Raw genomic sequence first — 57671 nt, forward strand, 5'->3', positions numbered from 1 at the left:
AGACGTTCCGTAACAATAAAAACAGGATAGATTTCCATCAGATCATCTCCTAACCAATCTTCCAGGTTGATATGCAAATCCGTAACAAGCGGTGGAACGCTGGATTGTTCAATATTAGTATCTTCTCCCATTCCTACAATGACTTCCGGTTCAATTTTAATATATTTCATAAATATTATTTTAATGATGAATTAAACTGAGATCCGTGACGGGTATCAATGACAGCAAAGTCTTGAATTTCTTGTTTTGTGGGAATCACCTTTACACTTTTTCGTAATCTGGCTGTTTAAAAGCTAAGTAACAGTTATTCACAATTTTATAATAGTTCTATAAAAACTCTTTCACTTTTATAATGTTTCCCGAAATTTCACTTTCTAAATTATCATTTTCAGACTTCTCTAATTCCTTGAAGGATTTAATAAAAAACAGTTCTTTTAGGTACGGGATAATTGATGCTATAATTAAATTTTCATCATTCTTATTTTCAGCTTCTTCAACTTTGTTTTTGTTTAATAACTGCCCCAAAAGTCTTCTCTGAAAAGCTTTCTTTTTTATTTTAATTAAGGATTCACCACGCTCATAGTCTAAGGTATCTAAAATTTTATCTTTTAACTTTTCATTATTAAAATTATCAATGAATAACTTTAACAAGATAATTCCTTCAACCCATGTCCACTTATTGTAATCTCCATCAAATTTCACCTGGGGTAAGATATCAAAAATTTGTTCCATCGAATTTAAATCTCCTATGAAATAATAGCTGTAAGCTGCCATCATTAGATTTTTTAAAGTTTCTGGGTCGTTTAAATCTGTCTTTTCAAAATTTCGAAATATGTCAATAAAAGGCTTTCTATTTTCAAATGTATGCCTAATCTTTTCAAAAGTATTTTCCATATTAATCTGTAATTATTATTTTAACAATTGTTCCATCGGGATATTTTCTTAATCCATTTCCAATAGCACTTCCTGCACCTCTGTTGTCTGATGGATTTATGTATCTTACACTTGCACCATTACCTCCCTCAGTAAACATGGCCATTGGCCATTCATCTCTGTCAAACCCTAATTTGTCGGCGAATTACTGGGCATTTTGTTAGCGGCCAAATGCGGCAGAATCGATAAAAATACATACGCATGATACTTCAAAAATTGGTTCCACATGATTTCAAATTTTATAGGATTAAAATAATTTTTACCATTGCAATCCCAATAAATATAAACCCAAAAATGTAGAATATAATTTCTTTTCGCCAATTAAAGACGGTAAACCACAAAGCGGTTTAACCATTTCGTTAATCTTTAAAAAAGAAGTTATGCTTATTTTACAAAACATTTCATATACACATCCCGACAAAATCTGTTATTTGATAACATCAACCTAACAGTAAATAAACACGATAAAATTGCGCTAATTGTAAAACGACTTTCTATAAATAAAATACTTTAATTTAACCCAACTAAAACGATAAAAATATTTGGTTTTGACCTAACAGTTACACTTTAAACAATATACAACATGAATTATTTATCTATTGAACCTTTTATTCCTTCGGGACATGACTTTGCCAAGTCAAAACAGCTATTTCAAGAACTTGGTTTTAAAATAGAATGGGACGGTGAGGACCTTGTTGGCTTTCAGAACGGCAACTGTAAATTTATACTACAGAAGTACGACAATAAAGCGTTTGCCGAAAACCTGATGTTGTCAGTTAAGGTAGCTGACATAAATGAATTTTGGAAAGATGTAAGCAAAAAGAACCTTTCAGAAAGATTTGGTATCCAACCAATTGGACAGCCCATAGAGCAACCTTATGGCAAAGAAGTGAATATTATTGACATAGCAGGCGTTTGCTGGCATTTCATTGAGGAACCGGCCTGACGAAAAACGAGTCGCCAACATTGCTTGGCAATACGGCGAGGCGACGGATAATGACGGGTTTGATGCAAATAGTTATGGATATTTATTATAAAGTATCCATAACTATTTAGGAGAGCCAATTTAGATAGTAATACAGTATGGAGATTATATTATTGATTATTCAGTAGAAGTTTACAATATGAAATGGTTATATAAAAAAGATCTAACAGATATCAATTCCATAAAAAAAGTGGAAGATGCTTTGGCATTAGGTTTCCATCAGATTATAAAGATATTGTGTTAGCATACAATGCAGCAACACCGTCTCCTAATGCAATTGACACCTCGCGACAAACAGGAAAAGCGTTTGGTGAGCTTCTAAATTTTAATTTAGGTGCAGAGGAAAACATCATCACCTTATATGAAGAGTTAAAAAGCAAAATTCCTGAAAAAGTATTTCCAATCACAATGGATCCGGCAGGGAATTTCTTATGTTATGATTTTAGGGATGATGAAGCGAATCCGAAAGTTGTGCGATGGGATCATGAACAAAAATTTGTTATTGAGAAAAAAGAATTGATCGCTGAGGATCACGAAAGAGAATCAGACTACTATCATTTAGATTTAGTGGCAGATAGTTTGACAGAGACGCTTGCAAAGCTACATGGTGAAGAAGTAGAAGAATCGAATAGCTGGAATAAATTTCAAGATAAAGAAAAATTAAAAGGATTTTCTGGTGAAGATTTAATCCAGGTAAACAGAATCAGGGCTTTGCAGGGACTTCCTCCAATTGAAAAATAAATATTAAATGCGATGCACTGGAAAAGAGGCAAAAACTTTAATAACCTAAAAAATGTATGAACATAATGCCGATTTTAGTATTAGAAACAATGCAGGTATCCGAACATAAAATTGAATATAAAGAAGATAGAGCTTGTAATTACTGTCTTATGAACATCCGGAAAATGAAAAATAAACGCAGGTAACATTATATAAGCGTAATGCGGGCTGATTGGCTAAAATTGAGTATTTTGGCTTCCAGTAAGTTAGTGACGGAAAGTAAATCGTTTCGAAATCCCGTACTACGCTTATACTTTGCCGTTAGTGGCAATGCTACAAAACGAAACAAATGGACGAAATAGCTCAAAAATTAGACAAATATTTATCAATATTAAGACCTGAATATTATCGGGAACTTAACGAACCTTTAGACGACTCTCAATTAGACAAATTGGAAGAATATTATAAAATTGAAATTCCAAAAGATTTACGAACACTATACAAGTGGAAAAACGGACAAAAACCGAATTGTTATGAAGCTTTTGTAAACAATTCTATGTTTATTCCTTTACATCAGGCACTTTACGACGCTTCTGAACTTACGACAATGATTGGGTTTGACTTCGAGATCGACAATTGGTGGAATGAAAACTGGATCCCGATTTTTCAGAACGGAGGTGGCGACAGTATTTGCTACGACCTACAAGGAATTTTTACTGAAAATAGAGGACAGTTAATAGAATTTTGGCACGCAGATAATGACAGAAATGTTATTGCACCGGCACTTGAGACTTTTTTTGAAAAAATAATCGGCTTTTATGAAACAATACAAAAAGAAGAATTTGACGAATATTTTAAAATTGGAGGAATTGACAATTATCCGAAAAAATTTATTGTAGAATAGGTACTATTGCCTAGCTGGCTTTCATATCTAAACCAATTTTTTCTAATCTTATAGTGATTATTTATTCTCAAATAGCTTCCACCATCGTGGGTCCTGATTGATAGCTTCGAATTCACGCTTCTGTTGGAGGGATATTTTATCAAGTTTGTTCTTTAAATCAAGAAGATTTAATAAATCTAAAGAAATCTCCATGTACTTCTGATTATCTTTTACTTTTCCGGCAATCATAGAAAAAAGGATAGCTGCTTCTAGGCTCTGTTGATCGCTCATTCCTTCTGCAAATGTTGAGGCTTCATATATTTGGCTCAGTCTTTACGATTCCATCAAGACCGGATGGTAAAAGCTGGGTGCACAGTTTGGAATGAAATCTGGTGTGCACTTTTAGCGAAATCCCCAGCTTTTGCTTTTACTCCTAATTTTTCTATTTCTTGAGCAAGAGCCTGTGCTTTTTGTTCTGAACGTACATAGGTAAAGATCACATTAGCTCCTTCAGCTGCAAGCTTTCTGACAATTCCTGAGTTTTATATGAATGATTGGGATTCAGAATTACCGGCCAGACCGAGTTACATTATCAAATGTCCATCTCCTATTCTGCTTGACTATCATTAAAGCAGTCGGCTCTAGTATTACAAATGTCGAACAAGGAGATACCCTAAGTGTACTTCCTGCCAATTCCAAAGCATTCCATAACAATTACCTATTTTTAAGGTTTCCCATATACTGGTTTTTGGGTATTTTTTAAATTCAGCTATAAAACCATCATGCTGTTTAGATCTTCGTTAAAGAATTTGCCTTATAATTGTTCATGTTAAATTTTATATGTTAAATAAAATGATCGAAGGTCAATCTAAGCTCCGAATGATATTGCTATGCTTTTTAATCCTCTTAACTTATCAGGCTTCTGCCCAAAATTTAGATACTTTGAAGCATAGTATCAGTAAAATTCTGGCATCAAAAAAAGCTGTTGTTGGCATATCTATTATCGGAAATGAAGGTAAAGACACGCTCTCTTTAAACGGTGACAGGCACTTTCCCTTACAGAGTGTATTCAAATTTCATATTGCTTTAGCTACGCTATCGAAAATAGATAAAAGGCAATTTTCCTTGAGTCAAAAAGTTCGTATCACAAAAAATGAGTTATTACCTGATCTTTGGAGCCCGTTAAGAGAAGAAAATCCAAATGGAGGCATGTTTCAAATCTCAACGTTAATACAATATGCTGTTTCTCAAAGCGATAATGTTGCATGTGATGCTTTATTAAGATTAATTGGCGGCCCCAAAGTGGTAGAAGAATACATGAAAAATAACAATATTAAAGATATAGCCATAAAATTAAATGAAGAGGATATACAAAAAAAGTGGGATTTAATGTTCGAAAACTGGACTACACCTAAGGCTGCTAGTGAAGTATTAAAGAAATTTTATAATAATAAAAATAAGCTGCTTTCTGAAAAAAGTTATGGCTTTATTTGGAAGACAATGAAAGAAACTCAAACGGGAGAAGAGAGAATAAGGGGGCTGCTTCCTAAAAACGCTATAGTTGCTCACAAAACGGGCTCATCTGGCACAAACAAAGAAGGTATAACAGAAGCAGTTAATGATATTGGAATCGTATTCTTACCCAACGGAAAATATTTTATTATCAGTACTTTTGTTAGTAGTTCCAAAGAAAGTAATGAAACTAATGAAAAAATAATTGCGGAGATAACCAAAGTTACTTATGATTATTATAAAGGATCCCTGTGATATTAAATTTAATTGACGAAAAGCAACATTACGTACGTTGGTACTACCTAATGGGCTAGTCTGAAAAAGAGTAAATGTAATTACTATCGAAAGGACAAATAAAATTAACCGATCTAATTACTGTTGATAAATCTTTGCGCTTACGGTTTCAATAATTTTCTTTTTAGCACGCAAAATTCCAGTTACGGTTTTGCGTGGAGTTTAAAAAAAATAATGTATAACCCTACTTTAAAGGGGGTTATAAAGCAAGATTGCTGACGGCAACCAGCATTAGAAAAACAAAAAACCGCCACCAAATTTCTTCGTTTGACGGTTTTTATAGTGGGCCAGCCTGGCTCAAGCCAGCGACCAAGAGATTCTGATTCTCCTACCATAAATAACTGATATATGCAATTACGAATTTTTCCGCTATCTGCTTGAGATAAATTTTTCATGCTTTTTACATCTTTTTTTGTCTTGAAGAACCCCCAAATATTTTCAAAGATCCCCAGCATAAAAACCTTGTTTAGCTCAACGATAATGAGTCTTCTAGCCTAACCGATCTATTATGAGGTAAAATGCGTGCAAGTCTCAATTTAATGAAATGCATCAATTGGTTCCTTCAGAAGTCATCGAAATTCTTTTAATAGTTCCATCAGGATTATATCTTAACCGGTCGATGCAAATAGAGCGGCTAAAGCTTCCTCCATTGGTTTGAATCGCCCCGTTATGATAGATAAAATACCATTGATCCTTAAATTTAACTATAGACTGGTGATTGGTATTGCTGTTTCCCGCTATTTCATTGATTATCCCTTTGTAGCTATATTGTCCATCGATCGAATCGCTTGTTGCATATGCTATCTTCTCGGGAAAACCCTTTGCGTAAGACAGGTAATATTTGCCATTATTTACATGAATCCAGGGAGCTTCTGTATATTCAAAGCCCTTCGTGTTTAGTTGCTTCACCTCACCATCTATTTCAATCATATTTTCTTTCAATTTAGCATAATAGCATTCGCTATTTCCCCAGAAAATCCAGGAATGTCCATCTTTGTCCGTAATAACTGTAGGATCGATGCAGGCCCATGCATGGGTGGATGAAAAACAATCTTTATTCATCAATAATGGTTTTCCCAAAGCATCCTTATATGGACCTTCAGGTCTGTCAGCGACCGCAACGCCTATACCCGACCAGTTCGTACTGATGTACCAATAATATTTACCACCTTTTTCTATCACCTGACCAGCGTAAGCATCCCCGCTTTTTGCCCAGCTAAAATCCGTGATTTTCAAGGGCACAGGGTATTCAGTCCAGTTCTTCAAATCTGTAGAGGAATACACCAGCCAATCTTTCATTTTGTATCCCGTTTGCCCGCCGGCATAATCATGTCCCGCAAAAAGCCATAGCGTATCACCCATAACTAAAGCCGAGGGATCGGCCGTGAATTCATGTTTGATAATGGGATTGCCCGAAGAGGTAAAATTATAGCGATCGCCGGGCTTAACCGGGCGCAACAGGTCTTCAGGAACCCCTCCCCAAACCGACTGTAAGGAACGTGCTTCATTCCGGGTAATACTAATCACACTGCCATGCCGGGGATTGAAGTTCTTGGTAAATTTCTCAGGCTTTGAGCTGAAATGAATAAGATCGGTGCTGCGCTGAAATTCGTAACGAAGATCAGCATACAGGTCATACATAAGAACATATTCTTTAGAATTATTCAGTTTGAATACACTAGATCCCTCAACGACAATCTTTTGTTCAGAATAGGCATCCAGATATTTAAAATCTTCTTTCCAAGGACCCCAGAGTGACCTGCTGGTCGCTTTCTGTATTCCATTGCTGATCTCCTTTCCCGAACTATCTTTTGTATTGCCTTTAAAGAACATATTATAGGTACCATCTTTATAGATGATATCTCCGTCTATAGCACCGTATTTTGAGCTAAACATTAATTTTGGCTCTTTTTCGAAACCGGAAAAATCCTTGTTGGCATAGGCGCCATAAAAATCTAATCTGTTATCATTGTTAAATCGAACAGTAAAATAGACCAGGTATTTTTTAACTTGAGGGTCATAGATGGTTTGAGGGGCCCAGACCCATTTAACACCACCAAACTTCGCTGGATAGCTTTTGGCCAGGTCGACTACGTTATGTTTCCAGTTGATCAAGTCTTTGGAATGCAGCATAACTATTCCCGGATTGCTTCCCCATCCATCTTTAAAAGTGTACATATCTGTTGCCGTGATATAATATGAATTTTGCTCTTCTCCACGCAGGATATGCGGATCGCGAATACCGCCGGTAGCTGATATTTTTTCGGAAGCAATAATTGGTTTGTTGCCATTCAGGGCAAACCAGTTAATCGCATCTGAACTTACTGCAAAACGTAGCTGCTCCTGAATATTTTTTTCCCCGGACCCTTCAAAATATGCAAAAAGATAACCATCAAAATCCGGTAGTGTTTTTTGCTGGCCGACACTTGTGTATGAATTAAGAACAAACAATATAAATGCAAAGAAAAAAGAATTCTTACTCATAATTAATTGATTAATAGTTTTTTATTAACAAATATTTTATTTAAATCTGTTGATTAATTGTATTGTTTAAAAGCCAAAGTTGTTCAGTTCGAACCTTAAATTTCATTTTTATCGCATTAATCACGTTGAATCTATCTGGTACGTTCAAATGTAAATAATAAACGTTATAATAACGATTATAAAATTTATTTATCTTTATCGATTTAAACGATCTTGGCTAAAATGAGATTTCGGCCCTTTTAGTATTAATCCTCCTGGAACAATCACACTGGCCGCCTGATTTTTTTCACCATGAAGATAGTTTGCTGAATGTAAATATTAACCGTAGGGGTTAGGTTCCCACCGTAAAATGAATGTCAACGGCATTTTGGTAGTGAAACTTAATTCAAATGCAGTTCTTTAAAAAAGTAGACCATAAGCTATACCATACGACATATATATAGATTATAACCTCAAATTCTACAATAAAACAAATAGATTCACCGGTTTATTATTCTATCTATTTTGTGTTTGCTATCAATGTGATTTTTTTAGGAAAAAAAATGTTAATATTGATTTATTTTTGTCGTCCCCGTACTGGAAATAAATACTTGCATGATACGTTTCAGAAATGCTACAGATGCTGATTTCGATTTAACCTTTCAAATAAAAAGAAAGTCAATCAAGCCATATATAGAGAAAATATGGGGTTGGGATGATGCAGTGCAGCTAGAATTCCACATTGAAGACTTCAAGTCTGAAAAAATTAAAATCATAATGGATGAAAGCGATGATGCTATCGGGCTTATTATTACTACAGAGAACAAAACTCATATTTACCTTAAAAGCCTTCTCTTATGCGACAACGTTCAAGGCAAAGGTATTGGTACCGAAATTTTACGTGACTTAATTAAGCAAGCAAAATCTAAGTCAAAACAAATCGAATTGCAGGTTTTCAAAGTAAACAAGCGAGCTAAAGCTTTGTACGAACGATTGGGATTCAGTACAACCGGCGAGACCGAGTTGCATTATCAAATGTCCACCTCCTATTTTAATTGAATATCATTGAAGCGGTAGGCTCTAATGTTCCAAATGTAGAACAAGGAGATGCCCTAATCGTAGTCCATGCGTATTCCAAAGCCATTAACAATTACGTATTTTAAAATTTCCCATATAATGGTTTTTAGGTATTTTTTAAATTTAGCTACCAAATCATCATTACAGTTTAGATCTTCATTAAAGAATTTGCCTTATAATTGTTCATGTTAAATTTTATATGTTAAATATAATGATCGAAGGCCAATCTAAGCTCCGCATTCTTCTCCATACGCTCCGTCCAATGCTGTAAATTTATCCTTAAAATGAATGAGGTCTTTCTTGGCTTGGGAACTCCCGGATATGGCAGCTATAAATAAGTGATCGGCCAGCTGAATGGTTTGTTCATTATTGCTATTGGGCATTTGCTTATAAATCGCTAACCTGGCGGCTATTTGCGGCGGTGTAAGTTTAGGAAGGCTGCGGTTAAGTACGTTATACTGCATTACCTTACCATTTGTAATAAAGACATGATCGATACGCCATGGAAAAAACTGAACCCTATTCCCTGACCCGTAGGCAGATTAATCAATTCCGTCACCAGCAGCGTATCCGCTTTTACCTGAATTTGACATAACTGATCAGACCCCAATGGCTAAATGGAATTTTAGTACCGCAAACAGCTAAAGACAATTCAGAAAAAAGCAGTTTGCCTTTAATCAACGTGGTATCTTTATATCCGCAAACTATGAATGTATGATGGTGCCCCACATCGAATGTGGCTGCAATACTTCCTTCAGGGCAGGAACAGTCAGGGCGTGTTTGCTGCACTGAGGCTACAGACAGGCTTAGCGTAAAAGCCATGAAAATATAAATGTTTCGTATATTTCTAACGAATCTGTAAAGCAAATATTATTCTATTTGATTCAATATATCTTGGATATGCTTTTATCAAAGTGAGTAATTTACAAAGACAGTTCAAACTCGCATGAAAATCTTGACAAAGATTTTGCGCACACTAATTCGCTCGTTAATACCATCTTTACTTAGATTGAAAAATATGGATGATGATTTTACTAAGTGACAAGGCTGGTTGACAGACAAAGAACCTCAGCATATGGATCTGCGGTTTAAGAAGGCGGAAGAAGAGGCATTGAAAAATAGGCTTAAACATTACGATAGAATACATGAAAAGCTGTTCAATTTCAATAATAATTGCATTCAAAAGGCAGGTCCTTACAGTGCCTGCCTTTTGAATGCAATAAATTCGCATGAAGCTTTAGCTTAAAAAGTATATCTCGCCCCTACCTGCATCTGCCACCTCGAAGCTAAAGGATCAACCGAATAGGGTTTCCCCGGATCGACAAACTGATACAGCGGATATCCTTGCGAGGACCTTGCCGGCAGATAAGGAACCAAACCAACACTTGAAGTAGAATTATAGGTGTTTGGTGAGAAATACACTTTTCCCCAATTCTTGTTCATGAGGTTGGTAAAGTTCATCACATCAATACTGATGGTTAGCGTTTTTTGAGCTGAGGTGGCTTTATCAGTATTAAAATTGATGTCTTGTGAGAAGTGAAAATCGGCATTATTGTTCCATGGTGTTCTCGCTGCATTACGTTCGGTGAAACCGCCCCTGCGCGAACTCAGGTAGTTATTATCATCAATAAAACGGTCAAAGGCATCGGCCTGCTGCTGCACCGTTTGTGATGATGTTGCAGCAAAGAAGTTAGCTGTTTCTCCTTTAGCCGGGATATACGCCAGGCCGATCTGTTGCGGCGTATTTTGTGGTGTATAATTCACAAAGCCATAAGTAAAGGGACTGCCCGACTGTGCGGTAACAAATAATGAAAAATTGCTCACCCAAATCTTGTTCCAGGCTTTGCGGTAGCTAGCACTAAGCACAATGCGGTTGCGGATATCAAAATTGGAATTGGCCAGCTGCGGATCATTGGGATTTAACGCCTGGTTTAATTGCCAGTTGGATTCAAAAGAGTTACGGATACCATTTGATAGGTCCTTAGATTGTCCGTAAGTATAGGCAGCAGAAAACCCAAAGCCGTTATCGAAGTTTTTAGCAACTTGTCCGGTAATGCTGTATCGGTAACCCTCCGGGGTGTTGCTCATTTCGTAAGCATTCGCGAACTGCGGGTTACGTGAATTTTGGCCCGGAAAAATAGGTTGTCTGCGTGTCGTGGCTTCAGTGTCATAAGCAAAGTAAGTTGGGTTGTCCGTAAGGTTTACCTGCTTGAAAATTACGTCTTTTATGGTTTTGGTATAAATACCTTCAACAGTATATTTTATGCCATTTTCGCCCTTGTAATCCAATGCCAGACTTCCACGGATTACTTTGGGCATCGTAAAATCGTTAGCGATCACATCTACCTGTGTTTTACCGGCATTCACATCATTGATGATCTGCCCGTTCTGCCCGGCGAAACCACCGATCCCTGTACCCGCCTGGTGCTTAAGCGGGTCGCCGTTAAAAACATAAGGAGGATTGCCATTGCTTCGCTGATCGTAAGCGCCAAAGGTATCTCCATTATTGTAGAAGGCATAGCCCAGCCAGGCAAAGGGGATCCGAGAAGTGAACATGCCCAAACCGCCGCGCAACACCAAAGTTTGGTCACCGCGGGCATCAAAACGAAAGCCCAACCTGGGAGATACCTGCACTTTACCCAAATAGTTCCCGCTGATCTGGTTCAGGGGGCTATAGGTGTAGGTTGTGCCAAAATAGGGATCGGTAAAAGCATTACGCGTCTTCTCACTTAACATTTGTTTGATAGGAATATCCTGGTAATCAAACCTGATGCCAGGGGTAATCCTGAACCTTTCTGTAATTTGTATTTCATCCTGAATATAGGCACTGTAAAAATTAACGTTAAACTTTGCCCCAGGGTTATCCAATAAATAATCGCGGCTGTTGTTGGTGTAACTGTAACTTCCCTGTACTCTTTGCGGGTTGTTATTCAAGAAGTCGTTGATACTTTGATAAGTTACCCTGCCGTTCCAGGCGTTCACAAAGCCGTAATTGATCCGATATAACTCGTTGTGTGTACCAACAGTTAAGGTATGCTTGCCTAAATTCCACACTAAATTATCGGTAATCTCCATAGTACTTTGTTTCATGTTGAAGATGGATGCCTCCCTGTCTGTGCCGAAAAAAATAGTGCTTCCCGGCGTACGGCCAACGATCTGTACCTGCGGAAAAGATGGGTCACTGGTTGGGCTACGGTAATCGTGTATATTGCTGTAACCAATTACCGCACTGTTTGAGAAATTGTTGTTAAACCTGGTTTTCAGTTCCGCAACGGTAGAGTTTTGGTTGTTGTTCTGTTTGTAAGCAATACTGCCAAAACGGAAATTCAGTTGATCGCGCTCCATATTAATGGCATCCGAACGGATATAATTGTTGCGGACGGAAAGCTGGTTCTTGTCATTAATGTTCCAATCTAAGCGGTTAAAGAATTTTATCGAGTTGGAGCTGGCATTATATTGGCCTGCAGTACCCGGGTCGAAACCGTAATTTTTGATTGAATAATGGATGATCTTCTGTGTATCGGATGCGCTCAAAATACCGGATGCAGCCGGGCTACCCGCTACCTGTAATACGGGGTCGCGGCGGCGGGTAATTTCCTCATTCGTAAAAAAGAAAAGTTTGTTCTTGATGAGCGGAAAACCGAGCCTGAAACCGCTTTGGTAGTCATAAAAGGCCGAAGGGAGTTTCTTGTCCAATTCGGTGCCGGTGTGGTCAGGCCCTACCAGCGCAGCATTGCGTCCGAAACCGTAAAACGAGCCATTTACGGTGTTGGTACCCGAGCGCGTTACCGCGTTTACACTACCGCCGGTAAAGTTACCGATCTTTATATCATAAGGGGCAATGTAAACCTGGATGTCTTCGATGGCATCCAATGATACCGGGTTGGTGCGGGTGGATGAGCCGGGCATGCCTGAAGCCCCGGTCTGGCCGCCGGCCGAGGGGCTAAAGCCGATGGCATCATTGTTAACAGCACCATCGATGGTTACGTTATTGTAACGAAAGTTGGTACCGGCGAAGGAATTGTCCTTTGAGCCTTGTGGTACCAGTTTGGTAATATCGGTAATGCTGCGGCTGATGGTTGGCTGGTTGCGGACCTGATCACGTGAGATATTTTGCCCCGTACCATAGTTGTTGGCTTTCGGACCGGATTTCTGCGCTTTAACAACGACCTCATTCAATGTTTTAGTGTTATCACCCATTACAAAGTTAAGTGTCAGTGCTTCGCCCAAACTGATCTTTTCGATGATTCGGTTCTCGGCATTCATCCCTAAAAACTTTACCTCGATGGTGTACGGACCACCAACACGCAGACCGGGAAGGTTATAACGCCCATCGGTTCCGGTAGAGGTGGCATAACGGGTACCCGAGGCCGTATGTACAGCGGTAACGGAAGCACCCGGTAAAGATTGATTGGTAGCATCCAGCACCTGGCCGCGTAAACCACCGCTGGTTTCCTGGGCACAGGCATTTATGGTTTGCAGACAAGCCAGTATGCTGAAAATAAGCACAAATAGGCCGCTATAAGTATATTTATATTTCATTTAAATATTTTTTACAGTACGTTGTGAATCAAGAATTAAAATAACTTACCGTTGTACAAAAGCCTGGTCGATAACATGCAATACACCATTACTGGCTATGATATCCGGTTGGGTAATACGTGTTTGCGATACATTTCCCTTTGAAACAAGGGTCATTCCATCTGCAAGCACGTAAAGAAATTCGCCGTTGAAGTTATAACCACCTTTAAAATTAGCGGTCAGGTTCACATCGGGGCTGATATAGGCATTGTCGAGAATCCAGTTCTTAAGTTTATCCGGATCCTCGTTTTCAATATCGGCTTCAGAATGATAGCCCAGCTTGTTCCAGGCATTGTTATCCGGCGCAAGCACGGTTATGGGCCGGCCATCAAACCACCACCCGGTTTTAACCATTACATCATTACCGCCTCGTTTAAGCACTGCCAGGAATAAGCTGAGATTAGGCATACCGGCAATGGTGGTATATAAGTTACCCGCAGGAAGCAATGGCAGACGCTGGAGTTCATGTACTACGCCATCATTTAAGCTGATGCTTCCTTTTGCGGAAACCGGTATCCCGTTAAAAAATATACCGTAATAATTTTTAGTAATCGTAGGCCGATAGTCCGGGTTTGCACAGGTAACCGCCTGGCTATAAAAGCCAAGTAAACTGGTGCTGCTCAGCTTACCGTTAACAATACTGTATTTTAATAGCGCTGCCAGGTCTGCAGGGTTCTGTTTTTCGATATTTTCCAAATTTAAACCAGCTTTGATAAAGGCACTGTCAATGGGTACAAAAACGGTGAACGGGCCTTCATTGCTAAAGGTAGCTTCATTATAGATACCTGCACGTTTTAAAGCCGCACGGTACAAGTTAAAATGTTGTCCGGTATCAATATACTGGTACAATGTTGGCGTAGCTTTATTGAAATTTTCGGGATTATCTTTTTTACAGCCAGTAGATAGTGACAAAAGCAAACAAGTAATACCGAAAAAAAGAAGTGAGATATGATGCTTTGAATGTGGATATGACATGGTTTTCCGAAGTTTATGGGATGAGTACCCTGTTAATAATATGAACGACGCCATTGCCACATGGTAAATTCGCGTTAATGGTTGTTGGGCTGAAGTAAACGGGCACATAAATCTGTGCATGTATACCGTTTGCACCGGTAGCGGTAAATGTTATGGATTTAAAACCGCCCGGTACACCACCAATGCCAATTTCACCGCCATTAAGCATAGCAACAGGTTTTGCACCATTTTCGCTCAGACGAAACAGGTCGTTGTCAAAGTAGCGGCCCTTTACTATATGGTATTTAAGTAAAGCGGCAAGCCTGGCAGGGTCTGCATGGGTAATGCTGTCCATTGTACTTAGCCCCAGGTTTAGCCCCAGCTTAGCGGATTGCTGAAGCGCCTGGTTTGAGAGTGCAAGCAGCGTATACGCATCCTTAGCGCTGAGTAGTTCATTGCTTAGCCCTGAGCGCTCCATGGCAGCGTTAAAGAGCGTAAGAGTAGTGTCGGACCGAAGATATCCAGCAACTGTGGCGTATACTTCGGGGTTCATCATTTGCGGCAGTACCTGTATCTGTCCGTTAGCTGCCGGGTTGTCTGCGCTGATAACTTTCACCCCGTTTACCGTTACTACGGTATCTGCACCATTCATGTATTTACTTACATAAATGTTACCGCCACTAAGCATTTTAAATGCTTTGTTATCTTCCAGCGGCATTTTTTTAAGTTCCAGTTTTCCATTTAGAATGCCGTACCCCATCAGGTTGGTAAGCTGGCTGTTGGTATAAAACGTTGAAAGCCGCGGCAATTCAACTATGCCAACAAGAGAAAAGGCATTATTATTGGGCACAAAAACAGTATAGGGACCCTTTTCGGCGAGTTTAATGTTTAAATGCGTGTTGTTTATTGCGGCATAAGCCATACTGAAGTTAAAATTATCTTTCAGTACAAAATTTAAGTTACCTCCATCTCCGGAAGGTGCCAGCTCGGTACTTACATCATCTTTCGTACAGCCGGTAATGGTTGCGAAAGCCATGATGATCATAATGAGATGCATTCGTGAAATATTTAAGATGAATTGCTTTTTCATGGTATAGGATTACTTTACAGCTGGATAAAAGAGTTTGTCAACTTTTATGAGTGTACCGTTTGATAAGTTATGGTTAAGAACAGGCGGACTGCCGGGCGCATCGTGCGGAATACGCAACAGCGGCGTTGTAGCATCATCGGTCCATTTTACATAGGCATCGCCTGCTGAACCAGAAAAGAAAAGGGGTTTGCTGAACTTTAATTCAATGCCTGTTAAAGATCCACCTGGCCCGAAATAAGTATTATATACCCCATTATTAATAGCCGGGTTAAGCAGGTCACTGTAAAATATACGGACGTTAGCCGAAAGGTTGCCGCTTCTATACAAAACATGCCGTTCAAGCACACTATCGAGCTTGGAATATTCAAAATAAGCACCCGTCGCCAAGTCGTACCCCACGTATGCGCTGGTGGCAAACTGTCTGATGTCATCGGCAGTATTAAAACCGGCATCTTGAAACGCCTTATTGGTTGGAGCAAGGATAGTAGGCATAAATGAAACTGCGTTTTCAAGGATATTGACATCTGTAATACTTTTATCCTCGAAACCCAGACCTGCCTGGCGAACACTATCCCCGATTATAACCGCCTCATAATATAGGCTCAGGTCGGGATCTGATTTTATTGCGTCCAGCAAGGTGCGGCTGTCAAACTGTTTGATGGTGCCGGAAATTGGGTAGATATACCCATTTGATGCCTTGATAATCATTTTAACGGCTCCTTTAGCATCACCATTTAAGTAAACAGACCCACCCAAGCGGGCGTATATTTGAGTAACCCGAATTGTTGTACCATTGTTGGCGGTTGGTACTGTATCCTGATTTAATGTAGTCAGTCCAACTCCGGTAACGGTGTTTTCAAGCGCAGGCTTGTCAACAGCCCCTATTGCTATATGCAGGGTGATCAATTTTCGCAGGTCGCTTACCGGCATGCTGCTGATTACCTGTGTGGTTATACCCGCTGCGTTTAAAGCCGAATCGGTAGGTGCAAAAATGGTATAGCCAGTGTTTTCACTTAGTTGTCCGGCTAAGGAAAGCCGGGTGAACGCCTGGTTAAACAGGGTCAGGTTCTTTTCGCCAGCCAATACATCTGCCAAGCTCTTTTCTTCATACCTGATTGATACAGACTTGGGAATAAAACCATCTGTTGACTTGATGCAGCTAGATAACATGGCCAGGCTGCTGAAAAGCGTTATGGTGTAAATATATACGGTTTGTAATTTCATGTTTGATATCTTTAAGGCTTTAATGCATAATCAGGTGTGATGAGCAGACCGTTTACCCCGTGCACCACACCATTATAGGCCAGATGATCAGGTGATGAGAACTGCACAGTATTCGCATAATAGTAAGGGTCAACCTTATCAGGGAACAACTGGAAGTTGAAGGCATAGTAGTCAATAAATAACAGGTAATCCGCCCCCCTTACACCATGTATACCACCGGTTAAGGGCGCATCGTCCAGATCAGATTTGAAAAAGAATTTCCCGGGTATTAAATAAGGTGCAAAAAGGAATTTTTTATAAGTCAGCGTATCAAGTGTAGCAAGGGTACTTTCGTCAATACCGTTTTGCATAAACACCTCATTACTTGGTGCCAGTACAACAAAGGGACCTGCCTTATCCAACTGTTCAAACAAACCAAATTGCTTTAATGCCTGTACAAACAAACTATAATTAGGATCATCGTTCAATATTGATTTAACAGACGCAGCTGGTGATGTCAACACATTTTCCAACACATGTATTACACCATTGGAGGCCATAACATCTGTTTTTTTTGCAGTGACACCATTAACGTGAAGCAGTTGCTCCCTATTTGGGCGGTTAGGGTCAGGAAGGGATACAGAAAAGTAAACCGGTTGTGCTATAAGCGTTGAGAATTGGTAGTCCACCGTTTGCGGTATTTTACTGTAAGGCAAAGCGCCCTTAACAATGTGATAGCCGATGATCTTTCGGAGCGATGCTGTATCAATAGAGGAAACGGTTTGTGAGGTAATACCCGCAAGCGCGAACGCGTCATTATCGGGTACTAAAAGCGTATAGGCTTCCGTGCCATTAAGTGTTTTGTCCAGCCCCAGGCGCTTTATTGCCTGGTAAAAAACACTAAAGCTGTAATTGTTTTCCAGCAACGTTAACAACGGCCTTTCTCCAGCTACAGGTTGCGGCTGGATGTCAAAATTCTTAACGCAGGAAGCCAGCAAAAATAATACAGAAAACAGCAGCGATGTGATAATATATTTTTTCAGTTTCATAATATTTAATTTTGTGGGATCTGATCAATTCCCCGTTTGATCTGCATCAAGTAAACGCGGTTGTATACCATTTCAAAAATGTTGACCGTACTATACACCCTGAAATGATTATCGCTGTTGATCACCAGGTTTAAGTTTGGTGTAGAAACTGGGTTGCGGATGACGTAATTGTTAAATACTGCAGGATCAGTCCAACAATCAATTTTATACCCGGTAGGGCTTGTAACAGGCAGATCTGCATCTAACAGGTTAAAACTTACGTATGGCATTGTACCTGTCTTTTGGCCTACCTGGGTAACTGGCGGGGAGTAAGTCCGTAAAACACCCTGATAAAAAAAGGCGCTTTGGGGTAACATGGGCAATGGCAGGTATGATATGGACTGATCGAATTTGGAACTAAGCGTGGTGTAATAAGTGTTATCATAACCTGCCAGCGGGACATAATATGACGAAGACGAAGTTGACAGCGCATCAATACAAATGTTATAAGTAGTGGTGATGCGTACCTTTTCCGGAAAATATGCAGTACCATATTTGTTCTGTTCCGGTGTTTTACCAGACAGGTTCACGAAACCGGCATACAACCTATTATCGTCGAAAGCTTTGTGAATAAATTCCTCTTTGCGAACATACAGCCCATATTTACTATTGTCCAGATCACGCGATACGACTTCCAGCGTATATACTTCTCCTTTCTCTATATTGATGGTCGTGTCAATCAGGATGCTGCCGCGCTGTACCGATCCTAGATCTTTAAAAGCTGTGTTACTTTGCGGCCGTACCACAAACATAATACGGTGCTTGCCGGATGGGATCTGAGCCCACGACGAAAGATCAAATCCATTGATAACAGGTGCCGTTAACACGTGCGCGTTACCCGGATATTCATAATTCATGGGATAGCCAAGCGGCGGATTTGGCTGTCCGGATTCGCTAAGCGTTCCATTACCGACAGAGCTGTTCCCCTCATTAATAGGATAAGAAGTGCTATAAAGTTGTCTTGTACCCAGGTAATCGCCAATGATACCGGCATTATTAGGTATACCGGCGGCATCAACTTCCGGATCCATCAGAAAGGTTAAAAATGGTGGAGATTGGGTGTTATTTAAAAAATCTACGTTAAAGGTAAGGTTATTAAAGACCCTGATATAAGCCGGATCCTGCTCAAGGGGCTTTTGCTCATATTTTTTGCAGCCGAAAAGTATGCCACCCAACAGTATTGGCAGTAAAAAAAATAATCTATGTTTTTTCATCTTATTTTACTTGTTATGTTTAATGACAATCAGTTTGGCTTGGTTTCCGTTCCCTGCATTAGATAGCCGCCCCACCAGCGCAACGGTATAAACTCCCGTTTCTGGGCTCTTAAATTGAGGAAAAGTGTACAGGCTATTGTTGGCTACAAAGGCTTCATATACATCTAATGGTGCAATACTTGACTCTAAACTACCGGGCACTTCCAATTCAGGTGCCGGTTTAGAGCGGAAAACGCGTAATAGTTTTGGCACATTCACTTTCTCATTAGCTGCAGGATTCCCGGTGGAACCCGGTGAATAATTGGCCAGGGAATAAATAACAGACGCGTTCCTTAAAGGCAAAGCGCCAGGTGCCATGTTCACATAGGCACTAAAATAGCGGATCGAATCCTGGAAATTTGAGCCGATGGCAGGCAGCAATAGCTGATGGTCGTTGGTAAACGTTGCATACGGAAGGTCGGCACACAGGTTAATAAACCGTGACTGCAAGGCATAAGGATATTGGACGAGTCTTGCTGCTCCGTTGGTTCCGTCGTCCGGAATAATTTGGCCGTTAGGATGATAGGTACTTGCATATAAAGTACCGGTCATGTCATTCGGCTGAAACACTAAAACAGGTTTCCCCGCTTTGTTATTGTATAACCAAATGGTATAATTGTCATAAGGGTAAAGCGTCAGATCGGCTTCCGCCATCACTCCTCCATTTTCATCCCTGGCAACAATATGATGTTTGCCCTGTACGTAAATTTGGTATTGAGCCTGGTGGGCTTTAACTCCGGCAATCTGACCAATGTATGGCTGTTGTGCTCCTAAAGCCTTGCCGTCAACAGTAAATAATATGTTTTTACCAGGAATTGCATTTACGGCCTGCATACGGGCGAAAGTACTGTTAACACCCGGATTGAACTCTGTAAGCACGCGGTAAGAATTGGCATAAATACCTGGTGGTAATACCTTGTCACAATCGGTAAATAAGTTATGACGGTTCTCGGAAACCAAAATGGTATAAACCCCGCCTGGTTTAAAGGTACGCACCCTGGGGTTTATACCCTGCTGCGGATGAAACGACGGATTGCAAGCATCATAGTAAGCTGTTGAAGGAAAATCTGCCAGTTGTTTGGTTAGATCGATACTGCCCCCATTTGTTAAAAAAAGCTTAAACTGGTAAGCGCCATAAGGCAATTCAATATAATCAGATGACGACCCCAGCGCAATATTACTTAAGCGTTGATCAATCAAACTGCCGTCAGCATATGTCAGCGTAACCGGGCCATTCAGTTGCAATTGGTCGCCCAACGCCTTGCTGCCAAAATTAACAATCCGTATTTTGAAGTTTTGGGAGGCGGCGGGTTGAACATTATTTCGTTCACCTACATGCAAATGGCCATTAGTCATCAGGTAATAATCTTTGGGATGTTCGACATCATTTACGATGATGGTATCTAAACTGCCGATTATAAAATGAGCCTTGCCATTTTTATCAAGCAAACTATTCGGTAAAGTGAAGGGGGCTCCGTCTTCGCCACTCACCCATTTTCCAGTCGGGAATATAGAAAGCCCAATGTCTGTACTTCCCTGATTTTGGTTTTTGGATTCGAGGGCTGTGAGCGGGATATTGTTAACTGTTACATCGACTGACCCTGCCAAATTGAACATGCGTATAGCCGATGCTGAAGTATTGCCAACCTCGGTATGAATAGGCTTATTGTCCAGCTTGTCCTTTGTACAAGCACTCAGGCAAAGCATTGTGGCAAGCAAAAAAAGAAAGGGCCTGTAAGCTAATATTGTTTTTTTTTGTCTCATGATGATCTAGAATAATTTATAGGTAAGCCCCAGTGAAAACTCAGCTCCTTTATGATAACTACGGTAGACGTATTCGCTGCCATAATACTTACCCTTTTCTCCTGGACTGGTATAAACTTGTTTATAAGCCGGGTCAAAAAGATTTTTAGCGAAGCCTTTAACCATCCATTTGTTGCCGAGCTTCTGGCTAAAAACAAGATCCATAGTCGGTGTTGGTCGGTCATACAAGTCGGGCGTACCATCCAGTTGCACCTGGATAAGCCTTGCGCCTACCATATTAAAACTAGCGGTGATGTTAGTACCACTGCGGGTGTTGGCATAATCCAGGTAAGTGTTGATCGCATAAGGGGCCTGCTCAAATACCGGACTGCTTTCTGAGGAGCGACGATCGTTGATACGGGCGGCATCTAAGCGTTCTGTGTTTTTTTGAATGCTGCTCACATTAAATAAAAGGTTGGTTCCAAAAAACAAATATTTAAGCGGGTCCCATACTTTTCCAAGGTCGCGCCGTGCTTCCATTTCAACACCATAGACCTTGCCTTTATTTGGGTCGTTCTCATAAATGATCAATGGAAATTCAGGAGCGGTAGACAAGTTTCCCTGCGATGCATATCTAAATACCCGTTGCAATGGATTCTCGATGACCTTGGTAAAAACCGAGGCAGACAAAATTTCTCCGGGTGCATCAAACCATTCCCATCTAAAATCTGCACTCTTGGTTAATTGATTGATGAGGTTTGGATTACCGCCGATCACGGCAAACTGAAAAGGGTCAAACTCAAAAATATTGGTCAATTCCCTTAACTCAGGCCTGGCAAGAGAGGTGCTGTAGGCTACCCTGAAATTCATATTCTTTATTTTTGAATATGTAATATTTACGGAATAATAAGGCCTGTAATTCCTTGAATACCTGGTATTGGGTGTGGTGGTGTTATAACCTACTTTTTCTGTAGGCAGCCCGGTAATCGTATTCAGGTTGAGGGGAACAAATACGTTGGCCGTATCTACCTGCGCCCTGATATCAGTTGATTCAAAACGAACACCCCCTGCTAACCGTAGCCCCTCCAGTAAAGTGGCATCAAGCATACCGTAAAATGCACGGGTTTCGTACGAGCCGGTATAATTATTGGGCGCCTTCCTGATCTGATACAAAAATCCACCTACCATGGGCTGTCCTTCATTGTCATATTGACCTGGTGCCAGTAAACCAATATTGGCTGGAGATACCAATTGATTAAGATCTCCTTTTACATTGTTGATCAGCTGTGAATTGCCGCCTGTAAGCGTTGAACCTGGCAAACCCAATATATTTTGTGTAAAGTCGCGGTCCCTTTTAAGATAGTTCACTCCAAATTTGAAAGCCTGCTGTAACTTACCCAATTTAAAAGGTTGCGTTACATCGGCCTTGAAGTTATAATTGTGCTCCTCCAGTTTACGGTATTGACGCCCGTTGGGGTCGGCAACTATAATATTATTCACATCGGAGCCCGCACCATGCACCAGCCCACTTACAAAGGTATAGGTATTGGTTCCTATGCCAACCCCGTTAGGATCCTGGTACTGTATGGTACTCAAATTGGCTACATTTGTAGAGCGAAAATCCGGATCGTTGTGGGAGCTGTTGGAGCTGCTGAAGTTGTAACTTAACTTCGGCGACCAGTCCTGTTCCAATAATTTATGTTCACCCTGGAAGTTAAAAGTGTTAAAGGTCCGAAAGGTATTTCGTAATTGATTTACCGTATTATAAACCGGAAAATTCAACCCTGTATTCTGCCACGAGCCGTTAAGGTTACTGCCTTCGGATTCAGCTCCACGGCTGCCTATATATTGGAACTGGACCTCGTTATTTTTGTTGAACTGATAAGTTAAGCCAAATAATCCCCCATAGTTTAATGTTTTAGTACCCGTATTCTCCTCGTAACTAATGTATTTTCCAAGCCTTGGATAATTAGGACTTATTGTTCCGGGAATGCGCAAAGGGTTATAAATAGCTGCAGAACCTGTTACTACCCCCTGATACAAACTGTACTGATTACGCTCTCCTTGATAAATATCTGTGCTACGCTGGTAATAGTTGCCGTTTACAATAACGCCAAGTATATGCCCGCCAAACACTTTATAGGAATTGCCGAAAGATACCGTGTACACTTGGTTTGGATCTGCTTTACCGTAACCTGTAGTGAGTACAGGATCGAGACTTTGCATCACCCTGCTTACGCGCAAAGCCTCGCCCTTAAGTGCAGGACTGTTGCGACTTTGAATAAAAAGATCCTGAATTTGCACCAGGCCTCCAGGATATTGCTGACTCAGGTTTAGGAAGTCATTACTCAAATTATGGTTGCTGACTTTTTGCCCAAAGAAACCCGGGTCGCCATTATAAAAACTATTATACTTACCTCCTAAGCCGATGTTGGAATTAAACCCGGTTTGAGCGGTAATTTCAAATACCATTTTTTCCGGTACTGATTTTGTCTTCAATTCGATTAGCCCGGCAGAAGCATCCGCTGGCCGGTCAGGACTTGACGTTTTATATATGTTGATGTTATCCAGTAATGCTGCGGGTACCAGGTCTAAGGGTACAGCACTTCGATCAGGATTGGCGGACGACAGGCGGGCACCGTTCAGCTCCGCAATAACACTTCGATCACCTAATCCACGAATGGCCACATATTTGTCGTCTGTTATAGTAACCCCTGTTACGCGCTGTAAAGCCTGGGTAGTGGTTATACTTGCCGTTTTTTCAATATTCTGTGCAGATATACCATCGGTTACTGATGCGGAATTTTTACGGTCATTAAGCAATACAACCTCATTACCCGCCCGGCGCCGGGCTTCAATTTTAACCTCACCAAGTGCCGTAGAAGATGGCTGTAAATGAATGTTCAAAGGCGTAACCACCGACGATTTCACGGTAACCCCACTTATCGTTTTTGGGTCATAACCAATATATCTTACGTCTAAGGCGTAGGTACCAGGATTGATACTGATCCTATAATTACCCTTAATATCCGTAAAATAGGATCGACCGGAAATAATTACAACGGCGCCAATAAGCGTTTCGTTAGTTCTGGCGTCATAAACGGTGCCCTCTATGACGCCCGGATCCGGGGGGATAACTTTTTGATCTATGGTGACAAAACCATTTACTACCCGGTACCGTAAGCCGGTATGCTTTAGAATATCTTCAATTGCATCTTTAACGGTAATCCCATTTACCTTGATACTTATCTTTTTCTCAACCGATCTGATGAGTTGATCGTTAAATAAAAAATTTGTACTACTAAGCCGCTGCACTTTAAGCAAACTTTCTTTTACACTGGCATTGATGAGCTGAAGATCTATTTTTTGATCAAGGGTCTGACTTTTAGCCGAACTTGCATATAGCAAACTTAGAAAAGTGGCCTGAACAATCAGGACGATAATTGAACATCTCATAAAAAACAGGATACATTTAGCAGGTTGCGATCCTTTTTTAATATTTTTACACCAGTTATGGTTTATTTTCATTTGAACATAAGCTATTACCTCCCTGAAGCAGAAGTGCCAAAGGGATAATTCATGAATAAGCCGAAACGGGGTTCCAATCCAACGGCTTTACTTTAAGAGTTGCCATCCTGCTGAACACAGGATGGTTTTTTGTATAAGTCGTTTACATAAATATCCTTTCCATTTGTTGATTAATTAATAATGATTTGCCGGCCACGAACCTTGTAGGTAAAGCGTTCCATGATACTTAGGGCCTGGATTACAGCTGTGATTGGTGTTTTGTCTACGGTAAGCCTTGTGGTTACTGACAATTGCCTTCTGGAACGGTTAGTGAAAATGAACTTTACATCATACCATCGTTCTAAGACTGCAGTTAATTCACTTAGCGAAACTCCGTCGAATACTAAATGACCATCTTTCCAGCCTGAAATATCACTAATTGGTACTGTACTTGTCGAGAGTTTTTCATTGTTCCAAACACATTGCTGCCCTGGTACCAAGCGTGCTAAAACCTGAATCTTCTTGTCTTTTAACCGTTCGACACTTACCTCCCCGCTTGCCAGCGCAACCTTGACAGGTTGGTTTTTAAATGCAAAAATTTGAAATGATGTGCCAATATCCCTCGTTTGCAAATCGCCGGTACGGACTATGAAGGCCTGCTGAGGTTTATGTTTAACGTCGAAAAAAGCCTCACCTTCCAGACTGATATTTCTTTGCTTATCAGCGAATTTTTCAGGGAAGCTTATCTTACTTCCGGCCCCCAGATAAACAATAGAACTGTCCGGTAGGGTTATAATAGACCTCTTACCATGGGGGTTGGAGATGTGACGAATAGCAACACGCATGTTTTCTGTAGGCTTACTGATATTTTTGTGAATAAAAAATACCAGTCCGATGATGACAGCCACACTAACACCCGCATATCGAAGTAAATTTGAATGGTACCATTTAATAACTTTGGTGCCCGCGATTTGCTCAACCCTTTGATGAAGTTCCTGATTCCATTGAAACAGCTGCAGATCACTGATTTCTTCTGTTTCGCGAGTTGCGTCCCATCCTGCCAGCAATACTTCGTCAAATAAGCGTTGTCCGGCGGCGGTATTCAATGCCTTTATGACAATCGTTCTTTCGGCTTCAGTGCATTCCTGTGCTAAAAATTTTTTGATTAAACTCTTGCTTATTTGTTGTTGCATGATACGTCTCTCATTGAAGTAAACAACAAAAACAAGTACCAGTACCAATGCAAAGTAAAATAAATTTAATGCATTGAATAGCTCAGAAATAAGTATGGAGAAAACGTTTAAAGTTATTATTTAAACGATGTCAGAAACGATATCACCAGAAGCAGGGTGGCAAATTCATTTAAATGTTCACGAAAATACTGTATTGACGCACTGATATGGTTTCTTACGGTATGTACCGACAGATTTAGTTCGCGGGCAATTTCGGCATAAGACATGTCTTGTTCCCTGCTCATCCTGAAGACCTCCCTTCGTTGTGGGCTGAGTTTGCTTAACTTTTCCTGATATACCTGCTGAAGTTCCTGATGTCTGATAGAATGGTCAGTTGAAAACAAAAAAGGCTGGGTAGCTTCTTCAAGTTGATCAATTGATTCGGTAACAATAATTTTTCTTTTCCAATGGTTATACAACGCGTTTCTGATCGATTGGTAGAGGTAAGCGTTGAGATTAGTTTGTATCATGATCTCACCTTTTCTTTGCCAGAATCTTATCATAACGTCCATCGCTAGTTCTTTTGCCATCTCGTCATCTCCAAGAGATGACTTGGCAAACGCGTAGATTTTTCTAAAATATCTAAAGAAGAGTGCGTCATAGGCTTTAGTATCACTTTTTTGGAATTTTTCTAAAAGGATATCATCTGGTAAATCTTTATAAGCCATTAGTATTTACTTTTTACACCACACAAAAGTAAATAGCGAACAATACCTATATGTTAACAGCGGATTATCCATTCATTAACTAATCGACTGCAAGGTTAATGGGATCAAACGACATCACATTGCGTATAACATTTACAGTACATTTATAAATTAAGTTTTAGGGAACAAAACAGAGCTAAATGGGATAACTGATCGTTTTTTTTTGTAAATTCGAATAAATAATTAAATTATGAACATTAATGAAATACCAGGCAATACACCTGTAATAACAACAAAGTTTGTAGTTGAAAAAACTTCAAATATCGTGTATATCATATGATGAAGAAGGAGATTTCCAAGTCTTTAGTGAGGAGGGGGCAGATATGGATAATGCAAAAGTGGTGTCGTTGAACGATATTCTAGAAATGGACAAGACCGTATCCCAATTGACAGATATAAATAAAGGAGAGAAATTCTATAGAGATAATATAAATAGTGCATGGCAAAAAGTACATTAAGTAACGAGGCAATTAAGGAGTTATTAATTTCCGAAAAAAAGGCAGATGTAAGAAAAGGTGTGAAATTAGTTTTAAATAATACACTAATTAATTTTGCCGATGATGTTTTTGATATTCTGAGAAGGTATCTTAAAGATGAGAAAATGTGGGAGGTGAATTATGATATTATCAGACTTCTAGGACAAGCCAGATATGAAAAGGTAATACCTATTCTTGACGAAATTTGTAATCAAAATGAAGATCATGATATGGTAACAAGTGCTGCTGCTGCTGCATTATGCAGAATAAAGAGAGCGAATATAAATGATGTTCAAGAAGTTCAACGCTTATTGACTTTTGATAATTTTGCTGTAGTCGATGGCGCACTGCGGTCCATGGGAATGGATAAAGTTTTGCCAAGTGAAAATAAGATTGGAGAAATAATTAATTCTGTCAAGGAATTTGAGCCTAAGATTGAAAAGGGTTATGCAGATATCAGAGAAGGGCTTGCGGTTGCTAGTGCGGGCTGGACAAAAAATGAGTTAGTTAAGAACTTTTTAGATGATTGTTTGAAATCCGGAGATAGTGCATTAGCAAAATTAGCTAAAAGCTCAATTAATAGTAAATATGCTCAAATCGACTAACGGAGTTTTTTAATATTTGAGCGCTAAGGGTTACGCCTTTATTTGAGTATAAACCACTATCAATTGATGAAAATGACCAAAGCATGAAAGAAATACTTGAATTGTTAGGCGTCGATAAAAGAGTCCAGGATTTAAGCCTGAGTAATATTGAATTTTTCAACAAATACAGTGCCTGGGAATACTACGGGCCAGAGCAGGTTAATTCAAAATGAATTTTCCGCAACCACCGCTATTCATTCCTATAATTATAAATTATGATGCCACTCCGATTTCATACGGTATTACAAAACATTGGTTTGCGGTCAGAGAGATGACCTACACCTATATGGAATTTTCACAGCAGTTTGAAATTGCAGAGATAGCAATAACATCCGATCAATTAATTGACAGTTTGATTTTTGAGTACTTTGTTAATGTGGAGTTGCTAACTTTGTTAGGACAAAACTCTTTTCCCATATGGGATATTTAGTTAAAAACACCGTTAAGGACATTAAGAAAACCTTTTTTAAAGCATGAAATCCCTTAAATCGTTAAAAGATGAGAGGGATACTTTATCAGGTTCCTGGCTTGAAGCCGTCAAGCAGGTTTAGTGTTTCATGCTGGCTAATAGAGGCTGGGTCGTTGAACTGCCTTAAAAGAATATCATTGGGTATAGCAATAGATCCGCTGATGGTTCTCACCAGGGTGCCAACATCTGTTTGGTTATTGAGAAGATACTCACCGACGGCAGGGTTTAGCTCCTGTAACCTGATGAGCAGTTCATAGATCACGTAAATTGCAATTTGCATTTGGCAAATGCACGATAACTTTTACATACATTAAATTATCATTATGTTAACAAAGTAGAATTGATTATGAATGGTTTAACACTCCATAAACCAGAGAATATAGCAAACTGAACATGAAAACAACGAGTGATTAACATTGATGCTATCTATCTTCAAAATGACTGAATGACGTGAATAAGATTTGTGTTTATAAGGTCAAGACGTTAAGATTTTTCAAATGAGTTTCTACAGAATGCCGCCTTGAAATGCAAAAAAGCTCCGACATCCATCTGAGCTTTTTGTATCAACTAACCAAACTTATAAATACTAACCAAATATTTATGCACCAAAGCTAAGACCTGATCGTTAAATAAGTGTTAAATAATAGTGATGTATTACCTCCTTATTATGACATAATATGAACTGACCAATAAATTTAAAACCAGCTTTTCTTTAGCTTTTATTCATTAAAAACAAATATATCGTACATCTCGAATATGAGGTAATCTCATTAGTATAGGTTTCTCCTTGGTATTCGAAGATGTCAATTTTGGCAGACATCTGGAATACCCTGTATATGGAAGGTTGCAGCTACCTTGCTTAAATCTGCCGATTTATCATAATTCGCCCCTTATAAATGGGCTTACTTTGATCTTGTCTACTTCGGATAAACCATTATAAAATTCTGTTAAGACAGCTTTAATATAAGATATTTTTACTACTCTTATGATTTTAGGAGCACCTTCCTTATCGCTTCCTCTCACCATAATTCCCAATAATTGCCCCTCAGAATTAAATACGCCCCCTCCGCTCATTCCACCGATCGCTTGCGCGTCTGTAAAGAATTCGGCACTCGCATTATAGGGTATATCTCCTTCGACATCGCCTGCAATCTTCAATTTTTGGATTGCTTCCGCTGCTTCTTTATTAGATAATATTTTTCCATAAGCTACTGCTCCGTTAGGGTAGTTGATATAGTCCCGAGGATAACCAACTGCAATGACTTTTTCGCCTTCTACAGCGGTATTCCATGTTTGGGTTGCTGTTGTCCTATGCTCGGGGTCATATAGCTGCAATGGTTCAGACGTTTTAACAAGTTCAGGGTATTTAGGAAAAGGACCTTGCGGAGTTCGTTGATTATCAATTATTCCTAGATAAAAATCTTCTGCCGGCAGTATGGTCGTATTAGTGGCACCGGAAGAAATATCAAAATGAATGAAGGGGAAATCTGCCACCAGTGTATTACCTAAATCGATACCTCCATTAGTCGGAGGAAGTTGCGATGATTCAAAAATGCCCGTGTTTTCGGACGATAAGTCAAAGAATTTGGCGTTTCGGGAATTCCATCCGGATATGTGATAAACATGGTTGGCGCTTATATAAAGTCCCAAACCATAATCGTTTTTTCTACTCCAAATTGTTTTTGATCCGTAGCCACGTCTTCCAACGCTTCCCCGTACCTTATTTAGTAGGTTAATCAGGTTTTGATCATTTCCGTTCAAAATATCTTCAATTTTCGGAACGGTTTGCTCGCTTTTTGGTACAACTGGGTTATTTCGTTTACATGATTGGACGGCTATTCCAACACTTATTAATAAAACTGTCAATACTGTTTTTGTTTGCATATTATATTGAGCTTAGGTAATAGTAATTAATTATTTTAAGTTAACTCCCGCTAATCGGGCATTTGGTGCCTGTCACTACTATGAAATAATTATTTTTTTTAAAACTTATTTGTCGCGCATGAAGAAAGTATCCTTGACAACATCCTTCCTGTCGCTATTTATACGATTAAATTGTTGAAAACGCTACATTAAACTCAGCTTTTTTGTTTCGTCCGAGCCGGTAAAGAAATAACATCCAAACTCCGAATCCGACAATAAAAGCTGGCAGGGGATTTTTCATAGTGGTACCCGCCAGAAATGCTCCGGTAGCAATAATGCAAGTCAGGAAAAGCAAAAGACTGGTACCCAGTAACCGAACAACTTATTGTGTAGAATAGGTATATTAAACCTTGAGCAAGAAATAAAGTCAAGTAATAAGCCTTTGTTCATCAAACTTTCTGATGCTTTTGCATTAATAAATCCCTTGTCTGCAAAAACATAACCTTTGAGGTTTCCAAAGAGTTTAACCATGATATCAAGATTGTTGTCGGCAACATTTCCATAGGTAAAAAAGCGCTCATGATTTCTATAAATGCATTGATATCCTTTTTCCAAAAGTTCTCAGTTTAAGTAGTGATCGACCGTCAGCCCCCCATTATACTCCATCATTTATGCTTCAAGGGGCAATAGATTTTTATATGTCTTTTACCCTTCCTCCTATTCACCTTTAAACAAGTCGATACAACGGCAATATCTGCTTACTAAAACTAATTACCTAAAGTTGACTTTTAACTTAAGCAAAACTTTATTCATCAAAGCGTGTTTACACCTATATAATAGTTTAAAAATCAATTATTTAACCAAAAAAAATGTATGCGTAAAAGACATCTAACCGCCGTTCTGTTACTGTTAGTAGCTTCGGCATGTAAAAAAAACAATGATGCGGAAATGCAGGCCTCCGAACAAGCCAGCTCAAGCACTGCAATAACAACTGGCGACAGCATCCCGCATGTTTGTATTGACAAATTTACTGGCACCGAACCTATCGTAATGGGCAAGGCCACCGAAGGAACAACAACTGAGATGGTGTATCTTGGCGGAACAAGATGGGCAACTGGAAAAACGCTGAGGGTATTTTTTATAAACGGCAACGATTTTTTGCACGATAAAGTAATGAAGTACGCCCGTATATGGTCTGGTGTTGCCAATATCAAATTTACAGTGAGCAACAATATGGAATATTCCGACATTCGTGTTGGATTTAGGGTTAACGGAGATGATCGTTCATGGTCATATTTTGGTACCGATGCCGAAAAATCGGGCAAAGACAAGCAAACAATGAATTTCGGCTGGTTTACTTGGCAAACGGACGAAAGAGATTTTAAAGGTACTATAACGCACGAATTTGGCCACGCCATTGGGTTGGCACACGAGCAGCTAAGCCCAGTTGAAAAGATAAACTGGGATAAGCCAAAGGTATACAAATACTATATGGGGCCGCCCAATAATTGGACAAAGAAGATGGTAGATGATAACATCTTTAACAAGTATAGTGCAAGCGAGGTGAAAAATACCGTGTTCGACCCAAAGTCTATTATGCAGTACCCAGTTCCTGCTGAATTTACAACCGATGGCGTTGCCATTGGCTATAACTATAATCTTAGCACAAGAGACAGAGTATTTATCGGGAATCTTTACCCCGGCGGGGGAACGCCTTCAGGCGAACCCACAGATCTGTAATGATGATAGCAAAAAGAGGCTGTCTCACAATATTGAGATGGCCTTTTTTGTGTTTTTAGATTTCATGGTATTTCCGGACGATAGGTCTCAGATTTGATATCAGTAGTTTTATTAAGTCACTTCGCAAAACAAAAGATATTGATGTATGCAGCAGATTCGTTTAAATAAATTAGAACAACAAATTAATAAAAATATGAAATAATACATCCCACTCAAAACCTTTCAACCATAAAAATGCAAAGATTTTGAGTCTCAAAAATCTGTTAAAATGAAATGTAATTACAGAATATAAGTGTCCTATACTGTTTTCTTCAACTTCACTGTTACTTTACCCCCATTCTTTTTAATAGTCACTACTTTTTTTACATCGGCTGCCATAAGATTTGTGAATTCGAAGTGGCCTTCATTAAGGTCCTAAGGCGAACGACAATTGATCGCTCGCCTTATTTAATACATGCTCTAATAATGATCTCTCCCTGATTATTCGCCAGTTTTTCCCGCCATTGTTGCAATTGCTCAGACGTTAGCCTCGACCATTCCATTGCCTCACCGATGATTTTCAAAGGTTCCCGGGTTCGATAGGAACGGGTTGGGTTGCCCGGAAATTTTTTGTTGGTCACATTGGGGTCGTCCTCGAAGCAGCCAGTGGGCTCAACAACATAGACACGCGCACGTCCGTCGCCTTTGGCCATTTCAGCAGCCAGGCCCGCACCATTAACTAGAGCGGTAAAATAAATGTGGTTCATCACCAAGTCCGATTGATAGTTGGAAATGCGGCCGGCTGTCAGGAAATCACCCACCTCTAGGTCGGCTCTGGTGCCATGATAAAAAGGTCCTTTGTCGGACGGCTGGCTTGCCCGTGCTGAAGCTAAATCGTGATGTTTTTTTGCAGTATCAAAATCGCCCAATTCTTCGTAACATTTAGCCAGATTGGAGTAAAGCGAAGAAAATGCGCCTTTAACCGCATCATTATTTACCTTCTGGGCCAGTTCCAATGCGGTCTCGTACCACTTTAACCGGTCAGCAACGGTTAGCTGAACTCGGGCCAAATACCAGGCTGCTATAAACTTCTCAAATTCGTTTGTCGCTTCGATCCAGGCCTGAAGGAAAAGCCCGGCGGCTTCCTCCGGTTGACCCTTATCCTCCATGTTCATTCCCTGCATGCAAAGTTGAATAACAGCATTGCTTGGGTTAAATTCCATACTTATTTCTCCAGAAAAAATGTTGTTTTTTTTCAAAAATAATTCACTAAATCGGTAAAAAATCAACTTTTAAAGTATATTTTTTTATTCGCACTAAGAGAATAATTTGTACGTTATATTTACAACATCCTTAGCTAAAGCTTATCGGTTTTCTATAAGCTTCTAACTTTGATTTTATGAAAATATCGATAGAGGAACAGGTAAAACAATCTAAACGCTACCCTTGGATTGCCGCCCATCGTGGCGGGCCACTTTCCTTGTGTGAACGGCAGCAATTGATCAGATGGGCCAGAGAATGTGTAGAACATGTGTTGCATCTATTAGGCGGCGAAGCTGATCCTCGTATCCTGGACGCGTTGACTACTGCAAAAGAGTGGGAAAATGGCAATGCATCAACCGGTATATGCATGAGAAAGTCACTCGCTGCTCATGCTGCCGCCAGAGCTTCGGTTAATGAAATCCATCGGGCTGTTGCCAGGGCAGCGGGTCAAACCGTTGCAACAGCTCATATGGCTGACCACTCACTCGGAGGTGCCCATTATGCACTCAAGGCGATCAAACTGGCTGATCTCGACTTGATGACCGAAAAACAGTGGCAAGAGGACATGTTATCTCTTTTGTCTGATCGCATACAGCAGCTTATCATGGAAACATGGCAGGAAAAAAAGCTGGATAAAAGAATTTAGTTATCAGAGTTACAGCCTTCCTTTTATCAGATTTTTCTAAGTGTCAGGACGGGACCTCTCTGTTGTCTGTGCATTAACATAGCTAACTAGTAAGGTAGTCAATAGTATAGGTATATTTATTTCATAATTAACATTTTCAAAGTTCTTAAGTTTATAGAGTATAAAAAGAGACTACAGCATATCACGAAGAAATGCACGTCAGTCTCTCAATGTGTGTATTTCGGTGAAAGTGCCCCCTCTGTTTCGGGCCAAACTGGCCACCAATTTGACTACCGGATGATGCACCTCTAAGTTCCTTTCCCTCTGAACAAATATACGCTTCGGACCCAAATCCATTCTCCTCAGCACTTCCCGGTTTAATCCACCTTACTACCGGATTTATCTCCGATTCAGACCTTCCTAAAGATCAAATCCATTCGCAGGTATCAACACGCTTAAAAAACGCCATATTCCTCCAAAATAGCGAAGCGACCGTAGTCCATCCCGAATTGCAGATATGCTCCCAAGAGCCTTTATTTTATGCAGAAATTAAAAAATTATTCCCGAAAGCCAGTCGCAAAAAGAGCTGATCGAAGGATCAGAACGGCCAGTTTGCCCCGAAGCAGGTGGTCACTTTAAAGCGAAATGGGGTGACAGTTTAAATGCGGAACGGCTAGCCATTTTTGCCGAAATGCCCAATCATTTGACTCGTCCTGATTTTACTTGTCGTTTTTGAGTTATGATACTAGAATTAGTTTACATCTTCTGAATTTCTTTAGAATATTTTTTAGGTTTAAACCGATATGTTCCCTAAATACCGTAGTAAAATGGCTAAGACTTGTAAATCCAACATGAAGACCAGCTTGAAAAACCAAAAATTTTTCGCCCAAATCACATACGCAGCTTCCATCATCCCCCGGAACGTTAACATCTGAAGATAGTATCTTGACTAATGCCAAAACACGACGTCCTTGCTAGGTATTGTAGACTAGCCATTTTCTTTTGACAAGTTGATTACTTCATCAGTTTGCTGCATTTGTAAATAGCATGTGCGCACTGGAGTTGCTACCTTTGTTAGGACAAAATTTTTATATTTTTTAACTCTAAGAGTATAAAAAAGATCAGAAAAATTACAGTTTAGAAATCGAAGATTCGATGAAGTCAATTTAAAATTCAGGCGGCTATCTTTAAGTGAACATGAAGCAATGTATCCCTAGTAGATCAAGAATTGGAATTTGCAAAGAAAGTTTAGTCAATTGGAGAAAGCTTCACAAACAATGTAAACCAACGAAGGAAAACAAATTTCCTCTCATCCCATAAGAGAAGAGCTGCTGAGACTTCGAACGGAACTCGAAGAAACAAAGCTAGAGCGTGACATCTTAAAAAAGGCGGTTGGCACCTTCGCCAAGAGAGGCTGGTATGTAATGCTTCGGGATGTCTACTTTAGTTGAAAATACAACGAAATATTTAGAATTATTTTTGACGAAATGTTTTGGCGGGAAGTAGTGTATATATTATCACAAATGTCGTCTCTTTCATTTTAAGATTTCTTGGAACCACAAATTCAGATATAAACTGCCTGTTTTACCCCCTAAAAGTTTTACTTACTTTGTTTTGTGTAAGTTAGATGAATTAGAGAGCTAATTTGCCGTTTCTTTGCGATGGTTTGGGATGTTATCTTCTTTACTTGACGTTTTCTTACTAATTTCCTTTTCAAGCTTGTTAAACTTAAGTCTGTATTTCTTGAAAGATTAAGTTATATTTCCATCAGTTTAAAATGCAATTATTTAAAGAAATGAAAAAGTTAATAGTACTTTCACTTATACTAGGTTGTCTTTACAGTTGTTCTCAGGAAAAAGGAAAAAAATTTGCAGAAGATGCAGATGTTCAGAGTACAGACACTATTATAAACGGCTTGGTCATTAAAAATTACAAAGAAAAGGGACTGTATAAAACATTTAAAGACGCAGACAATAAGTATGGAATAGCAGATGTCACAGGAAATGTTATTGTAGATGCTACTAATGACGGGCTTGAAAAGCGAAGCGATTTTTATTATATGTCTCACAATGCAAATAAACCGGATGCTCTTGTCTGGTTGGATGTTCAAAACAAAAAGCTCATCGTTCTTCCTGATTATATAGATCATCATTTAAATATAAAGGAAAACATTGATATAGTTGTTGATAAAAACCAAAAAATGGGAGTAATTGCTGACGGAAAAAAAGTTCTGATACCTTTTCAATATGAGAGTATTGAAAAAATAGGCAATAAATATTTTGCAAAACAAAGTGGTAAAAGTAGTATAGATGTTTTTGATCAAAATTTAAAAAAAGATATACTCCCTTTCAGCTTGAAAGATGCTGTTTTGTTATCAGATAAAGCAAATTTAATTACAGCTACCAATGATAAAGATAAGGTGGGTATCATCAGTTCAGATCTGAAATTATTGGCTCCTTTTGAGTATTCAAGCATTGTGCCTTATACATATGATAATCATTATTTTATAGTATCTAGAAGAGGTGCTGATGATAAACCTTTATTTGGTATTATGGATAATCAATTTAAAATTGTTATCCCTATGACTTATACTTTTATAGACGAAAGTGATAATGAGGAGAAAAAACTTGAAGTAACAAAAGATAATGTAAGCAAGACAGTAGATTTTATGGATTTTATTTCGAAAAAATAACAGTGTATAATATGAATTATTGTAATGCTTCTGGGAGGCCTACTTTAGTTGAAAATAACACGGAATATTTAGAATTATTTTTTGACGAAATGTCTGGTGGGAAGTAGTGCCACCACCAAGTTCGCCCCCCTTTCGACCTAACTCATTGTCAAAACATTTTTTTCCTTTGCAACAGGGATAAAAGCGGATACCTGCCAGTGAATAAGGCCTGCAGGCGTATGAGTGGATAGCCCGCCAGTTGCCCAAACCATAAAGAGCTATTATTAAAACCTCAAACAACATCACCATTTCATGTTGTTTACCCCGTTAATAAAATATCCACACACCTGCAGTACCTTTTGCTGTCCTGTGACACAGAAGATGCTATAAACGATAAAACAAGTTTAAAAACGTTATAGATCAGCCGAATATATACTTTAAGCGGTAACCAGTGTACATTTTTGAGCGAAATGAGTGGCCATTTCAGATGCGAATGAGCGACTTGGCTACAACTTTTCAGTGATAACGAACGAACTCGCCCAGCGTCGACCTTTACCCGTTTTAATCGTCCATTCCAGCCAGTATTGCTACCGCCCAATCTTCATAACGCTTTTTTAGAATGGATGTAATCAAGGTGCGGAGTTCATCAGATCCCTTTAAAATGACCTGCATTTTCCTCCCGATTACCCTGGCAGAAACCAGTTGCAGGTAATCTCCCCTTTCAACCGGATATATCTCCATTACATCAAAATGGTCATCATAGATATCCTCATCGCTAAGCTCAAAATAAACCCCGATAACGTGTTCGATATCGCTGATATCCTTTGTACGTGAAGGACGGTCGTTATAGGCAGTGAGCTTGAGGATCACGATGCCTTCAACTGAACATACTTTTACTGAAAGGCCTTCCCCGAAGTTCACTTCCTGGACAAAAGGATAAATTTCCTTAAAGCCAGGCATATTCAGGGTAAATATATTGGGTGGCTGGAGATAAACATGGCCATTTGCAGATTCGATCTTTCCAAAAGGGATCAGGTCCACTTCCAAAGCACCTTTATAATACAGTTTGATGTGCTCGGTAGGATCGGCGGTAAAATTTCCAGAAGCGAGCAAAGTATCTTTAATCTGGTTGAACTGGCCTGCATCATCCAACATGATCGCCAGATCAACATCATCTGTTTTTCTTATCGCGTCGGTTCCGTCCTTTGCTGAAAGATGGAAGTCTCGCGCTATCGCACCCACGATATAAAAATCTACCTCAAATGACGCGAGAATAGCCTCCATGTCCTTTAACATGGAAATAAGCGCTGGCTGGTGCAATGGATTATTTGTCAAGATACCTTACTTTGATGCGTTCGGCCGTCTCCTGGCAACGGCTATCAAAGCTAGTCATTAATTCAGCGTAAGCCAATAGAAAAGGAACCGTTCGAACAATTTCAGCCGGCTCATATTCATTTTCCCAGAACTGTTCCAATATCTCGATCTTGCCGTCCCTATCGGGAACCAGCTTAAGTTCCTTCATCAGTTTTGAGACACTGAGCTCGGTATAAATGGTAAACCTTTCAGGCGAAAGGTAGTCGGTCAACAATGCCCCGGCATTTTCCCCTCCCCACAAAAAATCCTTCTGCCCTATACTTCTCCAATTTTGGTAGTTAGCCTGATCGATAAACCTGTAAGTTCCCTTAAGAAGTTTTGGACGAAGGTTCGTACTGAACAGCTCACACCATTTCTGCAACAGGCGGTCCCGCTGTTCCAAAAATTTAAAAGGCCTTGCTGATCCTGCACCAGCTGATTTTAAATAACCTTCATTCTCCAGTTCGGTAATCAGCGCTCCCACCGTACCAAGCGCTATGCCGGCATGACCGGCAATCCGGCGGTAAGGCTGGTTGATCAGACCAGGAAACTGCAGAATGGCAAATATAAATTTCAGACCGGTAGGGTTCCACAGCTTCCCCACCGCTGGCAGTCTCGTCTCGGTTACAGCCTGGTCGTTGATGTAAACAAATAAATCCCCGGTATTGATAGAAGCATTTCCCGCCACTTCCAGGTAATTTATCCGTTGTTCTTTGAGCTCATGTTTTAATGGCTTGGGAATATACTGGCTTATAATGAGCGGCGCATAACCATTCACCAAATCAAGAGCATGCAAAATCGCCGGAAGCTGGCTGCTACGCAGTTCATGCCGTACCTCCACATTAAAGAGACTCTTTTGCCTCCCAGCCCCGATAGAAACCAGTGCATCAACCACACGCTCTTCTATAAGCACTTCAGTTTTAAGCACATCATAATCAAGGCCAGTCAATTCGCTTAGCCTTTCCAGTCCTGCATATAGTATTTTTTGTTCACTCATATCAATATGTTCATGATTCATGAACAATCAAAAATAATGAACAATTTTATCATTTCAAAGCGAAAAAATGAACTTGTAATGTTGGCAGGTTGATCGTTAATTTTCCTTTAGTGATATTTATAAATCAAGTTTTCTTTTCAATCTTTTTAATACTTCTGCGAGATTGACAGAAATTCCGTTGCTTTCAAATTTGCCTACACGAACTACTTCTGGAATGATATCTTAAGATTTGCCGCTATCCCCGGGAGATAAAGTTAACAACTTTGGCTTTCAGTTCATCAAAAGAATGCTTCAAAAGTTCGGTATAAGCCTCTTGAATATAGAGAGAAGCGGTCCACAAACCATTTTAGCTATTCTGGTCACAAAATGACTCATCATCCACGATGTCATTTACTACAATATAGTACATGTCAGCAAACATAGCGTGCTTCAGGAATTTGAAGATGCAGTCATGAGGGCATACTCCTAATATTCTCAGCTGATAACTGCACACGAAATCGGAAACTGTGCTGTCCAAGATTAAAGTTCTAATGTTGGCTGTGCATAAACTCCCCAATTGAAATTATCTGTTCAGGTTTTCTCCATAACCGCTGCCCAGTCCCCACCAGTCTTATTCAGACTTGCCATAAGGCCATTATCTTACAGGACGTTCCACGGTTCGTTCTCCGCAATGCGTATTTCGGTAAAAATTGTTATATCGAATTCACTCTACGGACCTCAATCAGGGAGGCGTAACAATCGGTTCGAGCAAAGGTCCATGTAAATAATCCTATAAATCAAATACCATGAAAAACCAGCAAAATAAAAACCGTATGGTCCGTAACATCATCATCATTTTGGCTTGCCTGATCGCCGTCAGCAATACTCCTCCGATCCAGTTCTTCAACCTGGACAGGTACCATTACCAGAATGCAGACGCCAGCTTCACCTATACAGAATTCCCCGGTAAAAGCCTCGATCCTGAAGTAGGCATGACCAGATGGCAACGTTTGAAAACCCTAAACCCAAATAACCCCAACAGAACCTCTACCGCACATTTACAATTAATCCGCTAAAGTCCTGGGAATGGTGGCAATATATCGTACACGCTGAACGCTATCGCCTTCCGTATAGACCAGCTGCCAAAAAAGCCAACATCTAAACAATTCATAACAAATAGATTACACACTAAATACCTATTAATGGGTATTGCAAAAAACAACTATTAGGAATAAATTTAACTAACCAGACAACATTTAAATTGATCTCATGAAAAATACCATCCTAACAGGTACACTGTGCCTAGTGATGGCAACAGCCGTTGCCCAAACGGTCGATTATAAGGAAATCGACTTCCAGAACGATGCCAGCATCATTTCCACCATCAAGGTCAAAACCGGATCGCGTTACGGCATCAGGATCATCAACATCAATAAAAAACTCTACATCATCGATAACACGGTGACCAATACCAGCTATCACGAAACCCCACCTGCGCTTTTCGAGGTTTTCTCCAAAGCGGAACTGCCCGGAAAAACAGCGGACGGCGCAGCCCTTGCCAGCGGAAATACCAATCTGGTGACCACCGAAGAATTGGGCGATGCAAAGCTTTCCCCTGCCCTCCGGGAAAAGCTTACCGCACTTAATAACCTCTACAGCAATACGGCAAATACCATCTTTAGCAATGACGAGCTATTGACCGGCTTCGGCGACGCTTACCGCGAGATCCGTTCCATACTGACCTATCAAAATAACCTCACTGCGTTACAAAATAACTGTGAGTTGAAGTTCGACCAGATCCGCACCGAAGTGGTCAATCTGACACGGGCCAGCTTCAGGTCTTCCACAATGGAACAGCGGGACAGGGCCAGCCTTGCCTCTGCAGATTATAATGCAATACGCCCTATCCTGGCCCGGTATTTCGACCGCACCATTGAGGAAGAGGTAAGAAAACGCTACGAACAGATCAATATCGTTTTCGCCCCGAGCAAACGCGAACAGCTAAGCAAGGATGTAACCAAAATCAATGCCACCATCAAAGAACTCATTGCCGCCATCGAAAAGGAAAAACCAAAAGACACGGCCTCCCTCGACATCCTCAAAAAACTAAAAGCTGAACGCGATGGCAGCGCCCTGCAAAACTTATTGCTGGATAAAATGGATCGTTATGCTAAGGTGGATATCGTTAAACTCAACAGCAGCATGGAAACTTTCGCCACATCCGGCCAAAAGGATGTACTGAATGTCTATGACTATTTCACCCCCGGAAACTGGACCTACGTAGTGGATGCCCAGCCCATCGAAAACGACCTGACCGTTATCGCGGTAAATATCAAACCAAAGGACGCGGTCTCCTGTAGCATCACCGCAAAAAGCTATGCGATGAATATAAAGGCAAAGGGCGGTATCAAAATCGACTTTTCAACCGGGCTCTTCACCAACTTCGGGGGCAACGACTTTAAGGACCAGACTTACCGTTACGAACCTGTTGAAGGCAGTACCACCCAGCAGCAGATCGTAAAAAATGAAAACAAAAACAGCATATTTCCATCCGTAGGTGCATTAATGCATGTTTATTTCCGTACAGGCAATGACGTAAAACTTGCAGGCACCTTCGGTTTAAGTACCAAGGACCTGGAAAAAATCAATTATCATCTGGGTGGCTCACTGATCCTCGGCACATCCAAACGCTTCATCCTCAGTGCCGGTGCCACACTGACAAAAGCCAGCCTCATCAGTGATGAATATCATGTCGGCCAGACGCTCGAAAAAGCAACAGCACCTGCCGCTATCCCTACCGCATCTTTCAGCCGCTTCGGTTTCTTTGCCGCATTCACCTATAACCTGACCGCCAAATGAAAACCCTCACGATCCTGGGAATGATCTTCCTCGCATGGGCGCCCATGAAACCCTTTGCCCAAAACCTGTTCAACACAGCCCTGGACACTCCAATGGTCTGTTCATTCAACTGCAGTACCACTTTCATTGATCTGCAGAAAAAGTGTCCGTCCCCCCTTCTGAGCCTCCCCAAACCGATGATTGCCACCAGGGTTAACCCCTTCGTTGAGTTTGACGGCATTATTTCCAGGTTAAAAGGCGAACAGGCGAACCCTTTTACTTTGAGCTACTCATTTTTAGCCTGCACTGCGACCTGTAACGCGGCCAGCACCCTGGACCGTTACTCCAACCAGATCATCTACTATAACCCGGACTTCTTGGACAAAATCAAGGGAAGCGATGAAAAAGTAAAATGGGCGGTGCGCTGCATCATTGCCCACGAGATCGGCCACCATATCCTCGGCCATACCCTTCCCGGAAACCCAGGCCCCAATAATGAGGACCGACGGAAAAGGGAAAAACGTGCAGATTTCTTTACAGGCTTTGTAATCAGCCGCTTCCCCGGGGCGACAATTGAAAATGCCCTGGAAGGTATCCGCAGCCTGGATGCCTCAACCTACAGTCCGCGTAATGACCAGCAGGAAGCCAACAGTACCTATCCGACGCTTGCCAACCGCATTGATGCGGTAAGGGAAGGTTTTCTCGCTTCTACTTCATCACCGATCAACCAAAATACCAACCGCTCGACCGGAACTGCCTTATCCCTTAAAATGTTCAGGGATATTGACAGCATTGCCCTTGCCCAGATGGAAACACTTGGCCGCTCACAGATATTCCGCACAATGGACAAACTCTTTACGCTGGGCATGTACAATGAGGCCAGACTGCTGGCCGAAGACAAGCTCAAAAAACTAAACCTTATCGGCAGCGAACAGCTTTGGCAGTATAAGTCCATAGCCCAGGAACTTGGCAACGATAAAGCGGAGGCCATTAAAAGCCAACGCAAGGCCGTCCAACTGGGCAAAGATGATCCGGCAACAATCCTGCGCCTTCAGCAGCTATTGAAGCAGGGTACAAACATCCAGAAAATCGAGGCCGATAAGCTAAAGGAAAAACTAGAGAGCGAAAAAATCAGGCAAAAAATGTTGTTAAGGCAATAAAAAAGGCAGGCAAAAAAATAAAGCTGATCTGATCGCGTGCAACAGCAACATACAGCAATTAAAATAACAAAGGCCTGCAAAAATCATTGCAGGCCCTAAATACTACAACGTTTTAAAATCTTTCGAAATTTACAGGTGATATAGATCCAGTTAATAATTAGCCTGGAACATGCACCAGGCATTGGTACACTCGTCATTTGGAGCAACGTCCGGTAAATACTACGGGGCTAAATGTATACCGTATCAGGGAAATCTGACCATAGCTGAATGAGAGCGGTTATGGAAGTTAGTCATGATTTAGCTGCAATTTGCGGTGCTGGCGGAGCCATGGTCGCTGTCGTCATTTTTTGTCTGGCTGAATTCCCCAGAAGTAAGGGTATCGGCACCAACACCTCCTTGAACTGACGACAATGCTCCTAAAGTCATTTTGTCAAATTTCGAAAGATTTTCGAAATCTGATTTTTGCATTTCTCTTTTCATAATACTTACTTAAGTATTCAAATATAAAAAAAGTAAATGTTCTCAAAGTAACTGAATTCCAATAAAGTGAGGAGACGGCAGCTATTTACCACCATTGCAAGATTAATGAAACAAGACTAGAATATATATTATATACAACATTCCTTTAGAGAGAAATTCAGCCTGTCGACAACAGACTATAAATTGGCCGAATAACAAAAATTTATTTCTATAAAGTTTGTTATGGTGATTTTATCTTATTTTCAAATAAAAAATTAATTTTACTAAAATTGGATATTCTATGAAAATGGTAAAGTTTTACAAGTTTTTTAAAAAAAAATATTTTGAAGGAAAACTGCAATTAATTAACGGTATCCGAATGTTGGTATTTAAGGAGAATGAACAAATTTTTAATTTGTTGGACTTTGATAATAATGAAATTTTTATGGAGCCACTTCTTTATAGCTATTTCAATAGTACGATAAAAGAAATGTCACTGATGCAAATACTTTATGGATATATACAAGAAGATATGCGTCCCTTGAAAATTAATGTTCAATCAGACCATACAGGATGCATTTATCTTCCCAAAATTGGTTACTTTTTAACTACTGAGCCTAATAGTTTACTTGAAATATCATGGGATGCCGCGAAGCAAAAGTATTTAATCTTAAAAAGTAAAAAATTAGTGAATTTTTTATTTGAAAGAATATGCTATGTAGAGCATTCGAGCATTGAAATTTGTTTACACGGGAATCAACTGCTGGATCAGTATTTTGATGACCCCACAGAATTGAATATTGAAGAAACTTTAGAATTGCATTTTAATAACCTGAATCCTGCTATTGCGATGCTTAAGAACTTCAGTAATGAATTTTATGAACTGTTTGAAGACGCAGTAAAGAAAATTCTAATTTATAACTCCAAAAATCAAAGGTCGTTTGCAACTATCAGAGCAAATGGTACGGCCTTTTTAAGAATAAAGAAAGGGGATAGTTTAGTTTATATCATTGAGGATCTTTTACACCAATGTGCCCATGTAATATTCTATGCGATATCTTGGGACAAACATATGCTCTTTAATTACCCAATAGATACACCTTTAAAAGTGATTACCGGAGATGGGATGGAAAATCGGGAGCTTCTGGGTGCTTTTTATAGTTTCTACACCTATTGTTGGATAGGTCTTTTTTTAGATCTAATGTTTGATTCACCCCTTGCTTTAACATTTGATAGACAGGAGATGTTTGGAAGATTTACCTATTGTATGGACAAATTTAAAAGGGATTTAATCAATTTTTCTTATCCAGGAATTTTTAAAGAGGTAGGGCAGGAATATTTTGAGGTTTTTAAGGTGGTTTACAACAGCTTATACCTTAAACATGACAAATTGATTGAAAGTGTCAATCTTACAAACCAGGACTATGAATTTAATATGGAAAAATTTAAGCAATTGAACCAGGATGTTCTGAAAAACAACATCTAATCTATTGGGAACCTAAAAACTTAGAAGATGGTTTTAAACTGATCAACATATTCTTTTTTTGTTAGGCCAACCAATATATGGTCAATGCCATCATTAAGATAGCTCCTGCATGCTAAAGTGGCTAGTTCTGTATTGTTTTCAAAATGTATTCCCTGATTTTTAGAAAGTCCTTCCAAAAATTGTCCTGTTTTTAACTGCATGTTTTTGCTGGCATAAGCTAAACTATATTTAAAAAGCTGATTAGTTAAATTATCTTTAATTTGAGCATCAGAATAGATGAAATCTAAAAATGGTTTTAATATCCTTTCATACAAATGCTGTACTCCCTGATGGCTAGCGGCGGCTTTCCATGTAGAAATAAATTGGTTGACTGGCTCAAAATCAGTTAAGCTAGAAGGCCCGAATTTACTGTTTAGTTTTCCTTGTATGAGGTTCAGGAAATGCTGAAGATCGTGATCTGCCTGCTGATCAAAATCAGAAGTAATATTATTCTGAGAATAGGCTAATCTTATCAGTCCTCCTGCTGTATTAATATTTAAAGGCCGGTTGGCAAAAGATTTAATCCCATTTTCTTTTAATAAGGATATTAGACTTTGTCCATTAACCATCGGTAACTTCGCATCGTGCTCCAATAAATTATATGGAAACTGAACCAATTTGAAATGGTTACTTTTAGATACTTCATTTGAGAGGGATAAAAGCATTGGCATACTGGTTGCAAAACAATGCTCATTCCGAAAAGGTAAAGTGTTAGAACTTACACCATAATATCTGATCACCTGTTTCTTTACCAAATCCTCCAAAACCTCAAACGCTTTTTTGATCTTTACGTAATATTCAGTTTTCATGCCGGGATTTGCATATAAGAAGTATTCAGGATTATGCAGTAAAAATCCGTCAATAAACTTCCTGTTTAATTTTTTTAGTGATTGTTTAATGCGTTTTAATATGAAATCTGGATGTAGGCAATGAAAGGTGCCATTGTAGTTTATTATTTCGTTATTTCCCATTCCTTTCTTTAATAAGGAGTTGATAAAACGATGGTCAATATCAGGAAGAATATACCCAGCCTTTGTGATTACAAAAACATCCTTTTGGGGATTTTCTTTAATAAAACTACCTATAAGCGCCTCAGATTTTCCATATTGATAATTTGAAGCCGTATCGATTAACGTTCCTCCGTATTCCATCGCTGCTTTTAAGGCTGCTATATGGTCGTTGTTTGAAACGGACATTCGGTAAGTTCCAATTCCAATTTTACTTAAATCTTCTAGTGCAATCAAAGGATGGGCGTTTGGTTCTTTTATTAATCTTATTCTTAGCAAATTATATATTTTTTGTATCTTTTCAAAAGATAATATATTATATGACATGAGAAAACCAATGATTATTTTAATTATACTGAGTTCTATTATAAATGCTTTTGGTCAGAATTCTCATGAAAAAGCCATTAAATTGCTCAAAAAATCTGTTATGAGCCAAAATGGTAAAGATGGGATTCAGGGCTTGGAGTTTAGATTAACAGGAATAAATAACTATCAGGGACATTATTCGAAACCTTTTGATTCAAAGCCCTTAAAAATAAGTGGAAAATATATTTTCGATTTAAGAAATGAGCAGTATTTTAAGATGGATACTATATTCCAAGGTCCAAGGTTTTGGACAACAAAAACTATTGTTAAAAAAGATAATGTATATTATCTTGATAGTGATGATGGAAGAGCATTGGATCTTTCTGCTTCAGATATTCCTGACTATAGGAATCATTTGATCGATTATTCTCCGAATTTGCTACTCTTGCTTGCTCAAAAGCAATCTGGATCCGTAAAACTTACGGGTGCTGATTCTTTGTATTACAAGGTATCTTTTGTAGATGAATCAAATACAACCAGAACATTATTTATTAATAAACGAACTTACTTAATAGACAAGTTTACAAAAGTAGAACCACATCCAACATTGAGACAAATTGCGACAGAGACTTTGTTTAAGGGGTATTCCCAGCTCAACAATATTCAGGTGCCAAACAATATACAAATATCCAATACTTTAAATAAAAATGAATTTGATTTATCTGTATCAGGCTATCTGGTGAACGTCAGTGCGAACCTTTCTGTTTTTAAATTGCCAGAAGCATATCATTTATCCAAATCTAAAAGGACTATTTTCTCAGATATTGGTTTAAAGCCTATATATAAAAATGTATACTTGCTATCTAGTCAAACTGTTAATCAATCTCTATTGGTTGTTGAATTTAATCATTTTTTAATTGTTCTAGATGCGCCTGGATCAGTGTATGATGGTGAAGAGGCTATTCGCAATCTTAAAAAGTCATTCCCTGAAAAGCCAATAAAATATGTCCTTCTCTCACATCATCACCCAAGTGGTTTGGGGTCAGTAATTGCCTTTATGGATATTGGTTGCACCATTGTTACTACAAAAGGAAATGAAGCTTATTTAAAGTTAATAGGAGAAAATCGGATAAACAAAAGTAAGGAATTGAGCATTGAACTGATCGATAAAAGAAAATCGTTTACTGATGGCCACCAGCAGATAGAGGCTATTGATATTGGTGAATTTTCTCATCATACCGATGAGTACCTCGTTTTTTACTTCCCTGAGGAAAAACTATTATATGAAAATGATCTCGGAAGTTTTCCGGAAAATGATCATGTTACCGCTGCAAGTGTAAGAACAAAGGGCCTTTATGAAGGGATCATCAAATCAAACATTGATGTTAAAAATATTATTCAATCTTGGCCTTATAACGTGTCGCAGAAAATGATTCCTTTTGAGTATCTTAAACAACTAGTTAATTACTAATCAGGTTATTTTTTAATAGCTTAAACCCAGTATAAGAATATGAGTAAGTTTCCATTTTTTAAACAGTTAGACCAAATGGATTGTGGTCCGACATGCTTAAAAATGATTGCTAAGTTCCATGGAAAAACTTATCCAATTGAATATTTAAGGGAAAAATCATATATCACAAGGGAAGGGGTAAGTTTCCTTGGCCTTTCCGAAGCTGCTGAAGCAATAAATTTGCGAACGCTTAGTGTTGTACTCAATTATGATGATTTTGCCGAAAAAGCCCCGTTGCCTTGTGTAGTTAATTGGAGACAACGGCATTTTATTGTTGTTTATAAGTTTGAAAAAGGGAAAGTCTATTGTGCTGATCCTGCCTTTGGATTAATAACCTATACCAAGCAGCAATTTATTGAAGGATGGCTTTACAACAAAAAGACTGATGATGAAAGTGTAGTCCTGCTCTTTGAAACTACACCTGAGTTTGATGATGAAAATGATCAGCTAGAAAATAAAAAGAAAAGAAACTGGATTTTTTTATTGCACTACCTTAAACCACATAAAAGATTTCTCTGGCAGCTTTTCTATGGTTTAATAGCCTCTACTGTGATACAACTTCTTTTTCCATTTGCTACGCAGGCTATTGTTGACTATGGTATAAACACCCGTGATATAGGGTTTATATACATAATTCTGTTGGGACAGCTCATGCTTTTTATCTCACAAACATTAATTGGAGTTATAAGGAGTTGGATTTTATTACATATCGGTGCTCGTATAAATATTGCTATCTTGTCTGATTTTCTGGCCAAATTAATGAAATTACCAATTTCGTTTTTTGATTCAAAAATGACCTCTGATATTTTGCAGAGAATTGATGACAACCGTAGAATTGAAAGTTTCCTTTCATCAACAACACTAAATATCATTTTTTCTGGATTGACATTTATCGTTTTTGGAGCAGTTCTTAGTGTTTACAGTTTAAAAATATTTCTTGTTTTTCTTGTCTTCGCCATCATCTATGTATTGTGGGTTTTGATCTTTGTTAAAAAAAGAGCTGAATTGGACTATAAGAGGTATGATGCCGCTGCAGAAAATAGAAGCAGTATTCTACAGCTCATTAATGGACTTGTAGAAATAAAGCTGAATAATAGTGAAAAAAGGAGACGTTGGGAATGGGAAGGAGTACAAATCCGATTATTTAAGATCTCTGTTAAAGGATTATCATTGTCTCAACTCCAGGTTACGGGTGCTAATTTCATTAATGAGTTGAAAAATATTATTATCTTGGTAATTGCGGCCAATTCTGTAGTTAATGGCGCCATTACCCTTGGGATAATGCTATCAATCCAATACATTATGGGACAACTAAATGCCCCATTACAGGATTTCATTTCTTTTTTGCAATCCGCACAGGATGCTAAAATCAGCCTTCAAAGACTATCTGAAATACATGATAAAACTAATGAAGATGAGCTGTCTACACTCTCGGAAAGACACCATGGCCGGGATTCTATTATCTTAAAAAATGTTGGCCTTCAATATGGTGGGCCAAATTCCAGATGGATTTTGGAAGATATTAATTTATGCATACCACAGGGTAAAGTCACAGCGATTGTTGGGACTAGCGGCAGTGGGAAAACGTCTTTATTAAAGCTCTTATTGAAATTTTTTAAGCCAACACGGGGAGAGATCTTTGTTGGAAACGTAAACCTGGAAAACATTCAGACTAATATGTGGAGGAAAGATTGTGGAGTAGTGATGCAGGACGGTTTTATTTTTGCAGACACAATAGCACGGAATATTACAGAATCGTCCTCTGAAGAATATATTGACAAAGAGAAATTAAAAAAATCGGTTCATATTGCCAATTTAGATCAAATGATAGAGAACTTACCATTAGGTTATAATACAAACTTAAGCTGGGGAGGGGTCAGTTTAAGTGGTGGCGAACAACAACGCGTATTAATTTCAAGGGCCGTATACAAAGACCCATCATATTTACTGTTTGATGAGGCAACAAGTGCGTTGGATACAAATAATGAAAAAATAATCATGGAAAGATTATCCGATTTTTTTGAGCAAAAAACGGTCGTAGTTGTTGCCCATAGATTGAGTACCGTCAAAAGTGCTGATCAAATTATTGTGCTAGACAAAGGTAAGATCGTAGAAACGGGAACACATGAAGAACTCGTGAAAAAACAGAATCACTATTATACACTGGTTAAGAATCAATTAGAACTTGGAAATTAAGCATGAAGAATAATAGAAATAAAATAGACCTCTTGCATGACAAGAGTGAGTCTGTAAGGGATGTTATTGGAAATATTCCTCCGTTTTATATTCGATGGGGACTGATGTTTATCCTTTTTTTTATCGTAATTCTGATTTCTTTCTCCGCCATCATCAAGTATCCGGATATTATAACCGCCAATATTGTTATTACGACCTCTAATCCGCCAACCCAGGTGGTTGCACAAAGTGAAGGGCGGATTCACTTGATTAGAGGAGACCATGAAAATGTAAAAAAGGGCGATATCCTGGGTGTTATAGACAATACCGCTGATTTCGAAGATGTTTTCTTTATAAAAAACCAATTCTCACAATTCCAAAAGTTAGTAAACAATGGGAAGCTTTTAAATATGGTTAGATTGAGACCCGAGCTTCAATTGGGAGATGTTCAAAGTGATTATGAGGCTTTCGTTAAATTGTATAATGATTATAAATTCTATCTTGAAAAAAATCCGGTTTCTGATGAATTGAACAACGTATACAAAAAAATCAGATCTTATCAGAACCTAAAAAGTAAACATACAGAGATCAGTGGTCTGGCAAAAAAGGATTTGGATTTAAGTGATATTAATTATAAACGCAGTTTAGAGTTGAAGAGAAATAAGGTAATAAGTGATAAAGAGTTTGATGATGCCACAAGATCTATGATCCAAGATCATAAGACCAAAGAGCAGCAAGGATTAGAAATATTAACAGTTGACGAGGTAATTGTTGGATTAAACGCTGAAGCCAGTAAGTTGAAGATTGATAATGCACAAAATCTTGAAAACTACCGGTCTAACATGCGACAGGCAATTAATAAAGTAGAAGCTAGCATCACTTCTTGGGGACATAGTTATGTTTTAACTTCTGCTATCGATGGAAGGGTTAACTTATTAAATGTTTGGAAAAACAACCAATACATAAAAAAGGGGGATGTGGTGATGGTGGTCACGTCGAGTAATGAACAGGAGATAGTGGGTAAGGCTACGGTATCCATTGATAATTCTGCGCATATCAGACCAGGTCAAAAAGTTAACATCCGCCTTTCAAGTCACCCATCATCAGAGTACGGAATGCTGGAAGGAAAGATTAAATCCATTTCTTCTATTCCTGACAACAACAATTACTATTACATCAATGTGAGTCTGCCAAGTGATTTAAAAACAACCTATAATCGAAAAATAAAGCTATCTTCTACACTTCAGGGTACGGCGGAAATCATTACTATTAACAATACAATTTTGACTAGGTTATTTCAAAAGATAAGAGATACGTTACATAGACAATGACCTAATTTTATACGCGGACGAATTGTTCTGCTAATAATTCGCTTTTGCATTTTGATAAGTTTTTCTCCAGGTTTGAAGGAACTGAATGATTAACAATGTAGTCGAGCTCTAATAATTTTTTGATGTTATGCTTAAATGGAGGACATGCAGAATTACCTTCCTCCCAGCTTTTCGGGCAAGCTCCTCCACAAACTGGCAACAGTTTACAAAAGTGGCATGGAAATTTTTCTGTATCTCTTACCTGATCAAACCAATTATGAAATGGCTTATCAGTAATAGAAAGTCCGGGAACTTTAAAATTTAGGTTATCTAAGACATAGCTGGCATCTTTATACGCATCAGAATAAGAAACCTCTGTACAATTATAAACATTCCCGTAGGCATCGTACATTTCTGAATCGCCACCTGTTGCAATACAGGTTGCTTTTTTTCTTTTGGGAATATCATATGGTGAATTGAAGCCTGCTTTAATCATTTCAATTGCCCATTCTATACTTGATTTCGCAAACTCTTCCTTTGATAAGGATTTTAAATGTGCATCATTAAGTCCCCAGGAATAGATATTGGTGACGTAAAAATATTCGATCCTACGATGCAAACCATCTTTAACCAATTGGCTGATAAGAGGTGAGACACCATTGAAGTTCTTTCTGTCAACATTGCATCTTATACTGATGCCACAATCTAAATAGGGAAACTCTTCACTTCTGATAATTGTTTTTAGATTGTTGTAGATTAAGTTAAAGGAGTTCTCACCACTTTTAGTATATCTATGCTGATCGTGAAATTCTCCTAATCCATCAAGTGTCACCTCTATCTCGCGAATGCCCAGGCTCTTTACCAACTCGTGAAAAATATTCTCTTTTAAACTCAATCCGTTAGTGACAACTTTACCTTTATATCCAAATCCATGTGCCTCACAAAATTCCTTTAGCTGATGGGTAATTAACCTCATTTGCTGAAGGGCCATTAAAGGTTCTCCTCCAAACCACCCAATGGAAAGACTCTTATATTTCCCTTCGATGCATTTATTCTTAATTCTTTCTACAATACTATTGACTAAATCATTGTTCAGGTTGACCTTTTTATGATCTTGTCCACAATAATAGCAACCCAACTGGCAATTTGCGCTAGGTTGGATCACCTCATATAACTCATCTTTGACCTCTAGGTGGTCGATATTTTCTGTAATAATCGAAGTTAGTTCATCTTCATTAATGGGAACTAAAATACACTTTTCGACAAACTCATTTACAATTTCTTCAGGTATGTCTGGTTCTTGTAGACCGATTAACTGCTCATAACATGTTTTTGTTATAATGGTTGTACTGCCTTTGCGGGTGTTGAAGGCAATCCTGTCCTGGTTGCTGTTCAAGGGTTCTGTAAATATAGTGTAGTAAGATAATTTTAGCTCCATTGTAGATTGTTTACTGAGTTGAACACCATTTTAATATTAGTGGAAATAATTCACTAACCGTCTTTTTCCCTTTATTTTTTTTGTATATATCCAATAAAGCGCGATCAAATTTTTGATAATTTATAAAACCACGTTTAATGTCCATAAATTTTTCTGTTTTTTCCATGTAGGCTTCAAAATCTACATTGGAATAATTATCATAACAATACAAGGTAAAAACAGCCCAAGTCATATATTCATTAAAAACTAAATAAGCATCTGGGTAATATTGTGAGCGGGAGCCACGAGCCCACTTTTCTCTTTTCTTAAATATCTCGTTCACAGCATCTCGATAGTTATCGGTTACAGGATTTACGTAATTATGGTCAAGTTCGGTAAACAGTACTCTAGCTGAGATCATTCCATTTACCTGTTGGGAATATTTAGAATTGTAAAATATTGGAGCAACGAACGCTGCCACAACACTGAAATTATTATCAGTATAACTCATTGTAGAATGAGCTCCGTATACTAGAGGCGAAAAAGTTACTTTATAGTAATTGTATTTAGTGGGGAAATGATGCTCTAACCATTGTTTCATTTTCTTTATTGGCAATGTTTTTTTGTATTGAAGCTTCAAAGAATCATATAAAAATTTATTATCAGTATAAAATTTTCTGAAATTTGTCTTTTTTGCAAAATCTTCAAGTTTCTTTTTGTTATCACTGATTACATTCAGGTTTTCATTAAAGCCCATATGAAGTATAGAAGAATCTTGATTTATAGCCCCAGCTGGAGTAAAATAATAGCCGCATGCATCCATTTTCATATCATAATAAAAATTATATTTTTCAGTTTCATCTTTTAACTGCATCTGGGTGTTAATCCAATTCATTATCGGTTCATTTTTGAAACTGGAAAAGTGCTGTATAACGTTATGGTAATATGGGGTGGTCATGTTAATCATATTGGAGTCCTGCCGGCCTTTTACGGATAAAGCAAGTAAAATATTGGTCAGTTCACTTACTTCCGGAACATCAATAGTAATCTTGTCGTTAAATTTATTGATGTACTGATTATCAAAATTAACATTCTTAGATATTCCAATAATTTCGGTTATTGCAGTATCTTTATTAATTGCAATGGCAAACCTGATAGTATCTTTTGGTTTTATTATAAAACTTATGGAGTCCACATCTGAAATAAACTCTACTCTATTTATATTTTTAATGCATTCGAATTTAAGTATATCTGGATTAATTTTGGGGCTCACCGCCCAATTTCTACTGGATCCATTAATTCTATATTTGATGAAAGGAGTATTAGATTTAATTACCTGCAGATTGGTATTTATACCTTTTGTAAGTGTTTGACATCCTGATATTGAACAATAAAATACTAATACAATAAAGGCTGAAAGTGTCTGCATATTTTTTTTACAAGAATAACATAAGCTGATTCTCTAGAGAGAATCAACTTAGTGTTAGAGTTTTGGTTACTGTAATTATATACTTTAAGGCAAAATCTATAAAAAGAGGATAAGAAATGTATAACCGTTTTTATCGTAATAACTACATCTTGAACTTCAAACATTCATTATTAATAAAAGAAGTTATTGAGCTCTTGCTTTTAATGATATTGTCTGACTATATAATTACTAATTTTGAGGTTACCTATTAATTGTTAAGTTCCTTTGACCACATTATAAGAGGGAAATTAATCTTAAAAATAGCAAGTCGCTAAAAATCAATAGCTATCAAAATCCAACCCTTAATTCGCAAGATTAACCAATGCTTAATAGCAACCTGAGTTACGACCTCCGCCGCCGCCTCCTCCTATTGGAGTAGATTCTACATGACAATCATCGGCAATACCACCTGTGATCATTTCTAGAATTTGGGCAGACTCAACAGATTTAGCACCTGCCTTGAAGTCATCTAATGAAATTTTTTTTTCATCTTTCTTTTTAGAAGAATAGAACATAATTATAAGATTTGAATGTACGCCTACTCTTTTTAAGGTTTTCGGCAACCCCTAATCTAATATAAATATTTTTTTTAAACTTATCAAAATCAATGGATTAAAAAAAACGTTAATACATAATAATTTCTCCTGGAATAATTATAGATGTTACAACTTAATGTATTTGGAGGTGTTTTTAATTCTTATGTCATCAATTGCTCGCATCGCTTCCTCAATGGATAAAAAATCAAGATCTAATTGGTCTCTTTTGTTATTCGGTAGTTCTGCAATAAGTTTATTAAAAATATACAATATTATTTTTAATAAATCTAAGCAATAGACTGATGGATTATCATAACTCCGATCCATTGAGAAACGGGTCGAAAATGCTCCGCCACCACAGTTTTTTTTGATTAAACAATGGGAACAGACCGAACAAAGTTTCTTTTTAGCGTGAAAATTTTGATAATTATAATCATTGCCATAAACCGCATTTAGTGTAGGAACAGCACCTGAATTGTTTAATGATGTTCTAATCCCAGAATAACCATTTCTATCCAGATAAATACGACGATTATAGGAATTGCCAAATGTTTGTGAAACTACACCCTGGTCAAAAGTAAGGTTTATTAATTGGTTAAACATCCTAATGAAAGGCTTATCGTTATCTTTATACCATAATTCAAAAAATTCAGAGAGCCATTTTCCATAAGGTGCGGGGTGGTGACCAACGGTTTTATAGACTGGGTAAGAATTGTGATTTGCTTCCGGTAAAACAAACTCAAGCCGCTTTATAGCGTGTCTTTTTATGAAATTATAGATAATAGAAGGATCTGCTCTATAGTCGATCACAGAAATTAGTTCATAATTAACCTCCAAACCAGGTACATTTAAGATGCCTATTCCCTTAGTTAATACTTTAACTTGGCTGTTCCTTATAACATCCAAGTTATTGGATACTTTCAGGTAGCTTTCGTTAAATATCTTTATGAGAATGTTGTATTTTTTAAAGGATAAAGCCCAGTCCTTTGTCAAGATTGCGCCATTGGTATAGATATACAATTGAATGTTCGTGTGTAATGGGAACTTAATAAGTCCCAAAACAGATTTTAGGTGCTCTATACCTTCATGAATGAAATCATAACCATCAAAGGCAATTGAAAAATTTTTTATTCCGTATTCGATAACATATTCTCGTTGTTCCAATAAGAGAAGTTCCAATTCCTTTATAGAAATTGGATTGGAATCATTTTCTTTCATTACAGAAATGATCACTTCATTACAAAAAATTTCCTTTGGGTTCATAACTTCTTCTTATTAAAAGGATTTTAGAGCTTTTGCTTAACCATTTTTTTTAGAACACACAACAAAAACTATCATAAGATACCAAATTGTATCAAAGGTACAAGGGCTTACAAAAGAAAAATATTAAGCCTAAATCAAAAGCAATCTATCAAATTTCAAGCGCTTAGACAAGTGCTTTGTATTTTGAAATGACGAAAAATAACTTTGTTGAAATGCAATAGTCTTTAATATTCGTTCCGCCAGAGAAGTTTGATTGTATTAATCAGTGCACCGGTGAAAGAAAAATATGGGGCAAACGAAGTTACTGATCCAGTTTTTGTCCAAGATGGCCTAAAGGCATCATTTAGAATATGTAGTATATATTGTTCTAAAAAGAAGGAATGTTGCCGAAAGAATCAGCTAATATTCCATTTGACGATCTATTTTCCCTACTCGGCAGCCCCTATACGTAAATAAGTTATAACTCACTAAATAGCATTGACAAATAATGTAGCTTTATAAGTGCATCTAGACGGTAAGCCGCCCAGAGATCTATTGGTGTAACGTAAAAGAAAACACACAAAAGAATAATCATGGAACGTGTAATGTGAGTTTGACGCTGTGCTGAGAGAATATTTATATTTATATTTATACGTAAGATACCAATTAACAAGACGCTAATCGATATAGCTAATGGAATATGATTTTTATAAGTTTTCACCATCTGAATTTGAACGCCTAGTCCAGTCTTTGTACCAAAACATCCTAGGCGATGAGAGTATTGTATTTGGCTTGGGTCCAGATGGTGGTCGAGAATTGACCTGTCGATATCACGATCAATACACTGTTGTGCAGGCGAAATATAAAATGAGAGATTCGAAAACTGGGGATAAATATGCTTGGGTGGAAAAAAGTTTTAAAGGAGAAATGGCTAAATTTATAGAGCAGCCACATATCAAAAAGCCCGAGCACTACATTTTTGTAACGAACTGTATTTTATCAGCTGTGGAGACCATTGGCGGAAGGGACAAAATAGAATATCTTAAACAAAGATATTTATATATAATTCCAAAGATTACAATAATCTCCTATGACGAATTGTGCGCATTGATCACTAATAATTACGATGTTAGGATTGCATTTCAACACCATCTTTTCCAACCCGGTGATTTACTAGAGAAATTTGGTTGCAAATTGGGTAAAGACGCCAACTCGTTAATTCTTTTCGAGAAGGAAATTAGGGTAAAAAACCAGCACTTAAGACAAATTTATCTTGGAAAAAACCCTATTCTAGCGATAGACTTCGGAACGAGTTACTCAACTGTCGCAGTAATGAAACCAAATGGTTTTATGGATTTTGTTCCCAATTATGCAGGCGACATACTTATACCATCTACAGTTACTTTTTTTAGAGAAGGAAAATTTATAGTAGGACATTCCCCTTTTAAGTATGTAAAGACTAATTCGCTTGTTACCGTATCGAACGTTAAACGGTCATTAGGGAGTAAGCAACAATATAATATCTTCCAGCAATTATATAGTCCCGAACAAATTGCTACATTAATAATTAAATCCTTAAAACTGAATGCTGAAGAAATCTATGGAACCGAATTTTTCAACGTGTTAGTATCTAAGCCGGCTAACTTCAACCTACTACAAACTAAGTGTTTAAGGGAGTCTTTTGAAGAGGCTGGCCTAAAGGTTGTCCGAATCATCGATGAAGGTACGGCCGCAAGTAGCACATTTGCCAAACATTCGGAATATATAGCAGGTGAAGAATTAAATACGATAGTTGCAATCGATTTAGGAGGTGGAACATTTGATATCTCAGTTTTAGAAATTCAGGATAATGTGTATGACACCAAACGCGTATTCGGTGATAATAATTTAGGGGGGTTTGATTTTGATGAGGCTATTTTAGCCTATGTCAAAAACTACATGAATCAGCAATTTCCAATGATATTGATCGAAGATTATTCTGCATACCTTTATGAAGCAGAGCGGGTGAAAAAAATATTAAGTAAAGCAGAGACAGCAACATTTATCATTCAAGACCTGCAAAACCAAAATGGTAATTTAATTGATTTAAAAATTGAGATTACTCGTACACTTTTTTCAAAAATCACCGAAAACCAGAATAGAAAAATTAAAGATTATCTAAAAAATATTTTCTTTAAAAGTGGCTCGGATTCAAAAATTTCAAAAATTATATTGTCTGGTCAAGGTTCCAAAATATTCACAGTTAGGGAAGCTGTAGAATCCGTTTTTCAAGGAATAGAAATTATTGATGAGTTCTGTGAAAATGCTGTTACTATAGGAAATGCGGAACATGCTGGGATTTTACAGGGCTTTTGCAACCAAATTCTTGTGTTAAATGTTTTTAATTCAGCTATCACTGTTGCAACGTCGACAAAAGAAGGCCGGCTAAGCGGCT

48 protein-coding genes and 1 pseudogene (2 of these 49 running past the window's edge) are annotated in these 57671 nt (G+C 38.5%); 18 read left to right on the top strand and 31 right to left on the bottom strand.

The annotated features are described in order from the left end of the window. The 3 genes from ACUN24_RS20690 to ACUN24_RS20700 all read right to left on the bottom strand — a co-directional run. Positions 1-170 carry the 5' end (the start) of a hypothetical protein gene (locus ACUN24_RS20690; protein WP_445564236.1) on the bottom strand. The gene continues 313 nt to the left of window position 1, outside the view, so 170 of the gene's 483 nt are visible here — the first part of the coding sequence; its start codon is at positions 168-170; its stop codon lies beyond the left edge, outside the window. A gap of 157 nt (positions 171-327) precedes the next feature. Further along, positions 328-894 carry a DUF6707 family protein gene (locus ACUN24_RS20695; RefSeq protein ID WP_445564237.1) on the bottom strand — a complete coding sequence of 189 codons (567 nt, stop codon included), beginning with the start codon at positions 892-894 and terminating at the stop codon, positions 328-330. 1 nt (position 895) lies between these two features. After that, on the bottom strand, positions 896-1039 hold the full coding sequence (locus ACUN24_RS20700) for a hypothetical protein (protein WP_445564238.1): 144 nt from the start codon (positions 1037-1039) through the stop codon (positions 896-898). A gap of 477 nt (positions 1040-1516) precedes the next feature. Here ACUN24_RS20700 and ACUN24_RS20705 point away from each other — a divergent pair, with 477 nt between their 5' ends. From ACUN24_RS20705 to ACUN24_RS20715, 3 genes are all read left to right on the top strand, one after another. Continuing rightward, on the top strand, positions 1517-1879 hold the full coding sequence (locus tag ACUN24_RS20705) for a hypothetical protein (protein ID WP_445564239.1): 363 nt from the start codon (positions 1517-1519) through the stop codon (positions 1877-1879). Between the two features lie 246 nt (positions 1880-2125). Then, positions 2126-2659, top strand: a complete 534-nt coding sequence (locus ACUN24_RS20710; RefSeq protein ID WP_445565150.1) for an SMI1/KNR4 family protein — start codon at positions 2126-2128, stop codon at positions 2657-2659. A 328-nt stretch (positions 2660-2987) separates the two neighbouring features. Beyond that, positions 2988-3542, top strand: a complete 555-nt coding sequence (locus ACUN24_RS20715; RefSeq protein WP_445564240.1) for an SMI1/KNR4 family protein — start codon at positions 2988-2990, stop codon at positions 3540-3542. 57 nt (positions 3543-3599) lie between these two features. Here ACUN24_RS20715 and ACUN24_RS20720 read toward each other — a convergent pair whose 3' ends face one another. Next, entirely contained in the window at positions 3600-3812 is a 213-nt protein-coding gene (locus ACUN24_RS20720) for a hypothetical protein (protein WP_445564241.1), read from the bottom strand. Positions 3813-3865: 53 nt separating this feature from the next. Continuing rightward, a complete protein-coding gene (locus ACUN24_RS20725; protein WP_445565151.1) occupies positions 3866-4054 on the bottom strand; it encodes a hypothetical protein in 189 nt (62 codons plus the stop codon). 319 nt (positions 4055-4373) lie between these two features. Here ACUN24_RS20725 and bla point away from each other — a divergent pair, with 319 nt between their 5' ends. Further along, a complete protein-coding gene (gene bla, locus ACUN24_RS20730; RefSeq protein ID WP_445564242.1) occupies positions 4374-5288 on the top strand; it encodes a class A beta-lactamase, subclass A2 in 915 nt (304 codons plus the stop codon). Between the two features lie 182 nt (positions 5289-5470). Here the strand turns inward: bla and ACUN24_RS20735 are convergent, their stop codons facing one another. After that, on the bottom strand, positions 5471-5782 hold the full coding sequence (locus tag ACUN24_RS20735) for a hypothetical protein (protein WP_445564243.1): 312 nt from the start codon (positions 5780-5782) through the stop codon (positions 5471-5473). Positions 5783-5876: 94 nt separating this feature from the next. Beyond that, positions 5877-7811: a family 43 glycosylhydrolase gene (locus tag ACUN24_RS20740; RefSeq protein ID WP_445564244.1), complete on the bottom strand. Its 1935-nt coding sequence runs from the start codon at positions 7809-7811 to the stop codon at positions 5877-5879. A 594-nt stretch (positions 7812-8405) separates the two neighbouring features. Between ACUN24_RS20740 and ACUN24_RS20745 the strand changes: the two genes are divergently transcribed. After that, the gene (locus tag ACUN24_RS20745) at positions 8406-8849 is read left to right on the top strand and encodes a GNAT family N-acetyltransferase (RefSeq protein ID WP_445564245.1); all 444 of its coding nucleotides are present in this window, start codon (positions 8406-8408) and stop codon (positions 8847-8849) included. Between the two features lie 245 nt (positions 8850-9094). Here ACUN24_RS20745 and ACUN24_RS20750 read toward each other — a convergent pair whose 3' ends face one another. The 12 genes from ACUN24_RS20750 to ACUN24_RS20805 form a co-directional block, all read right to left on the bottom strand. Then, positions 9095-9331, bottom strand: coding sequence for a hypothetical protein (locus tag ACUN24_RS20750; protein ID WP_445564246.1), 237 nt, complete (start codon positions 9329-9331; stop codon positions 9095-9097). Between the two features lie 112 nt (positions 9332-9443). Beyond that, positions 9444-9689, bottom strand: a complete 246-nt coding sequence (locus ACUN24_RS20755) for a hypothetical protein (protein ID WP_445564247.1) — start codon at positions 9687-9689, stop codon at positions 9444-9446. Between the two features lie 420 nt (positions 9690-10109). Then, positions 10110-13409, bottom strand: a complete 3300-nt coding sequence (locus ACUN24_RS20760; protein ID WP_445564248.1) for a TonB-dependent receptor — start codon at positions 13407-13409, stop codon at positions 10110-10112. 45 nt (positions 13410-13454) lie between these two features. Beyond that, on the bottom strand, positions 13455-14423 hold the full coding sequence (locus tag ACUN24_RS20765; protein WP_445564249.1) for a fasciclin domain-containing protein: 969 nt from the start codon (positions 14421-14423) through the stop codon (positions 13455-13457). A gap of 13 nt (positions 14424-14436) precedes the next feature. Beyond that, positions 14437-15492, bottom strand: a complete 1056-nt coding sequence (locus ACUN24_RS20770; RefSeq protein ID WP_445564250.1) for a fasciclin domain-containing protein — start codon at positions 15490-15492, stop codon at positions 14437-14439. Positions 15493-15501: 9 nt separating this feature from the next. After that, positions 15502-16716 (bottom strand): fasciclin domain-containing protein, encoded by a 1215-nt coding sequence (locus tag ACUN24_RS20775; protein ID WP_445564251.1) that lies wholly within the window; start codon positions 16714-16716, stop codon positions 15502-15504. Positions 16717-16727: 11 nt separating this feature from the next. Next, positions 16728-17744, bottom strand: a complete 1017-nt coding sequence (locus ACUN24_RS20780; RefSeq protein ID WP_445564252.1) for a fasciclin domain-containing protein — start codon at positions 17742-17744, stop codon at positions 16728-16730. Between the two features lie 5 nt (positions 17745-17749). Further along, positions 17750-18997 (bottom strand): hypothetical protein, encoded by a 1248-nt coding sequence (locus ACUN24_RS20785; RefSeq protein WP_445564253.1) that lies wholly within the window; start codon positions 18995-18997, stop codon positions 17750-17752. A 6-nt stretch (positions 18998-19003) separates the two neighbouring features. After that, positions 19004-20800: a hypothetical protein gene (locus tag ACUN24_RS20790; protein ID WP_445564254.1), complete on the bottom strand. Its 1797-nt coding sequence runs from the start codon at positions 20798-20800 to the stop codon at positions 19004-19006. Positions 20801-20806: 6 nt separating this feature from the next. After that, a complete protein-coding gene (locus tag ACUN24_RS20795) occupies positions 20807-24235 on the bottom strand; it encodes a TonB-dependent receptor domain-containing protein (protein ID WP_445564255.1) in 3429 nt (1142 codons plus the stop codon). A 242-nt stretch (positions 24236-24477) separates the two neighbouring features. Beyond that, positions 24478-25479, bottom strand: coding sequence for a FecR family protein (locus ACUN24_RS20800; protein ID WP_445564256.1), 1002 nt, complete (start codon positions 25477-25479; stop codon positions 24478-24480). Positions 25480-25595: 116 nt separating this feature from the next. Continuing rightward, positions 25596-26186: an RNA polymerase sigma-70 factor gene (locus ACUN24_RS20805; RefSeq protein WP_445564257.1), complete on the bottom strand. Its 591-nt coding sequence runs from the start codon at positions 26184-26186 to the stop codon at positions 25596-25598. A 478-nt stretch (positions 26187-26664) separates the two neighbouring features. Here ACUN24_RS20805 and ACUN24_RS20810 point away from each other — a divergent pair, with 478 nt between their 5' ends. Continuing rightward, positions 26665-27306, top strand: coding sequence for a HEAT repeat domain-containing protein (locus tag ACUN24_RS20810; RefSeq protein ID WP_445564258.1), 642 nt, complete (start codon positions 26665-26667; stop codon positions 27304-27306). A gap of 83 nt (positions 27307-27389) precedes the next feature. Continuing rightward, complete coding sequence (locus tag ACUN24_RS20815; RefSeq protein ID WP_445564259.1) at positions 27390-27518, top strand: hypothetical protein; 129 nt, start codon at positions 27390-27392, stop codon at positions 27516-27518. 342 nt (positions 27519-27860) lie between these two features. Here the strand turns inward: ACUN24_RS20815 and ACUN24_RS20820 are convergent, their stop codons facing one another. The 3 genes from ACUN24_RS20820 to ACUN24_RS20830 all read right to left on the bottom strand — a co-directional run bounded on the left by ACUN24_RS20820 (position 27861) and on the right by ACUN24_RS20830 (position 30292). Beyond that, a complete protein-coding gene (locus ACUN24_RS20820) occupies positions 27861-28076 on the bottom strand; it encodes a hypothetical protein (RefSeq protein ID WP_445564260.1) in 216 nt (71 codons plus the stop codon). A gap of 614 nt (positions 28077-28690) precedes the next feature. Continuing rightward, complete coding sequence (locus ACUN24_RS20825; RefSeq protein WP_445564261.1) at positions 28691-29698, bottom strand: S1 family peptidase; 1008 nt, start codon at positions 29696-29698, stop codon at positions 28691-28693. 321 nt (positions 29699-30019) lie between these two features. After that, entirely contained in the window at positions 30020-30292 is a 273-nt protein-coding gene (locus ACUN24_RS20830; protein ID WP_445564262.1) for a hypothetical protein, read from the bottom strand. Between the two features lie 258 nt (positions 30293-30550). Between ACUN24_RS20830 and ACUN24_RS20835 the strand changes: the two genes are divergently transcribed. Beyond that, positions 30551-31417 carry a M12 family metallopeptidase gene (locus ACUN24_RS20835; protein WP_445564263.1) on the top strand — a complete coding sequence of 289 codons (867 nt, stop codon included), beginning with the start codon at positions 30551-30553 and terminating at the stop codon, positions 31415-31417. A 443-nt stretch (positions 31418-31860) separates the two neighbouring features. Here ACUN24_RS20835 and arr read toward each other — a convergent pair. Then, a pseudogene (gene arr, locus ACUN24_RS20840) lies at positions 31861-32253 on the bottom strand (NAD(+)--rifampin ADP-ribosyltransferase); the annotation flags it as partial. Between the two features lie 542 nt (positions 32254-32795). Between arr and ACUN24_RS20845 the strand changes: the two are divergent. Both ACUN24_RS20845 and ACUN24_RS20850 read left to right on the top strand, forming a co-directional pair. Further along, entirely contained in the window at positions 32796-33305 is a 510-nt protein-coding gene (locus tag ACUN24_RS20845) for a putative immunity protein (protein WP_445564264.1), read from the top strand. Positions 33306-35061: 1756 nt separating this feature from the next. Next, positions 35062-35976, top strand: a complete 915-nt coding sequence (locus ACUN24_RS20850; protein ID WP_445564265.1) for a WG repeat-containing protein — start codon at positions 35062-35064, stop codon at positions 35974-35976. A gap of 540 nt (positions 35977-36516) precedes the next feature. On the opposite strand, the gene ACUN24_RS20855 is transcribed toward ACUN24_RS20850, so the two are convergent. Together ACUN24_RS20855 and ACUN24_RS20860 are read right to left on the bottom strand one after the other, a co-directional pair. After that, positions 36517-37290, bottom strand: a complete 774-nt coding sequence (locus ACUN24_RS20855) for a hypothetical protein (RefSeq protein ID WP_445564266.1) — start codon at positions 37288-37290, stop codon at positions 36517-36519. Continuing rightward, positions 37280-38305, bottom strand: a complete 1026-nt coding sequence (locus tag ACUN24_RS20860; RefSeq protein WP_445564267.1) for a type IV toxin-antitoxin system AbiEi family antitoxin — start codon at positions 38303-38305, stop codon at positions 37280-37282. Before ACUN24_RS20860 ends, ACUN24_RS20855 begins: the two co-directional genes overlap by 11 nt. A 785-nt stretch (positions 38306-39090) precedes the next feature. Here ACUN24_RS20860 and ACUN24_RS20865 point away from each other — a divergent pair. The 3 genes from ACUN24_RS20865 to ACUN24_RS20875 all read left to right on the top strand — a co-directional run bounded on the left by ACUN24_RS20865 (position 39091) and on the right by ACUN24_RS20875 (position 42282). Continuing rightward, the gene (locus tag ACUN24_RS20865; protein WP_445564268.1) at positions 39091-39360 is read left to right on the top strand and encodes a hypothetical protein; all 270 of its coding nucleotides are present in this window, start codon (positions 39091-39093) and stop codon (positions 39358-39360) included. Between the two features lie 193 nt (positions 39361-39553). Beyond that, on the top strand, positions 39554-41143 hold the full coding sequence (locus ACUN24_RS20870) for a hypothetical protein (protein WP_445564269.1): 1590 nt from the start codon (positions 39554-39556) through the stop codon (positions 41141-41143). Next, a complete protein-coding gene (locus ACUN24_RS20875) occupies positions 41140-42282 on the top strand; it encodes a hypothetical protein (RefSeq protein WP_445564270.1) in 1143 nt (380 codons plus the stop codon). Before ACUN24_RS20870 ends, ACUN24_RS20875 begins: the two co-directional genes overlap by 4 nt. A gap of 297 nt (positions 42283-42579) precedes the next feature. On the opposite strand, the gene ACUN24_RS20880 is transcribed toward ACUN24_RS20875, so the two are convergent. Continuing rightward, positions 42580-42762 (bottom strand): hypothetical protein, encoded by a 183-nt coding sequence (locus ACUN24_RS20880; RefSeq protein WP_445564271.1) that lies wholly within the window; start codon positions 42760-42762, stop codon positions 42580-42582. A 280-nt stretch (positions 42763-43042) separates the two neighbouring features. Here ACUN24_RS20880 and ACUN24_RS20885 point away from each other — a divergent pair, with 280 nt between their 5' ends. Then, on the top strand, positions 43043-44227 hold the full coding sequence (locus ACUN24_RS20885; RefSeq protein ID WP_445564272.1) for a hypothetical protein: 1185 nt from the start codon (positions 43043-43045) through the stop codon (positions 44225-44227). A gap of 20 nt (positions 44228-44247) precedes the next feature. Here ACUN24_RS20885 and ACUN24_RS20890 read toward each other — a convergent pair whose 3' ends face one another. After that, a complete protein-coding gene (locus tag ACUN24_RS20890) occupies positions 44248-45552 on the bottom strand; it encodes an aldo/keto reductase (RefSeq protein ID WP_445564273.1) in 1305 nt (434 codons plus the stop codon). 46 nt (positions 45553-45598) lie between these two features. On the opposite strand from ACUN24_RS20890, the gene ACUN24_RS20895 reads away from it, so the two are divergent. From ACUN24_RS20895 to ACUN24_RS20905, 3 genes are read left to right on the top strand one after another with little or no spacing between them, the layout of a single operon-like run. After that, a complete protein-coding gene (locus ACUN24_RS20895; protein ID WP_445564274.1) occupies positions 45599-47050 on the top strand; it encodes a hypothetical protein in 1452 nt (483 codons plus the stop codon). Between the two features lie 39 nt (positions 47051-47089). Next, positions 47090-49285, top strand: coding sequence for a peptidase domain-containing ABC transporter (locus tag ACUN24_RS20900; RefSeq protein ID WP_445564275.1), 2196 nt, complete (start codon positions 47090-47092; stop codon positions 49283-49285). Between the two features lie 2 nt (positions 49286-49287). Continuing rightward, positions 49288-50595, top strand: coding sequence for an HlyD family secretion protein (locus tag ACUN24_RS20905; protein WP_445564276.1), 1308 nt, complete (start codon positions 49288-49290; stop codon positions 50593-50595). Between the two features lie 7 nt (positions 50596-50602). Here the strand turns inward: ACUN24_RS20905 and ACUN24_RS20910 are convergent, their stop codons facing one another. The 4 genes from ACUN24_RS20910 to ACUN24_RS20925 all read right to left on the bottom strand — a co-directional run bounded on the left by ACUN24_RS20910 (position 50603) and on the right by ACUN24_RS20925 (position 55258). Further along, complete coding sequence (locus ACUN24_RS20910; RefSeq protein ID WP_445564277.1) at positions 50603-52012, bottom strand: radical SAM protein; 1410 nt, start codon at positions 52010-52012, stop codon at positions 50603-50605. 10 nt (positions 52013-52022) lie between these two features. Continuing rightward, the gene (locus tag ACUN24_RS20915; RefSeq protein WP_445564278.1) at positions 52023-53420 is read right to left on the bottom strand and encodes a DUF4932 domain-containing protein; all 1398 of its coding nucleotides are present in this window, start codon (positions 53418-53420) and stop codon (positions 52023-52025) included. Positions 53421-53785: 365 nt separating this feature from the next. Next, complete coding sequence (locus ACUN24_RS20920) at positions 53786-53974, bottom strand: hypothetical protein (RefSeq protein ID WP_445564279.1); 189 nt, start codon at positions 53972-53974, stop codon at positions 53786-53788. A 147-nt stretch (positions 53975-54121) separates the two neighbouring features. Continuing rightward, positions 54122-55258, bottom strand: a complete 1137-nt coding sequence (locus ACUN24_RS20925) for a hypothetical protein (protein ID WP_445564280.1) — start codon at positions 55256-55258, stop codon at positions 54122-54124. A gap of 672 nt (positions 55259-55930) precedes the next feature. On the opposite strand from ACUN24_RS20925, the gene ACUN24_RS20930 reads away from it, so the two are divergent. Then, positions 55931-57671 carry the 5' portion of an Hsp70 family protein gene (locus tag ACUN24_RS20930; protein WP_445564281.1) on the top strand. 314 nt of this gene lie beyond the right edge of the window, so 1741 of the gene's 2055 nt are visible here — the first part of the coding sequence; it begins with the start codon at positions 55931-55933; the stop codon falls past the right edge of the window.

The organism is Pedobacter sp. WC2501, from assembly GCF_052682415.1.

Bases quoted from the DNA above. Each gene is read 5' to 3' on its own strand.
- ACUN24_RS20745 (WP_445564245.1), top strand. From the start codon at position 8,406: ATGATACGTTTCAGAAATGCTACAGATGCTGATTTCGATTTAACCTTT.
- ACUN24_RS20895 (WP_445564274.1), top strand. From the start codon at position 45,599: ATGAGAAAACCAATGATTATTTTAATTATACTGAGTTCTATTATAAAT.
- ACUN24_RS20810 (WP_445564258.1), top strand. From the start codon at position 26,665: ATGGCAAAAAGTACATTAAGTAACGAGGCAATTAAGGAGTTATTAATT.
- ACUN24_RS20860 (WP_445564267.1), bottom strand. From the start codon at position 38,305: ATGAGTGAACAAAAAATACTATATGCAGGACTGGAAAGGCTAAGCGAA.
- ACUN24_RS20740 (WP_445564244.1), bottom strand. From the start codon at position 7,811: ATGAGTAAGAATTCTTTTTTCTTTGCATTTATATTGTTTGTTCTTAAT.
- ACUN24_RS20900 (WP_445564275.1), top strand. From the start codon at position 47,090: ATGAGTAAGTTTCCATTTTTTAAACAGTTAGACCAAATGGATTGTGGT.
- ACUN24_RS20705 (WP_445564239.1), top strand. From the start codon at position 1,517: ATGAATTATTTATCTATTGAACCTTTTATTCCTTCGGGACATGACTTT.
- ACUN24_RS20795 (WP_445564255.1), bottom strand. From the start codon at position 24,235: ATGAGATGTTCAATTATCGTCCTGATTGTTCAGGCCACTTTTCTAAGT.
- ACUN24_RS20915 (WP_445564278.1), bottom strand. From the start codon at position 53,420: ATGCAGACACTTTCAGCCTTTATTGTATTAGTATTTTATTGTTCAATA.
- ACUN24_RS20790 (WP_445564254.1), bottom strand. From the start codon at position 20,800: ATGAGACAAAAAAAAACAATATTAGCTTACAGGCCCTTTCTTTTTTTG.
- ACUN24_RS20865 (WP_445564268.1), top strand. From the start codon at position 39,091: ATGAAAAACCAGCAAAATAAAAACCGTATGGTCCGTAACATCATCATC.
- ACUN24_RS20735 (WP_445564243.1), bottom strand. From the start codon at position 5,782: ATGCTGGGGATCTTTGAAAATATTTGGGGGTTCTTCAAGACAAAAAAA.
- ACUN24_RS20825 (WP_445564261.1), bottom strand. From the start codon at position 29,698: ATGCAAACAAAAACAGTATTGACAGTTTTATTAATAAGTGTTGGAATA.
- ACUN24_RS20695 (WP_445564237.1), bottom strand. From the start codon at position 894: ATGGAAAATACTTTTGAAAAGATTAGGCATACATTTGAAAATAGAAAG.
- ACUN24_RS20700 (WP_445564238.1), bottom strand. From the start codon at position 1,039: ATGGCCATGTTTACTGAGGGAGGTAATGGTGCAAGTGTAAGATACATA.
- ACUN24_RS20780 (WP_445564252.1), bottom strand. From the start codon at position 17,744: ATGAAACTGAAAAAATATATTATCACATCGCTGCTGTTTTCTGTATTA.
- ACUN24_RS20775 (WP_445564251.1), bottom strand. From the start codon at position 16,716: ATGAAATTACAAACCGTATATATTTACACCATAACGCTTTTCAGCAGC.
- ACUN24_RS20885 (WP_445564272.1), top strand. From the start codon at position 43,043: ATGAAAATGGTAAAGTTTTACAAGTTTTTTAAAAAAAAATATTTTGAA.
- ACUN24_RS20850 (WP_445564265.1), top strand. From the start codon at position 35,062: ATGCAATTATTTAAAGAAATGAAAAAGTTAATAGTACTTTCACTTATA.
- ACUN24_RS20910 (WP_445564277.1), bottom strand. From the start codon at position 52,012: ATGGAGCTAAAATTATCTTACTACACTATATTTACAGAACCCTTGAAC.
- ACUN24_RS20880 (WP_445564271.1), bottom strand. From the start codon at position 42,762: ATGAAAAGAGAAATGCAAAAATCAGATTTCGAAAATCTTTCGAAATTT.
- ACUN24_RS20805 (WP_445564257.1), bottom strand. From the start codon at position 26,186: ATGGCTTATAAAGATTTACCAGATGATATCCTTTTAGAAAAATTCCAA.
- ACUN24_RS20920 (WP_445564279.1), bottom strand. From the start codon at position 53,974: ATGTTCTATTCTTCTAAAAAGAAAGATGAAAAAAAAATTTCATTAGAT.
- ACUN24_RS20845 (WP_445564264.1), top strand. From the start codon at position 32,796: ATGAAAATATCGATAGAGGAACAGGTAAAACAATCTAAACGCTACCCT.
- bla (WP_445564242.1), top strand. From the start codon at position 4,374: ATGATCGAAGGTCAATCTAAGCTCCGAATGATATTGCTATGCTTTTTA.
- ACUN24_RS20755 (WP_445564247.1), bottom strand. From the start codon at position 9,689: ATGGCTTTTACGCTAAGCCTGTCTGTAGCCTCAGTGCAGCAAACACGC.
- ACUN24_RS20905 (WP_445564276.1), top strand. From the start codon at position 49,288: ATGAAGAATAATAGAAATAAAATAGACCTCTTGCATGACAAGAGTGAG.
- ACUN24_RS20875 (WP_445564270.1), top strand. From the start codon at position 41,140: ATGAAAACCCTCACGATCCTGGGAATGATCTTCCTCGCATGGGCGCCC.
- ACUN24_RS20925 (WP_445564280.1), bottom strand. From the start codon at position 55,258: ATGAACCCAAAGGAAATTTTTTGTAATGAAGTGATCATTTCTGTAATG.
- ACUN24_RS20785 (WP_445564253.1), bottom strand. From the start codon at position 18,997: ATGAAAAAACATAGATTATTTTTTTTACTGCCAATACTGTTGGGTGGC.
- ACUN24_RS20835 (WP_445564263.1), top strand. From the start codon at position 30,551: ATGCGTAAAAGACATCTAACCGCCGTTCTGTTACTGTTAGTAGCTTCG.
- ACUN24_RS20750 (WP_445564246.1), bottom strand. From the start codon at position 9,331: ATGCAGTATAACGTACTTAACCGCAGCCTTCCTAAACTTACACCGCCG.
- ACUN24_RS20815 (WP_445564259.1), top strand. From the start codon at position 27,390: ATGAAAGAAATACTTGAATTGTTAGGCGTCGATAAAAGAGTCCAGGAT.
- ACUN24_RS20770 (WP_445564250.1), bottom strand. From the start codon at position 15,492: ATGAAAAAGCAATTCATCTTAAATATTTCACGAATGCATCTCATTATG.
- ACUN24_RS20720 (WP_445564241.1), bottom strand. From the start codon at position 3,812: ATGAGCGATCAACAGAGCCTAGAAGCAGCTATCCTTTTTTCTATGATT.
- ACUN24_RS20870 (WP_445564269.1), top strand. From the start codon at position 39,554: ATGAAAAATACCATCCTAACAGGTACACTGTGCCTAGTGATGGCAACA.
- ACUN24_RS20765 (WP_445564249.1), bottom strand. From the start codon at position 14,423: ATGTCATATCCACATTCAAAGCATCATATCTCACTTCTTTTTTTCGGT.
- ACUN24_RS20760 (WP_445564248.1), bottom strand. From the start codon at position 13,409: ATGAAATATAAATATACTTATAGCGGCCTATTTGTGCTTATTTTCAGC.
- ACUN24_RS20800 (WP_445564256.1), bottom strand. From the start codon at position 25,479: ATGCAACAACAAATAAGCAAGAGTTTAATCAAAAAATTTTTAGCACAG.
- ACUN24_RS20715 (WP_445564240.1), top strand. From the start codon at position 2,988: ATGGACGAAATAGCTCAAAAATTAGACAAATATTTATCAATATTAAGA.